Origin of the sequence: Cetobacterium sp. NK01 (assembly GCF_024506395.1) — a bacterium.
GTDB lineage: Bacteria > Fusobacteriota > Fusobacteriia > Fusobacteriales > Fusobacteriaceae > Cetobacterium_A > Cetobacterium_A somerae_A.
The window spans coordinates 1325981-1383651 of sequence record NZ_JANIBO010000001.1 but is presented as its reverse complement, the minus strand read 5'-3'; the positions used below and the strand labels follow the sequence as shown (position 1 = coordinate 1383651).

General features: G+C 28.5%; 54 protein-coding genes and 1 riboswitch (2 of these 55 running past the window's edge). Of the genes, 25 read left to right on the top strand and 29 right to left on the bottom strand.

The window, feature by feature from the left end; genetic code table 11:
- A protein-coding gene (locus tag NON08_RS06770; RefSeq protein ID WP_256690692.1) for a fructose-specific PTS transporter subunit EIIC crosses the window boundary here: on the bottom strand, positions 1-288 show its 5' portion. The gene continues 1530 nt to the left of window position 1, outside the view; only the first 288 of its 1818 coding nucleotides appear in the window; the start codon lies at positions 286-288; its stop codon lies beyond the left edge, outside the window.
- 206 nt (positions 289-494) lie between these two features.
- Between NON08_RS06770 and NON08_RS06765 the strand changes: the two genes are divergently transcribed.
- Complete coding sequence (locus NON08_RS06765; RefSeq protein WP_256690691.1) at positions 495-1616, top strand: replication initiation protein; 1122 nt, start codon at positions 495-497, stop codon at positions 1614-1616.
- A gap of 50 nt (positions 1617-1666) precedes the next feature.
- On the opposite strand, the gene NON08_RS06760 is transcribed toward NON08_RS06765, so the two are convergent.
- From NON08_RS06760 to NON08_RS06750, 3 genes are all read right to left on the bottom strand, one after another.
- The gene (locus NON08_RS06760) at positions 1667-2866 is read right to left on the bottom strand and encodes an NRAMP family divalent metal transporter (RefSeq protein ID WP_256690689.1); all 1200 of its coding nucleotides are present in this window, start codon (positions 2864-2866) and stop codon (positions 1667-1669) included.
- Positions 2867-2964: 98 nt separating this feature from the next.
- Entirely contained in the window at positions 2965-4242 is a 1278-nt protein-coding gene (locus NON08_RS06755; protein ID WP_256690688.1) for an ArsB/NhaD family transporter, read from the bottom strand.
- A gap of 17 nt (positions 4243-4259) precedes the next feature.
- On the bottom strand, positions 4260-5183 hold the full coding sequence (locus NON08_RS06750; RefSeq protein WP_256690687.1) for a CBS domain-containing protein: 924 nt from the start codon (positions 5181-5183) through the stop codon (positions 4260-4262).
- Positions 5184-5371: 188 nt separating this feature from the next.
- On the opposite strand from NON08_RS06750, the gene NON08_RS06745 reads away from it, so the two are divergent.
- Positions 5372-5701 (top strand): hypothetical protein, encoded by a 330-nt coding sequence (locus NON08_RS06745; protein WP_256690686.1) that lies wholly within the window; start codon positions 5372-5374, stop codon positions 5699-5701.
- A gap of 57 nt (positions 5702-5758) precedes the next feature.
- Here the strand turns inward: NON08_RS06745 and NON08_RS06740 are convergent, their stop codons facing one another.
- From NON08_RS06740 to NON08_RS06730, 3 genes are all read right to left on the bottom strand, one after another.
- Positions 5759-8542 (bottom strand): EAL domain-containing protein, encoded by a 2784-nt coding sequence (locus tag NON08_RS06740; protein WP_256690685.1) that lies wholly within the window; start codon positions 8540-8542, stop codon positions 5759-5761.
- Positions 8543-8641: 99 nt separating this feature from the next.
- Positions 8642-10327: a DUF2207 domain-containing protein gene (locus NON08_RS06735; RefSeq protein ID WP_256690684.1), complete on the bottom strand. Its 1686-nt coding sequence runs from the start codon at positions 10325-10327 to the stop codon at positions 8642-8644.
- Positions 10308-10862 carry a LemA family protein gene (locus tag NON08_RS06730; RefSeq protein ID WP_256690683.1) on the bottom strand — a complete coding sequence of 185 codons (555 nt, stop codon included), beginning with the start codon at positions 10860-10862 and terminating at the stop codon, positions 10308-10310. Before NON08_RS06730 ends, NON08_RS06735 begins: the two co-directional genes overlap by 20 nt.
- A 90-nt stretch (positions 10863-10952) precedes the next feature.
- Here NON08_RS06730 and NON08_RS06725 point away from each other — a divergent pair, with 90 nt between their 5' ends.
- Positions 10953-11315: a YbaN family protein gene (locus tag NON08_RS06725; RefSeq protein ID WP_256690681.1), complete on the top strand. Its 363-nt coding sequence runs from the start codon at positions 10953-10955 to the stop codon at positions 11313-11315.
- A gap of 30 nt (positions 11316-11345) precedes the next feature.
- Here the strand turns inward: NON08_RS06725 and NON08_RS06720 are convergent, their stop codons facing one another.
- The 3 genes from NON08_RS06720 to speD all read right to left on the bottom strand — a co-directional run bounded on the left by NON08_RS06720 (position 11346) and on the right by speD (position 13118).
- Positions 11346-11780, bottom strand: coding sequence for a CAP domain-containing protein (locus NON08_RS06720; RefSeq protein ID WP_256690679.1), 435 nt, complete (start codon positions 11778-11780; stop codon positions 11346-11348).
- Positions 11781-11845: 65 nt separating this feature from the next.
- The gene (gene speE, locus NON08_RS06715; protein WP_256690678.1) at positions 11846-12700 is read right to left on the bottom strand and encodes a polyamine aminopropyltransferase; all 855 of its coding nucleotides are present in this window, start codon (positions 12698-12700) and stop codon (positions 11846-11848) included.
- Between the two features lies 1 nt (position 12701).
- Complete coding sequence (gene speD / locus NON08_RS06710) at positions 12702-13118, bottom strand: adenosylmethionine decarboxylase (RefSeq protein WP_256690677.1); 417 nt, start codon at positions 13116-13118, stop codon at positions 12702-12704.
- Positions 13119-13317: 199 nt separating this feature from the next.
- Between speD and NON08_RS06705 the strand changes: the two genes are divergently transcribed.
- From NON08_RS06705 to NON08_RS06695, 3 genes are all read left to right on the top strand, one after another.
- Entirely contained in the window at positions 13318-13857 is a 540-nt protein-coding gene (locus NON08_RS06705) for a helix-turn-helix domain-containing protein (RefSeq protein ID WP_256690676.1), read from the top strand.
- Between the two features lie 137 nt (positions 13858-13994).
- Positions 13995-15398 carry a hypothetical protein gene (locus NON08_RS06700; RefSeq protein WP_256690675.1) on the top strand — a complete coding sequence of 468 codons (1404 nt, stop codon included), beginning with the start codon at positions 13995-13997 and terminating at the stop codon, positions 15396-15398.
- 77 nt (positions 15399-15475) lie between these two features.
- Positions 15476-16858: a hypothetical protein gene (locus NON08_RS06695; protein ID WP_256690674.1), complete on the top strand. Its 1383-nt coding sequence runs from the start codon at positions 15476-15478 to the stop codon at positions 16856-16858.
- 29 nt (positions 16859-16887) lie between these two features.
- Here NON08_RS06695 and NON08_RS06690 read toward each other — a convergent pair whose 3' ends face one another.
- A complete protein-coding gene (locus NON08_RS06690; protein WP_256690673.1) occupies positions 16888-17178 on the bottom strand; it encodes a MarR family transcriptional regulator in 291 nt (96 codons plus the stop codon).
- Positions 17179-17291: 113 nt separating this feature from the next.
- Positions 17292-17367: riboswitch (cyclic di-GMP riboswitch) on the bottom strand.
- 134 nt (positions 17368-17501) lie between these two features.
- Positions 17502-17702 carry a cold-shock protein gene (locus tag NON08_RS06685; RefSeq protein ID WP_240219394.1) on the bottom strand — a complete coding sequence of 67 codons (201 nt, stop codon included), beginning with the start codon at positions 17700-17702 and terminating at the stop codon, positions 17502-17504.
- A 217-nt stretch (positions 17703-17919) separates the two neighbouring features.
- Here NON08_RS06685 and NON08_RS06680 point away from each other — a divergent pair, with 217 nt between their 5' ends.
- The 4 genes from NON08_RS06680 (at position 17920) to NON08_RS06665 (ending at position 23082) form a co-directional block, all read left to right on the top strand.
- Positions 17920-19314: a hypothetical protein gene (locus NON08_RS06680; protein WP_256690672.1), complete on the top strand. Its 1395-nt coding sequence runs from the start codon at positions 17920-17922 to the stop codon at positions 19312-19314.
- Positions 19315-19402: 88 nt separating this feature from the next.
- Positions 19403-20797 (top strand): hypothetical protein, encoded by a 1395-nt coding sequence (locus NON08_RS06675; RefSeq protein ID WP_256690671.1) that lies wholly within the window; start codon positions 19403-19405, stop codon positions 20795-20797.
- Positions 20798-21184: 387 nt separating this feature from the next.
- Positions 21185-22201 carry a PTS sugar transporter subunit IIC gene (locus tag NON08_RS06670; RefSeq protein WP_256690670.1) on the top strand — a complete coding sequence of 339 codons (1017 nt, stop codon included), beginning with the start codon at positions 21185-21187 and terminating at the stop codon, positions 22199-22201.
- Positions 22202-22335: 134 nt separating this feature from the next.
- Positions 22336-23082 carry a MipA/OmpV family protein gene (locus tag NON08_RS06665; protein WP_256690669.1) on the top strand — a complete coding sequence of 249 codons (747 nt, stop codon included), beginning with the start codon at positions 22336-22338 and terminating at the stop codon, positions 23080-23082.
- Between the two features lie 32 nt (positions 23083-23114).
- Here the strand turns inward: NON08_RS06665 and NON08_RS06660 are convergent, their stop codons facing one another.
- The 4 genes from NON08_RS06660 to NON08_RS06645 all read right to left on the bottom strand — a co-directional run bounded on the left by NON08_RS06660 (position 23115) and on the right by NON08_RS06645 (position 25655).
- Positions 23115-23717, bottom strand: a complete 603-nt coding sequence (locus tag NON08_RS06660) for a DedA family protein (protein WP_256690668.1) — start codon at positions 23715-23717, stop codon at positions 23115-23117.
- 15 nt (positions 23718-23732) lie between these two features.
- Complete coding sequence (locus NON08_RS06655) at positions 23733-24266, bottom strand: DUF2250 domain-containing protein (protein WP_256690667.1); 534 nt, start codon at positions 24264-24266, stop codon at positions 23733-23735.
- Positions 24267-24281: 15 nt separating this feature from the next.
- Positions 24282-24965, bottom strand: a complete 684-nt coding sequence (locus tag NON08_RS06650; RefSeq protein ID WP_256690666.1) for a YjjG family noncanonical pyrimidine nucleotidase — start codon at positions 24963-24965, stop codon at positions 24282-24284.
- A gap of 99 nt (positions 24966-25064) precedes the next feature.
- A complete protein-coding gene (locus tag NON08_RS06645) occupies positions 25065-25655 on the bottom strand; it encodes a sigma-70 family RNA polymerase sigma factor (RefSeq protein ID WP_256690665.1) in 591 nt (196 codons plus the stop codon).
- Positions 25656-26067: 412 nt separating this feature from the next.
- Here NON08_RS06645 and NON08_RS06640 point away from each other — a divergent pair, with 412 nt between their 5' ends.
- Genes NON08_RS06640 through NON08_RS06630 form a run of 3 tightly spaced genes read left to right on the top strand, consistent with a single transcriptional unit; the run spans position 26068 to position 29731 of the window.
- Entirely contained in the window at positions 26068-27024 is a 957-nt protein-coding gene (locus tag NON08_RS06640) for a LacI family DNA-binding transcriptional regulator (protein WP_256690664.1), read from the top strand.
- Between the two features lie 28 nt (positions 27025-27052).
- Positions 27053-28513 (top strand): Na+/H+ antiporter NhaC family protein, encoded by a 1461-nt coding sequence (locus NON08_RS06635; protein WP_256690662.1) that lies wholly within the window; start codon positions 27053-27055, stop codon positions 28511-28513.
- Between the two features lie 33 nt (positions 28514-28546).
- Positions 28547-29731 (top strand): trans-sulfuration enzyme family protein, encoded by a 1185-nt coding sequence (locus NON08_RS06630; protein WP_256690661.1) that lies wholly within the window; start codon positions 28547-28549, stop codon positions 29729-29731.
- Positions 29732-29769: 38 nt separating this feature from the next.
- Here the strand turns inward: NON08_RS06630 and NON08_RS06625 are convergent, their stop codons facing one another.
- A complete protein-coding gene (locus tag NON08_RS06625) occupies positions 29770-31038 on the bottom strand; it encodes a Gfo/Idh/MocA family protein (protein ID WP_256690660.1) in 1269 nt (422 codons plus the stop codon).
- A gap of 155 nt (positions 31039-31193) precedes the next feature.
- On the opposite strand from NON08_RS06625, the gene NON08_RS06620 reads away from it, so the two are divergent.
- The 4 genes from NON08_RS06620 (at position 31194) to NON08_RS06605 (ending at position 35209) form a co-directional block, all read left to right on the top strand.
- A complete protein-coding gene (locus NON08_RS06620; RefSeq protein WP_256690659.1) occupies positions 31194-32165 on the top strand; it encodes a LacI family DNA-binding transcriptional regulator in 972 nt (323 codons plus the stop codon).
- Positions 32166-32240: 75 nt separating this feature from the next.
- On the top strand, positions 32241-33497 hold the full coding sequence (locus NON08_RS06615; RefSeq protein ID WP_256690658.1) for an ABC transporter substrate-binding protein: 1257 nt from the start codon (positions 32241-32243) through the stop codon (positions 33495-33497).
- Positions 33498-33499: 2 nt separating this feature from the next.
- The gene (locus NON08_RS06610) at positions 33500-34381 is read left to right on the top strand and encodes a carbohydrate ABC transporter permease (RefSeq protein WP_256690657.1); all 882 of its coding nucleotides are present in this window, start codon (positions 33500-33502) and stop codon (positions 34379-34381) included.
- Between the two features lie 9 nt (positions 34382-34390).
- Positions 34391-35209 carry a carbohydrate ABC transporter permease gene (locus tag NON08_RS06605; RefSeq protein ID WP_256690656.1) on the top strand — a complete coding sequence of 273 codons (819 nt, stop codon included), beginning with the start codon at positions 34391-34393 and terminating at the stop codon, positions 35207-35209.
- A gap of 50 nt (positions 35210-35259) precedes the next feature.
- Here the strand turns inward: NON08_RS06605 and NON08_RS06600 are convergent, their stop codons facing one another.
- From NON08_RS06600 to NON08_RS06585, 4 genes are read right to left on the bottom strand one after another with little or no spacing between them, the layout of a single operon-like run.
- Positions 35260-36096 (bottom strand): carbohydrate ABC transporter permease, encoded by an 837-nt coding sequence (locus NON08_RS06600; RefSeq protein ID WP_256690655.1) that lies wholly within the window; start codon positions 36094-36096, stop codon positions 35260-35262.
- Positions 36062-37048, bottom strand: a complete 987-nt coding sequence (locus tag NON08_RS06595; RefSeq protein ID WP_256690654.1) for a carbohydrate ABC transporter permease — start codon at positions 37046-37048, stop codon at positions 36062-36064. Before NON08_RS06595 ends, NON08_RS06600 begins: the two co-directional genes overlap by 35 nt.
- A 16-nt stretch (positions 37049-37064) precedes the next feature.
- Positions 37065-38348: an ABC transporter substrate-binding protein gene (locus tag NON08_RS06590; RefSeq protein WP_256690653.1), complete on the bottom strand. Its 1284-nt coding sequence runs from the start codon at positions 38346-38348 to the stop codon at positions 37065-37067.
- A gap of 13 nt (positions 38349-38361) precedes the next feature.
- Positions 38362-40119, bottom strand: a complete 1758-nt coding sequence (locus NON08_RS06585; RefSeq protein WP_256690652.1) for a glycoside hydrolase family 35 protein — start codon at positions 40117-40119, stop codon at positions 38362-38364.
- A gap of 170 nt (positions 40120-40289) precedes the next feature.
- Between NON08_RS06585 and NON08_RS06580 the strand changes: the two genes are divergently transcribed.
- From NON08_RS06580 to NON08_RS06545, 8 genes are all read left to right on the top strand, one after another.
- Positions 40290-41261, top strand: coding sequence for a LacI family DNA-binding transcriptional regulator (locus NON08_RS06580; protein WP_256690651.1), 972 nt, complete (start codon positions 40290-40292; stop codon positions 41259-41261).
- Between the two features lie 156 nt (positions 41262-41417).
- Entirely contained in the window at positions 41418-41771 is a 354-nt protein-coding gene (locus tag NON08_RS06575; RefSeq protein ID WP_256690650.1) for a hypothetical protein, read from the top strand.
- Between the two features lie 181 nt (positions 41772-41952).
- The gene (locus NON08_RS06570; protein WP_256690649.1) at positions 41953-42306 is read left to right on the top strand and encodes a hypothetical protein; all 354 of its coding nucleotides are present in this window, start codon (positions 41953-41955) and stop codon (positions 42304-42306) included.
- Between the two features lie 107 nt (positions 42307-42413).
- Positions 42414-43835 (top strand): helix-turn-helix domain-containing protein, encoded by a 1422-nt coding sequence (locus NON08_RS06565; protein ID WP_256690648.1) that lies wholly within the window; start codon positions 42414-42416, stop codon positions 43833-43835.
- Positions 43836-43942: 107 nt separating this feature from the next.
- Positions 43943-44335: a hypothetical protein gene (locus NON08_RS06560; RefSeq protein WP_256690647.1), complete on the top strand. Its 393-nt coding sequence runs from the start codon at positions 43943-43945 to the stop codon at positions 44333-44335.
- Positions 44336-44337: 2 nt separating this feature from the next.
- Complete coding sequence (locus tag NON08_RS06555; protein WP_256690646.1) at positions 44338-44745, top strand: hypothetical protein; 408 nt, start codon at positions 44338-44340, stop codon at positions 44743-44745.
- Between the two features lie 2 nt (positions 44746-44747).
- The gene (locus NON08_RS06550; protein WP_256690645.1) at positions 44748-45044 is read left to right on the top strand and encodes a hypothetical protein; all 297 of its coding nucleotides are present in this window, start codon (positions 44748-44750) and stop codon (positions 45042-45044) included.
- A 179-nt stretch (positions 45045-45223) separates the two neighbouring features.
- Positions 45224-46618: a sulfatase gene (locus NON08_RS06545; protein ID WP_256690644.1), complete on the top strand. Its 1395-nt coding sequence runs from the start codon at positions 45224-45226 to the stop codon at positions 46616-46618.
- Between the two features lie 41 nt (positions 46619-46659).
- Here the strand turns inward: NON08_RS06545 and NON08_RS06540 are convergent, their stop codons facing one another.
- From NON08_RS06540 to NON08_RS06505, 8 genes are all read right to left on the bottom strand, one after another.
- Positions 46660-49572 (bottom strand): chondroitinase family polysaccharide lyase, encoded by a 2913-nt coding sequence (locus tag NON08_RS06540; protein WP_256690643.1) that lies wholly within the window; start codon positions 49570-49572, stop codon positions 46660-46662.
- Positions 49573-49643: 71 nt separating this feature from the next.
- Complete coding sequence (locus tag NON08_RS06535) at positions 49644-51203, bottom strand: extracellular solute-binding protein (protein WP_256690642.1); 1560 nt, start codon at positions 51201-51203, stop codon at positions 49644-49646.
- Positions 51204-51224: 21 nt separating this feature from the next.
- On the bottom strand, positions 51225-51986 hold the full coding sequence (gene kduD, locus NON08_RS06530) for a 2-dehydro-3-deoxy-D-gluconate 5-dehydrogenase KduD (RefSeq protein WP_256690641.1): 762 nt from the start codon (positions 51984-51986) through the stop codon (positions 51225-51227).
- Between the two features lie 13 nt (positions 51987-51999).
- A complete protein-coding gene (gene kduI, locus NON08_RS06525) occupies positions 52000-52836 on the bottom strand; it encodes a 5-dehydro-4-deoxy-D-glucuronate isomerase (RefSeq protein ID WP_256690640.1) in 837 nt (278 codons plus the stop codon).
- A gap of 20 nt (positions 52837-52856) precedes the next feature.
- Complete coding sequence (locus NON08_RS06520) at positions 52857-53738, bottom strand: carbohydrate ABC transporter permease (protein WP_256690639.1); 882 nt, start codon at positions 53736-53738, stop codon at positions 52857-52859.
- A 37-nt stretch (positions 53739-53775) separates the two neighbouring features.
- Positions 53776-54753, bottom strand: a complete 978-nt coding sequence (locus NON08_RS06515; RefSeq protein WP_256690638.1) for an ABC transporter permease — start codon at positions 54751-54753, stop codon at positions 53776-53778.
- 142 nt (positions 54754-54895) lie between these two features.
- Complete coding sequence (locus tag NON08_RS06510) at positions 54896-56434, bottom strand: extracellular solute-binding protein (protein ID WP_256690637.1); 1539 nt, start codon at positions 56432-56434, stop codon at positions 54896-54898.
- A 13-nt stretch (positions 56435-56447) separates the two neighbouring features.
- A protein-coding gene (locus NON08_RS06505; protein WP_256690635.1) for a sulfatase-like hydrolase/transferase crosses the window boundary here: on the bottom strand, positions 56448-57671 show its 3' portion. The gene runs 150 nt beyond the window's last position; only the last 1224 of its 1374 coding nucleotides appear in the window; the start codon falls outside the window, past its right edge; the stop codon is at positions 56448-56450.

The following is a 57671-nucleotide window of genomic DNA, read 5'->3' as shown; positions in this document are numbered from 1 at the left end:
CATAAAAAATAGTTTTGATGGTTCTCCATCTAAAGAGTCAAAATCTACTCCTTCTGATCTTCCAAATGCTACAGCAGGTTTTCTAACCGCTTTTGTTTTTCCATGAGGTATTGCAATTCCTTCTTCTAAACCTGTTGAAGATGTTGCCTCTCTAGCTTTTACTACTTTTAAAAACTCATCTTTATTCTCTAATGCCCCACCATTATTTAAAACTTCTACAAGTTCTTGTAGTATCTCATCTTTTGTCTTCCCTGTTAGTTTTAGCTTTATATACTTTTTTTCTAACATTTTTTCACTCCCTTATTTTCTTTGTCTTATGCTCTCAATATACATTATTTCTATTTTTTTTGTCAAATTTGCTATTTTTAAATTTTCGTTTCGTCTATTTTCAAGTTTTCAGATTTTTATTATCTATTTTTTATTTTTTGTTTCGTCTATTTTTATGTTAAAATAGATTAAAAAAATTAAAAAAATTTTTTATAAGAGGAGAATCTATGGATTTAAAAATTTCCAATCAAAATATAAATATAGATAAACGAACTTCAAAACTAGAAAATACTATATTTTTAAACATTTTAAGTAAACTAGAAAATAATATCGAAGAAAATATAATTCTAGAAACTAATGATTTTAAAAAATTATCCTCTCAAGATATTCAAGTAGGTCTTCAAGGATTAATGGGAAAATATATATCTTACTCCTATACTGATAGTGATAACAACAGTGTTTTTACCACTTTTCCACACATCAGTTTTTTCACTCAAACTAAAGATATCTTCTATATCTCTGTACCGCCTATGATTATCAATGCTTTTAAAAAGAATAGTGTTGAAAACTTTATATCTCTAAAAACTTTTTTCTATTTTAGAAAAAAATCTTCTCATAACTTTTTTAACTTAGTCTTAAAAAATAGTTCTGAAAATATAAACCTTCTTTTAACTATTGATGAATTAAAAGAGATTTTTAATGTAAAAGATGAGTCTTACGATCGTTTTTTTGATTTTGAAAAAGCTCTCTTAAAACCTTTAGTAGAAAATATAAACTCTTATTCAAATTACACTCTTATCTACAATAAAATAAAAAAAGGTGAATCTAAAAATAATAAAGTTACTGCTATTGAATTTATTTTAAAAAATAACTCTATTATTGAAAAAAGTGCTGAAACTAACTATTTAATTCAACTTATAAAAAGTAATGTTAAAGACTATAAAAAGATTTGGGAAAGTATCAATTCATCTATTAATGAGATTGGATTTATTCAGTGTAAAAGAGCTATTCTTTTCTTAAAAGAAAATAATCTTACTCTTTCAGATGATGAACTTATAAACTACTTAAAAAGAAAAGGTGAAAATATTGAAGAAATTTTACAATTAAATAATCACACACTTATTAAAGAGAAGATATCTCTATATAAAGATGTGACAACCTTTACTAAAACTATTTATAATATTATGATCGGTTATAACTTTTACTACTCTTTAAATTTTAAATTTTTAAAAGATATTAAGGAGTTTAAAGAAGGTGATACTTTCTTTTATAGAGATGAAAATTATATTGTCTTTGGAACTTATATTGAAAATCGTGGAAGCTTTAAAATTTTCCAAACTCAAGGATAAATATTTAAACATATGATAAAAGGAGCTAGATAATTAGCTCCTTTTCTACTCTATAATATTGATGCTATGCTTCCTAAAGATATCACACCTTCGTACCCCATAATAAAAACTATTGCTATACCAAAGATCGTTAAAATCATTGAATGCTTATAATCTCCTACTATCTCTTTTTTTCTAGAAGCTAGTAGCGTAATCCCCAAAGTTATTGGTAAAATTAATCCATTTAATGCACCAGCTAAAAGAAGTAGAGATACTGGCTTTCCTATGCTTGCCATAACTAGTGTTGATAAAAGTATAAAACCTATTATAAATTCTTTTTCATGATGTAAAACAACTGGAAAAAGAGTTTTTAAAAATGAGATTGAGGTATATGCTGCTCCTACTATTGTTCCTAACGATGAAGCCAATATAACAACTCCAAATATTTTATAACCTACAACTCCTGCTCCCTGCATAAAAGCTGAAGCAGGTGGATTTTCTGGATTCAATGTAGCTCCCGCTGAAACTACTCCTAAAACAGCTAAAAATAAAACTATCCTTATTATAGAGGCTATACTAACTCCTATTAATAAGCTTTTATCTATATTATTTAAATTTTCTTTTCCTTTTATATTTGCATCTAGAAGTTTATGTCCTCCTGCAAAAATTATATATCCTCCAATAGTTCCTCCAAGTAATGTTAGTAGAGAAAAACTTAGATCACTGTAACACTCTGGAAAAAGTGCACTATAAGCTGCTTTTGATATTGGTGGTTTACTTTCTAAAGCCACATAAGATATTACCAAAATCATAACTATCCCAAGTACTCTAGTAAATTTATCAATTATTTTTCCAGCATCTTTTGAAATAAAAATTAATGCCCCCACTCCCCCAGCTAATAATGCTGAGTATGTAAGATCGATTCCAAATAACACATTTAAACCTAAGGCAGCTCCTCCTACATTACCTATATTAAAAGCAAATCCTCCTAATACAATTAATATAGCTATTAAATATCCTAGCCCTGGAACAATCTTATTAGCTAAATCCTGTCCTCTTAACCCTGAAACTCCAATAATTCTAGATATATTTAACTGAACTATTAACGTTATAACTATTGAAACTAAAATTGAAAAAGCAAAATCTGTTTTAAATTGCTCTGTAAAAATTGATGCTTGAGTTAAAAAGCCCGGTCCTACTGCTGACATCGCCATTAAAAAAGCGGCACCTAAAACAGCACCACCACTCTTTGAACTCATATTATTTTTCATAAAAAAATCCCTCCGTAAATTGTAACAAAATAACTTGCTCCGTTATTATATACCTTTGCTACTTCTTTTACTAGAGGGTATTTTAATTATTTTTTATATTACATATATCTTAATTTTAGATATATTCCTGCTACTACTAAAGTTTGTATTGCTATTAATGCACCAAACTTTAAGAATTTTACGAAATCTATTTTACATCCTGATTTTCCTGCTACACCAACTGCTACTACGTTTGTTGCAGAACCAAGAATAGAGATGTTTCCACCTAAACATGAACCAAAAGATAGTGCCCACCAAAGAGCATCTGTATGAACTCCTTTAAATGTAGGAGCCATAACATCTATAATTTTTGAAACTGTTGCAGCATTAGCAACATTTCCAATTACTGATGTAAATAGTGCTGATAATGTCATAACAGACATTGTTGCAAACTCAAAGTTTCCTTTAGTTAAAGCAATCATTTTATCACTTACTATATCTATTACATGAATTTTTTCGATTCCAAGTACCATCATAAATAATCCAATAAAGAAGAACAGAGTATCCCACTCTACATGCTTAAATATATCTGCTGGTTTTTTCTTTGCCAATGTTACAAGTAAAAATGCTCCACTTAAAGCAATTATTGCAAGTCCTTTATTTATAAAGTTATTCAATACAAATCCAAGAATTACTAATGAGAATATTATTCCTGCTTCTCTTAATAGCTTCTTATCTTTCAAACTTCTACTTGGGTTCATCTCCATAATTCTAGCTTTTAACTCTGTTGAAACATGGAAATCTTTCCCATAAATAAAGTAAACATTAGCTAATAGTATAATCATTGAAATTACTGCTACTGGTGATGTATTAAATAAAAATTCATTAAATCCTAATCCACTTTCGTGACCTATGATCAGTTGAGTTGGGTCACCTATTAATGTTGCAGTACCACCGATGTTAGCTGCCATTATCTCTGTTATTACAAATGGGAATGGGTTTAATTTTAGCTCTCCCGCTAGTAATATTGATATTGGTGCCATTAGTAAAATTGTTGTTACGTTATCTAAAAATGCCGAACAAACTGCTGTTACTATTGCTAGGAAAACTATAAGTAAAAATGGTTCTCCTCTAACAAATTTTGCTAATGTAATAGCAAACCACTGGAACACACCTGTTTCAGATATAAGATGAACTATTATCATCATACCAATTAATAAAAATAAAATCTCTAATCTACTTGCTATAGCATGTAATGCCTGTTCCTCATTAAAAATACCTACCATAGACATTGCTAATCCACCTAGCATCGTTGCCCATGCTCCAGGTACTTTTTCTGTTATGATACAATAGAACACTGCTATAAAAATACCAAGCCCTAATATTAAGCTTATCATAAATCTTCACTTCCTTCTTATATATGTAATATTTTTCTTATAATATCTGATCTTAAAATAATTCCAAGATACTTTCCACTCTCAACAACATATATTCTCGTTACACCACGGTTCATAAATAGGTATGATACCTCCATTAATGAAGCCTCTCTATCTATTGTTACAACACCCTCTCTTCTATATAACTCTTCGATAGTTGTTGTTTTTTCATTTATTAGATAGTTTTCAAATGGCTCTCCCACAGTCATGAAGTTTAAGTCATTTAAAATTGTTGTATATTTTGGCATTCCAAAAGCTATTAGTTCTCTTTCAGTTATCTCTCCTAAAAAATTATTGTTCTTATCTACTACTGGAATTCCGCTTACCTTATCCATTATTATTATTTTGGCAATGTCCTCTAATGTATTTGTTTCTTTTACTGGTTTTGGTACATTTGTCATTAAATCCTCTGCTGTAATATTATGATCTACTTCTATATTAGCAGCCTCTAATATCTTAATAGTTTCAATAGGATTTTTCTCCTCTATTATTCTATCTAAAATCATCTTATTTTTCATAGCTAATTTAGATATACCTGACATTATTTTCAGAATTTTTTTACCTTTTAAAACATCTGCAATAACAAGAATAACTATTTTTAGTTCTTCCTCTTTGTTATCATGAGTTTTAACCATAACCGGTTTTTCTGGAAATCCAATGGCTACTAAAATATCATCGTAATGATCTAGTCTTGCATGGGGAATAGCTACTCCGTGCCCTAAATATGTAGATGCTTCTTCCTCTCTTTTTAATACAGCCTTTTTCATAAGAGCCTTTTCATTTTTTAATGATTTGTTGTTTTCAACAACTTGGTCTAAAAGATTTTCTACCAATTCGTTGATATTATTCCCTTTAATGTTTGGAATAATTACTTTTTCTGATAGATAGCTAGACAGCTTCATGTAAACACCTCCGTTTTTTTACACTCTTTTATCTTTTGTTCATTTTTAGTATAGCACATTTTTTCAAAAAGTAAATACTTTTTGAATCGTGGTTCAACTTTTTTTTTATTTCTTTTTAAAGGAACAACTTTTTTTCTTAGTATAATACATTGTAAAAATAACTTTATTTTAAAAAGGAGAGATTTATTATGAAAAAATTATTAGCAATGTTAGCTTTATCTTTAGCAATGGTAGCTTGCGGAGAAAAACAAGATGCTGTTCCTAATGACCCAAATCCACCTGTTCAAACTACTGATTTAGCACAGCCAGCTGAAGCTTCTAATACTCAAGCTACTGACAGCGCTAGTCAACCTGTTGAAGCAATTGAAGAAACTGTTGTAGAAGAGGTTACTCCTGCTACTCCTGCAGAGATTAAAGCTGCTGAAGAAGCTGCAAGTAAACCTGGAGTACAAGCTGTAGAAGAAACTGTTGAAGAACAAGTTCAAGAAGTTGCTCCTGAAACAAAACCAGCACAATAATAAAGATTTAAACTTTTTCAATAAATTCCCGTTATATATAATAAAAAATACAGGTTCCTATTGAGGACCTGTATTTTTATTGAGTTTTTTTAGAAACTCTGGGCCTTCTATAGGTTTGCTAAAAATATATCCTTGTCCAATATCAACATCTGCTTTTTCTAAAAACACTAATTGGGATGTTGTTTCTATTCCCTCTGATACAATTTTAAGATTTAAATCTTTTACAAGCCCTATTAAAGCCATATATATATTTGATGCTACTAAATCATCTTTAGTTCCTATTGCATCTAAAATTCCTTTATCAAACTTTATTACATCTAATGGTAAAATTGGTAGCAAACTAACTGTTGAATGTCCTGCTGTAAAGTCATCCATCGCTAAAGCTATATTTAAACTTTTTAACTCTTTTATTTTTCCTAGAGTTTCCTTTAAATTTGTTGAAAATATTGATTCTGTTATTTCTATTTCAATATTTTCTCCTAATACTTCATTTTCATTTAATAATCTCTTTATATGTTCTACTACATCGTCTCTTTCTAAAGACTTCATAGATAAATTAAAAGATATTCTAAAATTACTGTCTATTAAATGCTTATCCTTCAAACTTTTTATAAATTTTATAGTTTCTTCTGCTATTTTATAATCTATTAAATAGATAAGATTTATATCCTCTGCTATTGGTATAAACTCTCCTGGATATATGATATCTAGTTCTTTATCTTTCCATCTAGCAAGACTTTCTGCTCCAATAATGTTTTTATTTTTTATATGAAATTTAGGTTGATATACTGCATAAATTCCATCTAATTCTTTATTTCTTAAAAGTGATTTTATAGAGTGTTCTCTCTCCTTTTTTTCAATTAGATCCTTTGTTGCATTTATATAGGAGAAATCATTATTTTTTTTTGCCTCTTCCATAGCCATATTTGCATATTTAAAAGCTTCTTCTAATTCCTTATCAATATTTTCATAAACCCCTATGCTTAGGTTGACTTGATAACTTAATTTTAAAGAGTGTAGCTCTTTTTTTAATTGTTCTAATTTTTTAAATAGAAACTCCTCTTCATAAAAAATATTAAATTCATCTCCTGAAACTCTAAATATTTTTTGATTCATAAAAATATTTTTTAAATATTGTCCAACAACCCTTAAAATATAGTCTCCTGAGCTTTGCCCATATTTATCATTTATCTCTTTAAAATTATCTATATCTATTACTACTGCACAACCCCTTGTATCTTTTTTTTCTTCAATAAAATTTAAAAACTCAACTCTATTAGCAAGCCCTGTAATTGAATCTTTCTTTAACTCTTTCGTTATTTTATGATTTAAAAGCATTTTATATACAGAGCTCATTACTAATAGTATTGAAATTCCTAATAATAAATATAGTATTTTATTAGTCAGTTGAAATTTTTGATACTCGTTAAAAGCCTCTTGCTTTTTTATAATATCTGCTTCCTCTTCTAGTCTTTTTAGACTCAATCCATTTTTTATTCCTTTATTAAATATCTCTTTTAAAGTTTCATCACTTTTATGAAGTCCTAAAGAGATAGGAATTTTCATAAATTCATCAACTTTAAATTTACTTGTATCCATCTTATTAATATCAAATAAAAAAGCTGCATTTATCATATAATTATTTAAAGCCTTTTCAAGATCATCATAATTTCTAAAAAATAAAATATCATTTTTCAAATAATATTCCTGAACAAAACTTTCTTCTATTGAGCCTTTTACAACTCCTATTTTTGTGTTATGAGAAAAAAAACTCGACACCTTATAAAGAGTTGGATTATATATAGGTTCGGTAAAAACTATCTCATCATTCCATTCATTATTTTCAGGAAGAGGTACTATCCTAATTTTCTCCCTTAAAAAATCCTTATATATATCATCCCAATTGTTATTTCTATCATTTACAATTTTAAATTTTACACCTGTTCTTTTAGAAAATCTTTCTATAAAAAATGGTATAACTCCTACAAATTTATTTAACTCTTTTGAATAGTAACTTAAGGTATGATTTGGTTCTAAAGCTATTGTTAAATCAGGTAGTGTTGCTAAATAATTTTGCTCTACCGCTGTTAAAGAGTTCAAAAAACTTTTTTTAAACACAACATTAGATTGTTTTTCAAGATGCTTAGCTAACTCCCCCTGATATTTTTCTAAAAGCGCATTATTTATAATTACTCTTAAGTCTCCTAAAGTTTTTTTTAATCCTATAGTCGAATCTGGAAGATACCCAATTTTCAGAATATTTTCCCAACCATATACATTATATTTAGAAGTTAAAATTATTTCATCTTTTTTAGAAAAACTATCATCTACTTCTATTAAATTTACATTTATATCATTTCCTCTTAAAAACTTTTTTAAATATCCCTTATAAATAGAGTCTTTTGTTACAAAAATATTTTTTCCCTCTAAACTCTTTAAATCTTTAGGATTAAACTTTTTATCACTAGATGATGCTAAATATATTGAATCATCATATAAAGGTAAACTAAATACACTATTTTCTTTTCTCTCTTCACTTTGAGTTATTGAGCCTATAATATCTATCTCTTTTTTATTATACATAGATATTATTTCATTCCAATTTCCTTTTACTACCTTGATATTAAGACCTAAATAATTTTTCAATAGATCCTCTATTATACTATTTACCGACTTATTATCTACTATGGTGTTATCAAATTCTGATGTTTTTAAACCTAAAATTAATTGTCGACCTTTATAACTCTCTAATATTTTTTCCTCTTTTATATTTTTAGGTATGTAAGTTGTAGCAAATAATAGCTGAGTTAAAAGAAAACATAATATAAAAACCTTTAGCATTCATCCTCCCTTTTTATTTATACATAGACTTTTATTATATCAAATCCTACTAAAGGGGTCAATTTAATACTAGGCTTTTATATATGTTTTTTATCTTAACTACCAACTTCCGCCTCCGCCTCCGCCGGCACCGCCACCAGAAGATCCGCCTCCCATAGATGAAGAGCCTCCTCCAAAGTTAGTAGGGGCTTTTGGAGCTGATAACATCGTATCATTAAAAGCTGATAAAGAGTTAGTAAAACTACCCATGAAAACTCCTAATACAAAAGCATCTCCAACATTAGGTCCGCCATACCACTGCGGTGGTTCTACAACAAGATCTTTAAACTTATCTGCCCATATATTACTTACACCTAAAACAATCGTATATGGAAGTATGTTATAAAAATAACTAGGATTTTCTTCTAAAAGCATCTCTAATTTTCTTTTTTCTGCAGTTTCTAAAAATCTTTTAAATCCTAATACTTTTCCATAGATCTCCGATCCATATGGTGTTTTACTTTTTATTTTTCCACTAACAGCTAGTGTTACTAAAGCTGAGGTCATCCCTAAAATAACCGTTATAAAAGTGCTTAGCCCTTGAGTTGCCCCAAAGTAGTAGAAATAACCAAAACTTGCTGCAGCTATAAAAAGTATTGAAGTTCTCATAGTGTTTCCAGCCCTTAAGCTCTTTGAACTATATAAAGATTTTTTATTCATAATTAAATCTATTTCTAAAATCTCAGCTGCTTTATCTATATGTTTATAAAATTTATTTCTTAAATTTTTTATATTTACTTTATTCTCTGAATTTTTATATGCTGAAAGAGCATTGTACATATATTTTTCAAAATCTTTTTCTGAATCAATTCTGTCTTTTAAAAATTCTATTTCAAACTCATCTCTTGAAAAAATTCCACTACCTTTCAACTCATATATTTTCAAATATCCCCTATTAGCCCAATAGAAAATTAAACTTGTTAAATCCTTTGAATGTATAATTCCATCAATATAGTAACCTATCTCTGTAGGTGTTAAGTTATCAGGAGGATAAAACTCTACAGTTTGGATAATAGTCTCTTTATCTCTATATTTTTTCATAAGAGTTATGGCAATTATTGGTATTATTAAATATATTAAGTATAAAACACCTTTAAATACATAAAACATTATTTTTTGCTCTGTAAAATTAAAATATCCTTCTGGTAAAGGAAGAGCTATTGTTACACTTTCCTTTGGCTTTAAAATAACAGTTGTATAGCCTGTTATGGTATTACCATTAACACTATAAGTAACTCCTTTTGTATTTGTACTACCATAGCTTCCAACTGTAAAATTAATTTTACTAGCGTCAAAACTTTTAGGCAATTCTATTTTAAACTCAACTCTATTTATATCTGTATCCCAGTCATTTCCAATTAAATTATAGTAAACTTCATCATAACTAGAATCTCTGTCCCAACCAATATTATATTTATATTTAATTATATAGTCTTTTAAACCTGTCAAATATCTGTTTGGATCACCTAATCTTAGATAGATATAGTTCCCTTCATCTTTTGCAACTGTTGGAGCATTTGTTTTTATATCAGAAATTTTTATCTCTCTTCCATTAAACTCCTCTGGAATAACTCTATATATTCCTCTTCTTGGCTGTAAAAAATCCACTCTTATATTTTCATTTACATCATAGATATTTTTTTCATTTATTTTTATATCTATATTATAATTATCTATAACATAACCTGCATCTGCAAATATAAATGTTACAAATATAAAGAACAAACTAGAAATGTACTTTAACATTTTGTCTTTCCTCTTCATTTTCAACTTTAAAGAATGGATATTTTTTAAATCCAAAGTTATTAGCCACTATAACACTTGGAAATGTCTCACACATTGTATTATAAACTCTTACGCTACCATTATAATATTTTCTTGCTTGTAAAATATCTTCCTCTATATTTACTAATTCATTTTGTAATTTCATAAAATTTTCATTAGCTTTTAAATCAGGATAATTTTCTGTTAAAGCAAATAACTTACCTAAAGCTCCTGTTATCATATTTTCATTTTCTATTTTTTCCTCTGGAGTTGTTGCTGTCATATATCTGTTTCTTGCTGCAATAACAGCTTCTAATGTACTACCTTCATAGTTTTTGTATCCTTTTACTGTTTCTACTAAATTTGGTATTAAATCATATCTTTTCTTTAAATAAGCATCAATAGTTGAAAACGCCTCATCTACAAAGTTTCTCTCCTTCACTAATTTGTTATAAACCCCTATAATATAAGCGATTAATATAACTAATATAATTACAAATACTATTCCTAAAATCATAATTTCCTCCCTTTTATTTTTTTCTTTTATGTATTATACTATATTTATTTTTAAATCCTTACCAAAACTTTTTATGTGGAGGTTTTCGCTGTGAAAAGAAAATTTTTTACCTTCTTAGGTTTTATTTTTTTAGCTTTAGGAATTATAGGAGCTTTCCTTCCCATTGTTCCAACAGTCCCTTTTATCTTAGTTGCAGCTTATTTTTTTGAAAGAGGATCTGATAGATTTTATGAATGGTTACTTAATAATAAATATTTTGGCGAACACTTAAAAGATTACAGAATAAATAAAGGAATTACTAAAAAAAATAAAATTATTGGCATAGTATCAACAATTTTTGGTATGACTTTAGGAATGTTTTTTATGCCTTTTATTATTGGAAAAATTTTTCTTTTCTTTATACTTGTAGGGGTTATTTTCCATATTATAAGAGTTGACACAATAAAAAAATAGCAGGTTTTAATAAAAACCTACTATTATTATTTAACTTCCTATAAACATCTGTGTCCATATGTTATTTCCATATTCATCTCTAGAAACTCCCATCTCTTTGAATCTAGGATTTAAAATATTTTTTCTATGCCCGGATGAATTCATCCATGATTTCATAACAAATTCTGGGGTATCCTGTCCTTTGGCTATATTTTCCCCTGCTGTCATATAATCTACATTATATTTTTTCATAAGATCAAATGGAGAGCCATAAACTGGTGATTTATGACTAAAATAACTATTTCTATGCATATCATCTGATTTAATTTTAGCTAATTTATTTAGTTTAGTATTTAATTTCATAGGTTTTAACCCTCTACTAACTCTTTCTTTATTCACCAAATTTAAAATAACCTTTTGATCATCATTCATTGTAAATGTAAGTGTTGTTAAAAGAAAAACCATCACTCCAAGTATTTTTTTCAATTTTGCCTCCCTACTATAGTTTTCTTATAGTATATTTTAGCAAAATCTCTTTTATGTCTCCAAATTTATTTTTCTTCCAATTGTTTTTTTACATAATTTGGTAAAGCAAATGCCGCTTTCTGAATATCTGTATTATAATATTTTGTAGTTAAATTTAAATTATTCCACTCTTCACATTTACAATCTAAAATAGGATTATATTTTTTAGAAGCAAATCCAAATAACCAATGCCCTGATGCATATGTAGGTTGATGAAATTGATAAACTTTTGCAATTGAAAATATATTTTTTATTTTATTATGAGCTTTTTTCATCTCTTGAGAATATCTCTCATAATATGGTGATTCGTGTTGATTTACTAAAATTCCATCCTCTTTTAAAACTCTATAACAATTTTTATAAAACTCTGTTGTAAAAAGGCCTTCTCCCACTGATATTGGATCTGTTGAATCTACGAGAATTAAATCATAGCTATCTTTTGCACACTCCTCTACAAATTTTAAACCATCTTGAAAATAAAGGGTAACTCTTTTATCTTTTAATTTATCAGCTGTAAAAGGAAGGTATTTTTGTGATAATCTTACAACTCTTTCATCAATTTCAACCATATCTATTTTTTCAATAGTTTTATATCTTGTAAGCTCTCTCACAGTTCCTCCATCTCCACCTCCGATAACTAAAACTTTTTTTATATTTAAATTTGTACACATAGGCACGTGAGTTATCATCTCATGATATATAAACTCATCCTTCTCTGTTATCATTATCATTCCATCTAAAGTAAAAAATCTTCCATACTCATCAGATGTAAAAAAATCTATTTTTTGGAAAGGCGTTTCCTCTGAATAAAGATGTTCCTTTACTTTTATTGAAAACTTAGTATCTTTTGACCATCTTTCTGTAAACCATAAATCTAGCATCTTATTCCTCCTCAGGCTTAAAAGTTATTTTTCCTAAATCTTTTTTTGAATAATTTCTTATTTTTTCTACCATTCCTCTTGGCACTTCTATTGATTCACTTCTATCTGATTTAAAAACATCTTCTAAAAACTTAAAAGCTGTCCAAGGGTCTATTTTATCTCCACAAGTAAAGACATCCACTGCTGCATAACCATATTCTGGCCAAGTATGTATAGCTAAATGTGATTCTGAGATAATCACTGCTCCTGATACTCCATAAGGATTAAAATGATGAAATACAGATTGAACTATTGTTGCTTTAGCAATCTCTGCTGCTTCATTCATGTGTTTTTCAATGAGAGTGGGATTTTTTAATATCTCCTCATCGCAGTTATAAAACTCAATTAATATGTGTCTTCCAAGTGTTTCTAATTTCAATTTTCCCTCCTAAAATCAGTTTTTTAATAAAAAATTAAATTTAAATATTAAAATATTAAACTTTTGTTTAAAAAAATATATTTAATATTTAATATTTTTAACTTTTATTACATAATATTCATTTTTTAATTTTTTGTCAATTGCTTTTTTATAGAAAAGATCATATACTATATTATCTATAACTTAAGGAGAGATCTATATGGAAATCGGTAAAAAAATAAAAAGACTAAGACAAGAAAAATATCTTACTCAAGATGAGCTAGCTAGTCGGTGCGAGCTATCTAAAGGTTTTATATCTCAAGTAGAAAGAAATTTAACATCTCCCTCTATTGCCAATTTAGCTGATATACTTGAAGGTCTTGGAACAAATTTAAAAGATTTCTTTAGTGATGATAGTGACGAAAAAATTGTTTTTGATGAGAATGATGCCTTCGAACTTACTGATTCTAAACTAAAATATAAAGTTGAGTGGATTATTCCCAATGCTCAAAAAAATCAAATGGAACCTATTCTTTTGACTTTAGAAGAGGGAGGAAGGTATAAAGAAGAGATTGCCCATGATGGACAAGAGTTCGGTTATGTTTTAAAAGGTGAAATTCTTATTCATTTAGGTGATAAAATTCATAAAGCTAAAAAAGGTGAAGCCTTCTATTACAGCTCTGGAAAAAATCATTACTTATCTAACTGTGGAAAAGGACATGCAAAAATACTGTGGGTTTCTAATCCACCATCATTTTAAAAAATTATATAAAAGATAGTTATTAATCTTATAACTATCTTTTTTATTTATAGAAGATTTTTATATGTATTTTTAGGTTAAATATAAAATTTTTCATATTTTCTTTATTTTTCTTGTATGATATAACCTATAATGGGGTGATTCAAATTAATACAACAAATATAAATATATTAACACTTCTTTCACAAGGAGAGTTTTCTTTAGATGAATTTTCTTTATATTTAAACTTAGAAAAAAAATCTATTTACAAAAATATCAATTCTATTAACTCTTTTTTAAAGGATGAAAAACTTCCTTTAATAGAACTTAATAATACCAATTATTCTCTTAAACTTTCAAAGTTTCAATGGGAAACTCTTTTCAAGCGAAATGATTTCATCACCAGTGATGAGATCGTAGACTACTTATACATAAAATTCATACATAATAAATTTATTAATTTAGAAGCTGAAAAAGAACGATTAGATCTATCTAGAAGTTCAATAATAAGATATTTTAATGAAGTAAAAAGGACATTAGAAAATAATGGATCACAATATGAATATAGTGTAGGAAGAGGACTAAGACTAGCTTTTTTATCTGAAATGGACAAAGCTATTTTTTCAAAAAAATTAGTTAAATTTTTTGTAAAATGTGACTTTTCTTTAAATCATTCTATTTTCATAACTGATTTAATTAAGGATTACAATATAAAGTCTTTACTCAATAAACTCTATACAATATTTAAAACTTTAGATATTCCTACTACGCACTTTATCATATCTTTTTTATGTTCTCTTTATATATCTATAGACGTTTTTGGAGGATTTAACTTTAAAAAAGATTATGATTATAATAAGTATATTAAATTAGAAAAAGTTATAAAAACTACTTTAAAAGATTATAACTCTAACTATCAAAATCAGGTTTTTTTCTTTGTAGTCTCTTTAATAAATAATGATATTAACTTTGAACCAAATATATTAAAAAAAGCTTTAACAGTTATTAATAACTTAAAAGATAAACTAGACTTACATAATTTAGATCCTGTTTTAGAAAAAGTTTTATTAAAAAAATTATGCTTTTCACTTTTTAAACATGATAACTATATTTTTAAAGTTCGAAACATTATAATAAACGACAATGAAAAACTTCTTTTAAATATTTTTGATGATATTTTAGATTATAATAATATAAAGTTATTCTTTTGTGACAAGATATCTATTATTCAAATTTTAACTAAAATAATTGTTGAACATCATAAAAGTTCTCTAAAAAATATTCTTTTATTATTTAACGAAGTCGTTATTTCAGATGATAGATACCTTAAAGATAATCTAGCTGATTATAGTAAAAAATTTAATTTTGATATTGAGTCCACTTTTTTTTATAAATTAAATCCTGAAAATTATAAAAATAAATATGACCTAATTTTAAGTGATGAACCTAGTTTAAATATAAATACTTTAATTGTAAATAGCTTTAATCCTATCCAGATTTTATCTGCTATTAATAGTCATATTTTAGAAAATACTTTAAAAAAACTATGTTCTAATAAATAAAATATTTTTTTGTTTTTGTTTTATTTTTTTGATATAAATGATATACTAGATTGATATTATTTTGAAAGGGATTTAAAATGAAAATAAATATTACAACTACTCATATTAGAATATATCGATTATTAAATTTTCTTCCAGAAAAAAATATAGAGTTCATTGCAAAATTCTTAAAAATGAATAAACAAAATGTAATTTTATATATAAAACAAATTTATCACTATATTGATAATAAAAATTCTAACAACTCATTAGCTAGTATAATTAATGAGATTAATAATAATAAAACTATTTTTAAAACTTTAAAAAAACATCAAATTTTTAGCAAAGATGATCGGATTTTTTATATTATTTTAAAACTGTTAAGAGATTATGATTTAAACCTTAATACTCTATCTATTATCTTCAATGTTTCAAGAAGAACTTTAAATGATGATTTAATAAGTATTAAAAAAAAATTGAAAATTTATAACTTGGAAATATCTAGTATTCCTAGTAAAGGAATTAGTATTTTAGGTGATTGTGATGACCAAAAAATTTGTTCTTTATCGTATCTTTTTAAATTTTTAATTGAAGTTGATGAACTTCCATTTATAATGTCTCAAGATTATTCTGAATTTTTTCAACAAAATATCTATATAAAATTAAATAATGAGATTGATTATTTTACTTATACATTTGATTTTGATATATTTATAAACAATAAAAAATTAATTAAAAGCTTATATATAGTTTATGGTTATGAAAACTCTTTAAATAAAATTAAAACTCTTTCTTTTGAAGAGTTTAAAAAATATTTTCTTGATGTTTTTCCAATGAAAACTATGGAAAGGGCATACAAATTTTTCAAAAATTCACTATTAGGAGATTTTCCAATTAAATATATAAGAATTTTTACTTTAACTTTACAATTTTGCAATGGAACATTAAAAAAAGATGGTGTTTCACTAAAAAAAGAAAACCTGAAATTAAAAGAACTTTTTTTAAAAAATGTCTCTTTCAGTGTATCTGAAGATAATTTTTTTGAAAAATTTTTAAATAGAGTTAATACAGCAAGTAAAGAAAGTTCTTTCTTAGGTATGTTTGATCTTTCATTTTTAAATCTATCTTTAGATAATAAAATTAAATTTGAATGTGCTGCTCTTTTTTTAGAATTAAAAAAAATATATTTTAATATTCAACTATCTAATATTATTTTTCTTTATCTTTGGAATTTAAATAAAAGTAATATTTCAGAACTTACTGATACTATTGTTGTTTTTAAAGAAATTCCTAAGTTTTTACATCCTATTATTCAAAATACTTTCTTTATAAAAGAAAACATTCGAATATCTAAATTTATAATGGAGTCTGAATTAGATTCTTATATATCAAATGATGAAAATCTATCAGTTATAACTTTTGAAAAACTAAAAGTTATAAATCGTTACCCTTTTATAAAACAATATTCTTTACCCATATAAAAATGTAACCTCTATAAAAATTATAGAGGTTATATTTTTAATATTTGCATTAATTTTATTCTACTACATAGATCTTTTCCCATTTTTGTTGGATGAAGTCTAAAAACTCTTTTATCATCAAATGTTCCATATTTTTGAATTAAATTTTTCTCTTCTAATTTTTTTATACAAATTGATACTGAACCCTTTGATAGTTCTATCCCCTTTGTCAATTCGCATAATGTTATCCCTGGGTTTTCATTTATTCTTCTCAATATCTTTTCATGCGTGGAATTAATATGATATTTATTTAACTCCTTTTTTATCTCTGTTTTATGCATAATACAACACCCCTAATTATTTAATCTATATCTATTTATATTATAGATATTTTTTATTTCCTTCTTTAAAATATTTTTTCAAAAAAAAAACACTTACCCCTTGATTAAAGAATAAGTGCAACTGGCTACCATTTTAAAGGCCCTATAGCTTTGCGTCCTATGATTTCTCATAGTTTGCCGTATATTTTTATTTTTTATATTATATCTACTTACATCTTTTTCTGCAATACTTTTTTTAATTAGAATATAACTTAAAAACAATAATAAATAAAAAAGATGGAATAAATCCATCCTTTTTTATATTTTATTATTAGGATTAGGTGCTAGTTAGCTTGAACCTCTTTTGCTAAAGGTCCTTTATCTCCACTTTCAATTTTGAAAGATACGTTTTGTCCCTCTTCTAAAAATCTGAATCCATCACCAATGATTCCTGAAAAGTGTACAAAGTAATCTTTTCCCTCTTCACAAGTTACAAATCCAAATCCTTTCTCTTTGTTAAACCATTTTACTGTTCCTTTTGTCATAATTCTGTTCCCCTCCGCATTTATAAAAGCTTTATAGAGATTTAATTAATCTCTTATATGCATTTATAGTATCATATATAATCTATAAATTAAATATTTCAATTTTTCTTTTTAGAGAAGCAAAAGTGATATATTGGATCTTTAGTCATTTTTATAGTGTTACTATTCTAATCTTGCTCTATCTATGATAAACTATTATAGTCGGGGGGTGGTATTAATGAATACAACAGCTGCTAATGTTCTAAAAGTTTTATCTCAAAATGAGATGTCTATTGATGATATGCAACTGTATTTTAACGTTGAGCGAAGCTCAATTATCAAAACAATTACACAACTTAATGAGTTTTTAGAATCAATTGAACTTCCTATTATTTCAAAATTTCATGACATTTATTTTTTAAAACTAACACCTAAAGAACTAGAGATAGTTTTTGAAAATTTTACAATTTTAACTTTTGATGAAAAAATTGATTATCTTTTTATTAAATTTATTTCCACTGGGTTTTTAAATTTAGAAAGAGAAAAAGAGATTTTAGATATTTCAAGAAGCACTATTTTAAGATCCTTTCAAAATGTTAAAGATGAATTTTCAAAGAATGGAAGTACCTATGAATATAACCATGGAAAAGGCCTTGTTTTAAAAGAACTCTCACTTAAAGATAAACAAAATTTTTATAAAAAGCTTATGAAACTTTTTATTGAGGAGGATATTCTTGTTCCTGCAAGAAAAAATCTTTTAAATACAATTAAACCATTTGATACAAAAGAACGACTTTCTCAACTTTATCCTATACTTAAAAACTCTAATATTTCTATTAACTATTTTTTACTCTCTTTTATATGCTCTTTAGAAATTTGTATAAATATTTTTGGAGGATTTAATTTTATTGATAAATCAAATTTAACTTTAGATAAGTTTAAAGAGATTAGAGAAAATATAGATACTTTTGGTCCAGAGTTTAATGAAGAGTTTAAAAATCAACTTTCTCATTTTTTAACGAATCTTTATTTGGAAAAGGGAATTTTAGAAAATAGTATAAAAAGTATTTGTTTTAATCTCATTGAATCTATTAAATTGAAATTTAAAATAGATATAAAAAATAAAGAGCTTGAAAAAATGCTTTTTAATAAGTTATATCTTTCATTTTTTAAATATAATAATAAAATTATAAAAATTATTAATGTATCGTTTAATAAGCCACACAAATTTATTTTAAATAATTTTGAATCTATTTTAAAAGATTTTAATTATGATTTGTATTTAGTTGATAAGTTTATGATTGTTTATGCTATTAGAAGAATTATTATAGATGAAAACTTTTCTAATATAAAAAATGTGTTACTTCTTTTTAACGAAGTTGCTGCTACTGATCAGATTATTTTTAAAAAATCTCTTAGAGTATTTCTTCCTAATATCAACTTTGATGTTGAAGCTACTTTTTTTCATAAAAAAAATATTATCCAAAATCATGAAAACTATGATATCATTATTAGTGACAGTAACATTGTCTCTAATGTAGAAGTTGTTGAATATTATAGTACTATTAATGTTCATGATATTTTAGAAAATCACGCTTTAACAAGTGGTTTAAAAAAATTAAACAATAATTAAACATAAAAGAACACTTTTTCAGGTGTTCTTTTTTAAGTTTTATTCTTATTAAAGATATGATACACTATTTCATGTAGGAGGTGGTTCAATGAATACAACAGCTGCTAATATTTTAAAGATTTTATCACAAACTGAAATGTCTGTAGAAGATATGCACCTGTATTTAAACGTTGAAAAAAATGCCATTTTAAAAACAATTTCGCAAATTAATGATTTTTTAGAGTCTATTGATTTACCGAAAATTGAAAAAAAAGAGGATATTTTTTATTTAATTCTCACAAAAGATCAGTGGAGAACATTATTTAATAATTTTAATGTCTTAACTGCAGAGGAGCGAATAGACTATCTCTATATTAAATTTATTGCTCACGGTTTTTTAAATTTAGAAAAAGAAAAAGAAATTTTAGATCTATCTAGAAGTACTATTCTTAGATGTTTTCAAAGCGTTAAAGATGAATTTTTAAAAAATGGTACTAGATATGAATACCTTCATGGTAAAGGACTTCTCATAACTGAATTGAGTTTTGCTGATAAGAAAATTTTTCATAGAAAAGTCATGAAACTTTTCATTGAAGAGGATATTCTTGTTCCTCCATTAAGATCTCTTTTAGAGGACGTTAAAAGCTTCGACACTAAGACTAGATTATCTCAAATTTATCCTATACTTAAGTTTTCAGATGTGTCTATAAACTATTTTCTTTTTGCATTTTTATATTCATTAGAAATTTGTTCAGAACTTTTTGAAGAGTCTCTTTATAGAAATGAAGATTATGAACAAACTAAAGAGTTTAAAAATATAAAGCTTTTAGTCAATAAATATGGTAAAGACTTTAGTCCAAAATATAAAGAAAATCTTACTTTTTTCCTTACAGCAATAATTCTAAATTATTATTATATTGATTGTGACAATAAACAAAAAGCTCTAGACATTTTAGAAGTTTTAAAAGATGAGTTTAAAATTTCTAATCTAAATAAAGATTTAGAAAAAATGTTATTCCACAATATCTATCTTGGTTTTTTTAAGTTTGAAAATAAAATAATAGATTTTAAGAATACATATTTTGATGAAGGAGAAAAAATTCTTTTAGATAAATTAAATCTAGTTTTACAAAAATACTCTTATGATTTCTTTTTAGGGGATAAATTTTCAGTCGTTTTTGCTTTAAAAAGAGCTCTAATAGAGGAAAATTTTAGCAATATTAAAAATGTTTTATTTTTATTTAATGAGGTCAATGCTAACCATTACAGCTTATTTAAAAAAAGTTTAAATAAACTTATTCCTAATATAAATTTTGATTTAGAAGCTTCTTTTTTTCATAAAAAAAATCTTCTTACAAACTGTAGCAATTACGATTTAATTATCAGTGATGAAAAAGTTAATTCTAATGTTTTTGTTATAGATTTTTATTGTAATTCTAAAGTCCAGGGGATTTTAGAAGAAAAAGCCTTTAATATAGGTCTTAACAAGTTTTGTCAACTATAATAATCTCATGGTGACTGTTATATAATAGTCACCTTTTTTTATTTTTGAAAATATTTTTTCAAAAATATGTTTACAACAATATTTTTTTATGTTATATTTATGCAAATAAAAAAATTCGGAGGTTAATAAGATGTCTTTAAGAAATTTTAGAGCTATATTTTGGTTTACATATTATTTTAAAACTAAGGTTTATATCTAGCACTATAGATATGAGCCTATTTGTATTAAAAAAATATAGGCTTATATCCCAACTTTATTAAAGACACTTTCAGTATAAAGCTTTTGGGAAACCAAAAGCTTTTTTATTTTATCAAAATTAAGTCTATTGATAAATATGACAAAACTGAATTGTTTTAAATATAATTAATAATATAGGACGGTGAAGAAATGAAAACAAAAGAACTAATGTTTAAAATATTAAATGGTATGAGTTTAGGTATTGTTGCAACTTTAATCCCTTCTGCAATTCTTGGAGAAATTGCTAAAAGTTTAAATTTAATGAATCTATTAAATTTAACTAAAATTTCAACAAGTTTGCTTCCATTTGCAATTGGAACTGGTGTTTCATATCAACTTAGTTTTACTCCTCTAGAAAGTATTTGTGTTTCAGTTGCTACTTTTATTGGATCAGGAGTTGTATCCTTTACAAATGGTAGTATTGTTCTAACAGGAACTGGGGATGTTGTAAATGCTGGTGTTACAGCTTTTATTGCTTCTTTAGCTATCTACTTTTTCAGACAAAAAGTTAAAAGTTTAAGTATGGTAGCTCTTCCTATTATTATTTCTATTGCTGTTGGATGGATTGGTCTAACTCTTCTTCCGCTTATCAGTAAAATTAACGGTGGAATAGGAATGGCTATTGAAGAGATTGTTAAAATGCAACCGCTTTTAACTGGAGGAATAATAGCTATCATTTTCTCTATTTTAATTATATCTCCTTTTTCTACTGTTGGTATAGCTCTTGCTGTTAACCTTAGCGGTATTGCTGCTGGAGCAGCTAATTTAGGAGTTTGTGCCGCTGCCTTTGGACTTGCTCTTGCTGGATTTAAAGTTAATCCCATTGGTATTACTTTAGTTCCTGTTTTGGGTTCTGCTAAAATTCAAATGGCAAATTTCGTAAAAAATCCTTTAATCATAATTCCTATTATTACCAATGCCTTTATCTTAGGTGTCTTAGGAGCTTTTTTCAATATAAAAGGAACTGCTTTTAGTGCTGGATTTGGAATAAGTGGATTAATTGGTCCTATAAATGCTCTTAATCATATGTCTTGGGATTTAAAAAATATTATTATTGTTTTTGTTTTATTTATAGTCCTTCCAATCTTTTTTGGTTATATTTGCAATTTTATTTTTATAAATAAATTAGTTCTAATAAAAGAGGAAGATTATAAGATAAGTATCTAACGATGAGATTTCTTACATTTGGAAAAAAAATACACTGCTTTTAGCAATAGATTTCAATATTGGCCTTGGTTTTAAAACTGAGTATTCTATGATATAATTGTTCCGTTATAAATTTATTATTTGGAGGAGCACTTATGAAAAAAATTATTTTTGGTATTTTAGCCATGTCTTTATCTACTTTAGCTTTAGCAGAAAATAAATATGGAGTTGGAGTTGGAGTTGGGGTTTCTAACAGTATTTATAAAGGAGCAGAAGATAAAGCTTATCCTGTACCACTTTTAGATATTAACTATGGAAACTTCTATGTTAAAGGAATTACACCTGGATATTTCTTCTTTAAAGGAGAGGATTTATCACTATCTGTTTTCCTTGATCCAATGGCTGGTTTCCCTATTAAAGCTAAAGATATGGGACACGGTTATACTAATATTGATGATAGAGATTTCCAAGCTATGGTTGGATTAAGAGCTGACTTAAATACTGGTATAGCTGGTATTAGAACAGGAGCTTCTGTACAATTTGGTGAGCACGGTTCTGAAGCTAAAATCAGTGCATTTAGACCATACAACATTAATGACAAGTTCACTTTAGTTCCTGGAATCTACGTTAAAGGATTCTCTGGAGACTATACTGATTACTACTTTGGAGTTACATCAAGCGAAGTTAATAGATCAAATAGAGACAATCTAACTAGAGAGTATAAAGCTGACGCAGCTGCATCTATTGGAGCTAACTTAAGTGCTGAATACAAATACAATGAGAAATTCTCACTTATTGGAATCTTAGGAGTAGAAAAATTCTCTAGTGAAATCACAGACTCTCCTATAGTTAATGAAGATCCTTTATTCATTGCAAGTATTGGAGCTAAGTATTTCTTCTAATAGAAATACTTATAAAAAAGACTAACTTTTTGTTAGTCTTTTTTATTTTTTCTCATTTTTAAGATTTTATACGCTACATAAAATAAAGCTAATAATATCACTAAATATCTATATTTTAAAATATAAGTGTTTATTAATTTTTCATAATCTTTATATACAGTTCCTACATTAACCATAAAAGCTACATATATCCCAGCTCCTAAACCTGTAAAAATACTAAATTTAAAAATATTCATTTCTAAAATTCCAGGGGGAAAAGATATATATTGTCTTACAACAGGAATAAATCTACCTAAAAATACTATTAGTTCCCCTCTTCTATTAAAAAGGTCCTCCATTTGTAATAATCTGTCTTCATCTAGGAAAAAATATTTTCCATATTTCAACAAAAGATTTCTTCCCAAAGTTCTTCCTAAAAAATAGTTCAAACAAGCCCCTGCAACACTTCCAAGTGTTCCTGCAAAAAGTACTGGTAAGAAGCTCATCTCTTTTGTTCCTATTAAATATCCAGCTGGTAATAACGCAACTTCAGATGGAAATGGTATAAAAGATGATTCTAAAAACATCATTATAAATATACCGAAATATCCTAAACTCATAAAAAATTCACTTGCTTGTTTTATTATCTCTTCCACAAATTCTCCTTTTACTTAAATAATAACAATATTTGGTAAATCTGATATTTTCTCCTTCTCTTGTTCTGTTATCTCTCCTCTTAAAGTTATTGTATGTCCATATTCTTTTTGAAGAAGTTCAAAAGTATCACCTAAAATTGATTTTACATTTATCTCTTGAGAATATGGCAGATCTATTACACAATAACATCTTTTTGGAGATTCCTCCTTAGAGTTATCAAGTTTGTTCTGGAGAGCCTTATTATATGTTTTAAAAGCCTCTCTTATTTCAAGCCCCTCTATTTCCTCTATCTCTTTAGCTATCTTCTCTCCCAATTTAGTGAGCTTATAATACGTATGATTTCTATGCTTTACAACTATGTTATCCTCTTTTGTTTTATACTCGACCATTATATTTTCTACTCTTTCTAAAACCTTTTCTTTAATTAGTTTTCTTACACACTCTCTAACCTCATTTTGATTTTCCAATATTCTATTTGCTAACTTAGACACAAATGTAGGACCAATTGTATCTATTGCTACTATTATTTTTTTCTCTAAATAACTCATATTTACTCCTAATTTTTACAATAGATTTAAAAGCTCTTTTAAAGTTGAGATTTCATATGTAGGCTTTATCTCTTCAGTTATTTGAATCCTTTTTGGATTATATAAACAGGTATCAATTCCAAAATTTATTCCACCTTTTATATCTGAAGTTAAACTATCTCCAATCATAAGTATATTATCCGAATCTTTTATTTTATTCTTTTCTAAAGTTATTTTAAAAATATCAGGATTTGGTTTTGAAACTCCAACCTCTTCAGATACTATAATATCATTAAAATACTTTGAAATTATTGAGTTTTTTATTCTTCCATTTTGAACTTTGCTTAAACCATTAGTTATTATAAAAAGTTGAAACTTTCCATGTAACTCTTTAATTAAATCTAAACTATCCTCAAATAATATTGAAGAGTTAGACAAATTCTCCATATATCTGTTTGCAAAATCAGTTACATCAAAATCTAAATTTAACTGCATGCAATACCTTCTAAAACGTTCTATCTTAAGTTCTTTTTGTGTTATAAGTCCATCTTCTAACTCTTTCCAAATCTTAGTATTTATATCTTTATAAATTTTCAAATGATAATCCTCATCATAATTCATATTATAATCTACTAAAGTCTTTTCTAAAGCCTCTTTCTCAGAAGCTTTAAAATCAAATAGTGTATCATCTGCATCAAAAATTAAAATATTGTATCTCATTTTCCACCTCTTTAAGTTTTAAATATTATATCACAGTTTAAGTAAATTTTTAGTAAATAAAAAGGATGAAAGTTAAATCTTTCATCCTAACAATTTGCTCTATCCTCTGCTATACTCAGATAAATATCCCAATATTTTTTTTCTTACTCTTTGAATTGCATTGTCTATTTTTTTATTTGGCTCATTTAGCATCTCTGCAATCTCGTTGTACTTATATTGTTTACATGTGTAGAAAAAAACTTTTTTTTCTAAAGGTGTTAAACTTTTATTTAAAAACTCTCCAAGCATTACTACTAACTCTTTTCCTAAAAGAATATCTTCAGGAGAAAAGAAATTTACAGATGGCTTTGCATATTGAGCTAAATCATCTAAATTAACATCTTTATCACCAATTATTGAGTTATTTAACTTCTGATTTCTATTTGAATTAGAAGATTTTACTGCTGTAATAATCTGTCTTTTTATACATAGATTTGCAAAAGTACTAAAGCATACCTCACGTGTTTCATCATATGATTTTATCGCCTTCATAAGACCTATATACCCCTCTTGTAGTAGATCATCGATGTCTCCACCTTTTATGAAGAAGTTCTTGCTATTTCTCAAAATATCACTTTTATATTTTAAGAAAACTTTTTCCATAGCTTCGCTGTCACCATTTTTTGCTAACATTACATCTCTTTCATCCATTAGTTTTGCCCCCTTAACTATTTAACGGTAAAAAAAGTAAATTAAGCTCGCTCCTTAGATGCAAAATTCTTTAACTATTTTCGTTATAAAAAAATGATATCATAATTTGTTTTTTATTTAAACATTTCAATTTTTCTTTTTCATTCCTATTCTTTGAAATATATAATAATATTCTAATATTGTATGTTTCTATTCTTTTGTTTTTTTATTTTATTTCATATTCAATATTTAATTTCATTTTTTGAATTTTTTATAACTCTTTACAACCTCTTTATATCTCTATGTTTTTATATATTTTTTTGTATATTTTATGTTTTTTTAAAACTTTTTTATTGACATCAGTACATAATGTATGCAATAATTCGTTTACAAACCTTTCTTGCATACGTATGCAAAATTAAAGGAGGTATTTATGAAAAAGAATAAACTAACTATGAAACAAATTGGAGATCTTCTTGGTGTTTCTCAATCAACTGTTTCAAGAGTTATAAATAATCACCCCAATATAAAAAAAGACGTTCGTGAGCGAATTTTAAAATTTATAGATGAAAATGAATTTCTTCCTGATTATAGTGCTCAGATTTTACGTGGAGAGAAATCAAAAATACTCGGTTTACTTACCGTTGATTTTAAGAATCAATACTATTTAGAAATAGTCAATTATGTTGAAAAAATCGCTAGAGAAAAGGGATACTCTATTATTGTCATGAACTCTGAACGTTCATCTATTCTTGAAAAAAAACATATTATTGAACTTCAAAAAAGAGGTGTTGATGGAATCGTAGCTTGTCCAGTGTCTGAAGATAATATGTCTTTTATTAAAAAATTAGGCATTCCTTTTGTTGTTGTTAATGAAATTTTAAAAGACTATGATAGTTTCTCCACTTCACTTTTTAAAGGTGGTGAAATTGCAGCTAATTTTCTTATTAATAAGGGGCATTCTAATATTGGTTACATTGGTGAGTATCCCTCTCTTAAATTCGATGGTTTTAAGAGTCGATATATCTCTAATATAGATGAGTGTAATTTTTTTGCTAATTTAGATTCAAACTTTATAAATGACTTAGAAAGTTTTATAAAAAATAAAGGAATTCAATGTTCTGCTTATTTTGTATCTAGTGACTTTATGGCACTTCACTTTCTCAAAACTTTAAAAAAACTAAAAATCGATTATTCCAACATTGAATTTATAGGCTTTGATAATACACTTTTAGCTGAAGCTTTAGGTATCTCTAGTATTGAGCAGCCTATGAAAAAAATGATTGAGTTATCTTTAGATACTTTAACCAAAAAAATAAATGGTACTTGTAAGGATGAAAATAAGGTATTAAATATTGAATTAGATCCAACTCTTCTAATTCGAAATTAATATATATTTTAAAACACGGAGGGTATTTATGAAATCAAAAAGAACACCAACAAATTTTGAAGCTTTTCTACCAATAATAGTTATGGCTTTAATGGTATTAGTGGGGAATATCATTATGGGAATAAGATTAGAATTTTTATTGATTATAGCTTCTATTTTTTCTGCAATTATTGCTATCAGAGTGGGAATATCTTGGGATGAAATGATGAATGCTTATACTAAAAAATTTTCTGATGCTTTTCCAGCAATTCTTATTCTTATTGCTATTGGTGGTGTAGTTGGAACTTGGATGTTCAGTGGAACTGTTCCTATGATGATTTATTATGGTCTTAAATTTTTAAATCCAAAATTTGTAGTTGTTACCGCATTTCTTGTTACTGCATTAGTTTCAACTTTCACTGGAACTAGCTGGGGATCTGCTGCAACGTCTGGAGTAGCGTTTATGGGAATAGCTCAAAGTATGGGAATTCCTTTACCAGTTGTAGCTGGAGCTATTATATCTGGTGCTTTTTTCGGAGATAAGGTTTCTCCTGTTTCTGATACTACAAACTTAAGTGCTATGTCTTCAGAAATAACTGTTTATGAGCATATTAAAGGTATGTTACCAAATGTAATTATATCTGGTGCTCTATCTCTAATAGCTTTTACAATTGTAGGTTCATACTATTTCAATGGTAATTCTGAACTTACAGATACAACTTTAAAAATAATGTCTGATTTAAACTCTATCTATAACTTCAATATTGCTATGTTAATACCACCTATCATTGTTTTTGGTGGAGGATATTTTGGTATTTCACCACTTCTTTTAATGCTTGGTTCATCTATAACAGCTATGTTAATTGGTGTATTTAGCAATGGATTTTTATTTAATGATGCAGCTAATGCTTTAATATCAGGTTTTAATATTAGCATGGCTGAAAGTGTTGGAATCAACGTAGCTGATATAACTCCTAGATTACTTGGACTTTTAAATCGTGGTGGTTTTGCATCAATGATGGGTGGAGCTGTTTTATTCTGTTTCTTAGCTATGCCTTTTGGATCTTTCATGGAAGTATCTGGAGCTTTAGATAAGGTTGTTCAACAGATGAGTAAAGCTATCACTGGTGTATTTAGTCTTACTACAGTTACATTCCTTACTGGTGGAGTTATGAATGGTATAACTGGTAATGGACAGTTTTCTATAATGACTACTGGACAACTATTTAAGGAAAGTTTTAGAAAGCAAGGAGTTCCTCTTTCAGTTTTATCTAGAACAATGGAAAATAGTATGACTTTACTTGAAAGTCTTTTACCTTGGCATGTTACAGCTATATATATGTCTACTACTTTAGGAGTGTTCACCACAGAATATGTTAAATGGAGTTTCTTTAATATATTTGGTATATTTGTTTTCTTTATTCAAACATATATGCTTTCTAGAAAACTTAATAAATCTAATACAAGTAGCATCTCTGAATACGAAACTGCTGCTAATGAAACTATCTAATAACGAAGATTACTTTAAATAAGGAGATTAACTATGAAAAATAATTTAGAAACTATTCTTGCTCATTACGGAGAGGAAAGAGATAAACATAATGGAGCTATTGTTCCACCAATCTATCAAAATACTCTATTTGCTTTTGAAAGTTGGGATCATATTGATAATGCCTTTTCTGATCCTATAAACAACAATATATATACTAGAGGTAACAACCCTTCAGTTTCTATTGTTGAAAAAAAATTAGCCAAAATTGCTGGTGGAGAAAAAGCTAGACTTTTCTCTTCTGGAATGGCCGCTATTTCAAGTGCTATTATGAGTTGTGTTAAAGCTAATTGTCATGTGATTACTTTAAGAAATATCTATGGTCCTGCTATGAATTTTTTAGATAACTATTTAAGAGATAAATTCAATGTAGATGTAACTTTTGTAAGTGGAGAATCTGTTGAAGAGATTGAAAATGCTATAAAAGAAAATACTACTCTTATCTACTTAGAATCACCGTCATCAGCTATATTTTCTATGCAAAATTTAAAAGCTATCGCTGATTTAGCTAAAAAACACAATATTAAAACTATCGTTGATAACACTTGGGCAACTCCTATATTTCAAAAGCCTTTAGAGTTAGGAATTGATTTAGAGGTACATTCATGCTCTAAATATCTAGGAGGACACAGTGATATTATAGCTGGTGTTATTATTGGTTCAGCTAAAGATATTGATAGCATCTACCAAAATGAATTTCTTTTATTCGGTGCTAAAATGGCTCCATTTGAAGCATGGTTACTTATGAGAAGTTTAAGAACACTACCTATGAGAATGGAGAGACATCAGAATAACGCTTTAAAAGTTGCTAGTTTCTTAGAAAATCACCCTAAGATAAAATCGGTGAACTATCCTGGATTGAAATCTCACCCTCAATTTGAACTTGGAAAAAAGCAAATGAACGGTTACAGTGGACTTATGAGTTTTGTTATAGACTCAGAGGAGTTAGCAGATATTAAAAACTTTGTTAACGCTTTAGAACACTTTAGTATTGGAGTTAGCTGGGGAGGACATGAGTCTCTTATTCACGCTCCTGCTATAAGTTATCTAAAAGAGATGAGTCCTGAGCAATTTAAATCAACTGGTTTATCTCTTGGAGTAATGAGAGTTTCTATTGGATTAGAGCATGTTGACGATCTTATTGATGATTTAAATAAGGCTTTAACAAATATTAAATAAAAAACTAAGGGGTTAACCAAAATGGCTAACCCCTATTTTTAATTAAATCTATTTAAATACTCATCCATATAAACAACATTTCCATTAACTCTAGAGTCTTCTGCTGCAAAAGCCATTATATGACTTTCTAAAGATGTTCTTGGATTAGTTCTAGAATCCTCTTGTCTTCCTAAACATAGATTTACAAAATCTTTCATCAGTCCTGTATCTCCTCCTCCATGTCCTCCTTCTAATACATCTGGAACAATCTCTGTTCTCTTTCCATTTGCAAAACGTCCATTTCCTTTTCCAAACTCATAAACTTCTATATGATTTTTTGCATCATTTCCTCTTATTTCACCTTTAGTTCCCATAATTTTTATTGTTCTACATACTTCATCTGTAAAAGCACATAGATTAAAAGTCACATTTACTCCATTTTCAAACTCAATTATAGAAACCATATTATCTACAACATTGTTATCACATTTGTAAACACATCTTCCATATTGATTATGCTCTAAAGATCTTGTTAAAGCTTCCTCTGTTTGAATCTCACTAGCAACTAAAGTTGGCCAAGCTCCAATATTATTATAATATATTTTCTTAGGAGAATATATACAACTATCAATATACTTACAATCTAAGCATCTATCTGCTGAACCTTCTGGGGCATTTTCTTTTCTGAAATGTTTTAAATTTCCAAAAGAAGCAATTTTTTTACAAGGATTTCCATTTAAAAGCCAAGATAAAATATCTAAATCGTGACAACTCTTTTGTAAAATAAGAGGGCTTGTCTCATCTGAGTTTCTCCAATTACCTCTTACAAAGCTATGAGCAAAGTGAAAATTCCCTATATTCTCATTGTGCTGTATATCAACAACATCTCCTATTATTCCACTATCAATTAACTCTTTTAATTTGCTAAAAAATGGTGTATATCTAAGTACATGACAAACCATTACCTTAACTCCATATTTTTCAGCCATTTTAACTATCTCAATGCACTCTTCAACTTTGTTTGACATAGGCTTTTCAAGAAGAATATCATAACCTTTTTTCATTGCAAGTTCTATCGGCTCAAAGTGCATATCGTCACCTGTTGCCAGAATTATAGCATCGCAAAATTTATCTTTTTCTAAAAACTCCTCCCAAGAGTTAAACACATACTCAGGTAAAATTCCATGAGCTTTTATCATCTGATCTCTCTTTATAGGATTTGGTTCTGCCACAGCTACAATCTCTGCTTCATCACTATTTTTTAAAATAAAATTAGCATAAACATCCTTTCCCCTATTTCCTGCCCCTATTACACCGATTCTTAACATAAAATTTCCTCCTATTTTGAATACGTATACATATATTTTTAATGTGAGTATAGTCTATGATTTTTAAATTGTCAAATTTTTTTTCATAAAAATTTGCTTATCCCAATTTTATAGAGTATTATTTTTCATATATAGTTATTTAACAGGGAGGATACATGAAAAACAAAAGAATGACAATGACAGAGATTGCTAATTTAGTTGGTGTATCTCAAGCTACCGTATCAAGAGCCATTAATCAACCAGAAAAAGTAAAACCTGAAGTTAGAGAAAAAATACAATATTTTATAGATAAATATAAATTTATTCCCAATGAAAATGCTAAAACTATGAGAGGAGTTGGTAGTAAAATACTGGGATTTATTGTTTTTAGCTTTTCTAATTATTACTATTTAGATATGATTAAGTATGCTGAAAAATTAGCTCGAGAAAAAGGATATAGTTTACTTGTTATGAACTCTGAAAAAAGTGCTGATTTTGAATTAGAACATATAAAAATGATGCTAGCTAGAAATGTAGAAGGAATACTTATAGCACCTGTAGATGAAAAAAATCTTGATTTTTTAGAGAGCACTGCAGTTCCTTTTGTCGCTTTAAATGAAGACTTTCCAGGTCATAATTACGTTACAACATCTTTAGTTGAAGGTGGAGAAATAGCGTGTCAACATCTTATTAATCAAGGACATAAACATATAGGTTATATCGGTGGAGATCATAAAAAATATAATCCAAAACTTGATGGAGTAAAGAAAGCTTTAAAAGAGAATAATTTAAACTTTAAGTCTGATTCTTTTATTAAAGTTGATACTGTTAATCTAACAGGGGAAGATATTGAGAACGTTTTAAAAAAGAAAAAACTTTCTTGTACTGCTTATGTTGCATCTAATGATGAAGTTGCATGTTTATTTATGAAAAAAGCCAACGAAGCAGGTTATAAAATTCCAGAAGATATTGCTTTAGTAGGATTTGATAATACTATAGTTTCTAAACTTCTTGAAATTACAAGTATCACTCAACCTACAGAGGCTATGGTTAAAGAGGGTATTGAGATTATATTAAACAACCAAAGTATTAAAAAAACACTTCAACTTTCTCCAGGAATTGAAATTAGAAAGAGTAGTTTAAAATAAATTTGACAAATCTTAATCTATGAGGTATATTTTATCAAATAATTATGAATACGTATACAATTTTAAGGGGGTATTATGAAAAAAATTATTCTATCATTATTAAGTCTAGGTCTTTTAACTTCTTTAACAGGGTGTGGTAGTGATGAAAAAACTACTTCTTCAAATAAAGATAAAGTTTTAAAACTTGCTCTTTGGGATGCCAACCAAAAACCTGTTATTGAAAGTATGATCAGTAATTTTGAAAAAGAAAACCCAGGTGTTAAAGTTGTTGTTGAAATAACTCCTTTTTCTCAATATTGGACTAAACTTGAAACTGCAGCTACTGGCGGACAACTTCAAGATATATTCTGGATCAATGCTCCAAATTTTACAAAATATGCTAAAGCCAATATGATTCTTCCTATTCAAGATCTAGTAGATAATAAATCTATTAACAAGGATTCTTTTCCTGAAGGAATGATCAAGATGTATACTTATGACAATAAACTTATGGCCGCTCCAAAAGATATTGATACTACAGCTCTTTGGTACAATAAAGAAATTTTTGACTCTTTAAAACTTCAATATCCTAATGACAATTGGACTTGGAACGACATGGTAACAACTGCTAAAGAGATAAAAAATAAAACTGGGAACTATGGTTTAGCTCTAGGTTTTGCTGGACAAGAGGACTATTATGAAATAATATCTCAGTTTGGTGGAAGAGTTATATCTCCTGATAAAAAAACTAGTGGATTTTCAGATCCAAATACTATAGCTGCAGTAAAAGAGATAAAAGAACTTTTAGATGAAAAAGTTATTCCTAGTCTTGGAGAGATTGCAGACACTAGATCTTCTGATCTTTTCCAATCTCAGAAGGTTGCTATGACATATTCAGGTTCTTGGATGGTTAAACAATATATGAAAAATGAAATCATAAAAGATAAAGTTGATTTGGCTAAATTACCTTTAAAAACTAAGGATGCTGCTATTATTCATGGTCTTGGTTACGCTATCTATTCACAAACTAAGCATCCTGAAGAAGCTAAAAAATTAGTGACATACTTATCTAGTAAAGATTCACACGACACTCAAGCTAAGAGTGGTATAGTTATCCCTGCTTATATAGAATCTCAAGAGATTTGGACTGAGTCATATCCTAACTTAAATCTACATGGTTATTCTAAGATGTTACCTAATGGAATTGAATACCCTGCATCTTTAAATACTGGTAAATGGGAAGATGTTATGAATGAGTATCTAAATAAAGTTTGGATGGGGGAATTAACTCCTGAAAAAGCTTGTGAGATTATAAACGAAAAAATGAATGCTATTTTAAAAGAGGAAGTTTAGTTATGAGAAAAGATAAATTTCAAAATAGTATGTGGGCATATCTTATGATTGCCCCCTTAGTTATTGGTATTGGAATTTTTTATATATTTCCATTTTTCCAAAATCTTTATTTTAGTTTAACTAACCTTGGAGCCTTTGGACAATTTAAATATATTGGTTTTAAAAACTATGAAAAACTTATGTATGATCCTAAAATGTATCAAGCTTTAAAAAATACTTTTGTTTATGTTTTGTTTTCTGTTCCTTTGGGAATAACTTGCTCTACATTAGTTGCTACTATGTTAAATAGTAAAATTAAAGGTCTTACAATTTATAGAGTTTTATATTTTCTACCTGCTGTTACAATGCCTACAGCTATTGCTATGGTTTGGCGATGGATGTATAATAAAGAGTTTGGTCTTTTAAATCAATTTCTAAATAACTTTGGCTTTGAATCTAGAGCTTGGTTGTCAGACCCTCAAACAGCCTTATATGCTGTTATAGTTGTTGCTATATGGTCTAATATAGGCTATAACATGGTTATACTTCTTGCTGGTTTACAAGGTATTCCTAAAATGTATTATGAAGCTGCTAAAATAGATGGTGCTGGTCCTGTTACCTGTTTTTTTAAGATTACTTTACCACTACTTAGTCCATCACTATTCTTTGTTACCGTAATGTCTTTTATTAATTCATTCCAAATATTTGACTTAGTTTTTATGATGGTAAATCGAACTAACCCAGCTTTTGAAAGTAGTATGACAATTGTATATTTCTTCTATACAAATGCTTTCCAAATGTCTGAAAGAGGTTATGCTGCTGCTATTGCTGTTGTTTTATTTATCATTATTATGGCTTTCACTTGGATTCAACTTAAACTACAAAAAAAGCTAGTTAACTATTAGGAGGAAAATATGGACAACAAAAAAGAAAAAGTTTTTTTGCATATTGTTCTTATAACTGGAGTTATATTTACTTTAATTCCATTTATTTGGATGTTTCTAACCTCTGTTAAAACTTTAGGGGAAAGTATACAAGTTCCACCTGTTATTTTTCCATCTGAATTTAAATGGAGTAATTATAAAGATGTTATGGCTACTATGCCTTTTATGAAGTTTTACTATAACACCATTGCTTATACTGTGGTTAGAACAATTGGACAAATAATCTTTTGTTCTATGGCTGCGTATGCTTTTGCTAGGATTGAGTTTCCATTTAGAAATACAATATTTCTATTATTACTAGCTGTTTTAATGGTTCCTGGGCAGATTTTTTTACTACCACAATATATGATTATTCAAAAATTAGGACTATTAAATACTTTAAGTGGTCTTATTATCCCAGGATTATTTAGTTCTTTTGGAACTTTTTTAATGAGACAATTTTTTATGACTCTTCCTAAAGAATTAGAAGAAGCTGCAATTATAGATGGATGTAATCATTTTCAAATCTATTATAAAATTATGCTACCTCTTGTTAAACCTGGTATTGTAGCTTTAATTATAATAACAGCTCTTGCTAGTTGGAACCAACTTATGTGGCCTCTTATTGTTAACACTTCTACTGATAAGATGACCCTTTCTGCTGGTCTTGCTGCTCTATCTGGACAACACGGAACTGATTATCCTTTAGCTATGGCTGGAGCTATTTTAGGAGTTTTACCTATGCTAATTATGTTTATAATATTCCAAAAGAAATTTATTGAAGGAATGGCATCAACTGGTATAAAATAAAACTCTAATGAAAAATAAAAATGGAGAAGTTTTCACTTCTCCATTTTCTTTTACTCTTTAACAGCTCCTGCAACTATTCCTGATAAAATCTTTTTCTTAAATATCAAATACATTATAACTGTTGGTAACATAACTATTACTATTGCAGCTGATAATTTAGCCCATGATCCACTACGCCCCACATAATTCATTAGCATTGTTGTAAGTGTTGCATTAGCAGCACTAGGCATATATAGATATGGTGTAAACATATCATTTAATACATCTACAGACTTTAATATTATAAGTGTTGCTGTAGCTGGTAATATAAGTGGAAATATAACTTTCCAATAGATTTTAAAATATGAACATCCATCTATTCTAGCACTTTCATCTAAAGAGTATGGAATCTGATCTATAAATTGTTTATAGACATATATTTGAAGTATATCTGTTGATATATAGATTACCATTGGTGCTAAAAGAGTATCATATATTCCAAGTCTTCCTATTATTCCAAATCTTGTTATCTCAGCAATAAAACTAGGTATCAACATTGAAAAACTAAATAGAAAGAAATAAACTTTTTTTAATTTAAACTCAAATCTACTTAAAGAGTAAGCAACCATACTACTTAAAATAACATTAATTGTTATGGTTCCTAAAACTAAAAGCATAGAGTTTTTAAATCCTGTTAAAACATTTCCATTTTTGAAAACCTCTTTATAGTTATCTAGTGAAAATGGTGCAGGTAAAGAGAGATGATAACCTTGAGCTATCTGCTCTGGAGTTTTAAAAGATGATAACACTACAAGAAGCAAAGGTACTAAAACTATCAAAGTTATACCTACAAAAACTGTGTGATTAAGGGCATTAAACAGTAACTCGCTTGCTTTTTTCTTCTTCAAGTCTCTCTCCCTCCTTCTCTATTACCTCTTCAACTTTTAATTTCTCTTTTTTAACTAATCCTTTTATTTTATCTAATTTACCTTTAAATTTTTCAGGCTCTAAAACTAATCCTTGAACTACTGATATAACTATAATTGCTATTATTAAAACTATAGCCATTGCACAAGCTAAACCAAAGTTACTAAATTCAAAGGCTGTTTTTACTGTATGAAGAGCAAATGTTGTACTACTTGTTCCAGGACCTCCACTAGTCATAACAAAAGGTATATCAAAGACCATCAGTGCTCCTCTAACATTTAAAAACAATACTATACTAAGAATCGATTTCATATTAGGTATTATTATTTTTATAAATTGCTGAAATACTGAGGCTCCATCTATTAATGCAGCCTCTAGCATATCTTTATTTATAGATTGAAGTCCCGCTAAGAAAAGTATTATATGAACTCCTGTAAATCTCCAAAGAGAAACTACAACTAATGAGTAGTTTACAATTTTAGGATCACTTAACCACCTAATTTTCCCAATATGTCCAAGAGCTAAAAGTCCATTTAACACACCATCTTCTGAACTATATAGAAATGAAAACATATAGGCTATTGCAACTCCATTTATTATGTATGGCATAAAAACTATAGTTTTGAAAAACTCACTTTTTTTGATATATCTATCTAAAAGCATTGCTAAATACATCTCTATTGGAATAAAAAGTAGATGCAACATAAAATATAGATTATTATTTTTTAAACTTTGCCAGATATCTTTTCTTTGAAATACCTGAGTATAGTTTTTTAGTCCCACATAGTTATAATTTGGATTAATTCCATCCCAATCAGTAAAACTTATTAGAGCTAATTTAAATCCTGGATAAAGAACAAATACAAATAACAATATAGTTGGTATTGCTAAAAAACATGCTAACAATATACTTCTTTGTGTTTTATCTTTCATACTTTACTCCTAACAACTACTTTGTATTTTCTTGAGCTTCTGTCCATCTTTTATTAAACTCATTCATGTACTCTGTAAAGTTAACTCCTTGAATCATCTCTTGTCCCATTCTTTTAACATCAAAAGAGATATAGTTAGCTATTTTTCTAAATCTTTCATCTCCACCTTTTTGAAGTACAACCTCTGGATTTGGAATATTTGCTATAGCTACATTGAACATGCTCTCTCTACCTTTTACACCCTCTACAGCTGGTAACACATTCATATAAGTCACATACTCTTTATAGTAGTCACTTGTAAAGAACCAGTCTAAGAATTTTTTAGCTTCATCTGCATTTTTACTATATTTTGGAATTGATAAAAATACCTCTGCTGAAACTAGGTATCTAAATGGTTCATCTTTTGTTTCACGAGCTGGTAGCACAAATACCCCTATATCCTCTAACGTCTCTTTAGACATCTCCTTTTCTAAATCCATATAAAACCACTGCCCTGAAGCTAACATAGCTGCTTTTTTAGAAGCAAACATACTTTTTTCTTGGTCCCAACCATACCCTAGTGGATCCTCTCCAAAAGGTTTTGTATTATAATATTTATCTAACATATCATAAGCTGTATAAAATGGCTTTCCTGGTGAAAACGGATCTTTTTCCACTGCCATTTTGCTCCAAATATCGTTACCTCCTGGTACTAAAAATGGCATAAACTCATTAAAAGGATATGTTGTCCAAGAGTCTTTAGCCCCTAGTGCCATTGGTGTATAAACTCCATTTTCTTTAATCTTTGCAGATAAAGCTACAAACTCTCCCCAAGTCGTTGGTATCTCTAATCCTAATTCATTAAATACACTTTTTCTATAGTAAACAAACTCATTAAATCCATACATAGGCAATCCATAGATATTTCCATCTATTTCAAAATCTTTAGCAAATTTATTTACCTTTGCAGCTTCTGTTCCATTTAAAGGAAGTAGCACACTTTTAAAACTTTCCATAGTTACAACCCTTACTGGGAATATATCTGGAAGTTTTTGAGCTGAGTTTCTTATTTTCATTGTATTGTCATACTCTGTTGCTGGTATTTTCTCCATTTTTATTGTCACATTTGGAGCGATCTTTTTATATGCTTCTGAAAGACTATTTGTATCCATCATGTACTCTTCTCCAGTTCCTGAATATGTTACAAAAGTCAGTTCAACTTTTTTATCCTCTGTCTTAGCTACCTCTTTCTTTTCCCCATCACCACAAGCAGCCATAAATAACATTGTCCCCATTCCTAAAACCTTTAAATATCTTTTCATTTTTTTACCCTCCTTAAAAAAGTTTAGCTTCTGCAAAAAGCTCCATAGTTTCTCCATTACTATGAAGTTCAAAGATAACAACTTCGTTCTCACCCTCTTTTAAAATAGGGGATGGAACATATAATCTCTTTTGAGGTCCTTCACTCCAGTATCTTCCTAAGTTAAATCCATTTATATATACAACACCCTTTTCCCATCCTGTAAAATCTAAGAAAGTATCTCCAATCTCAGATACATTAAAAATTCCTTTAAAGAATCTTGGGTGATTTTTAACATCTTTAATATTCTCTTCAAAATTTAAACTAGATATGTTATCTAGTGGTATTGTATAAATTTCCCAGTTAAATAGAAACTGTCTATCAAGTCTAACTCCCTCTGTTATACCTTTACTATCTTTTAATAGAGGCCCATAGTTGATTCTTCCCATATTCTCAACTAAGATCTCCAATGTTGATTCCTCTTTTTCACAGTTCAATATTATCTCTTGTTTATTATTTCTATCAATAACTCCTTTAAACTCCCCGTTTAAATAGATTAGAGCTCTATCTCTAACCTCTTGTAAAGTAAGTGGCATATTTTCAATAATTCCTTTAACTTTTGTCTTATAAAGTATAAAACCATAATCTTGATCTAACTCCTCCATAGTTTTTACATATGGTGAAGTATAGTGTTTAGATAGTATATTTAAATTATTCCAAAGAGATGCACTTCTCTTAAACTCTACTTTTCCACAAGCTATTTTTTTTGAATCTTTTACTTCATACTCTTTGTAATTTTTATGTTTTTTAATATTTATTTTTCCTTTTAATCCATCAATAGTGTCCTTTACTAAATGGTATTTTTTAGTTAAATCTCCAGCCTCAGTTAAAAGAGCATCATAATCGTAACTTGTTACTGTGCAACGTTGCTCATCATGATAGTTTGCTCCATTCATAAAGCCAAAATTAGTTCCTCCATGGAACATATAGAAGTTTACAGATATATTATTTTCTAACATATACTTAAACTCCTCTGCCACCTCTTCACCTTTTCTAGTTATATGCTCTTGACCCCAATGATCAAACCATCCAATCCAAAACTCCATAACCATTTTAGGCATATTACTTTGATATTTTTTAAATAGTTCAAATGATTCCTCTGTCTTTGAACCAAAGTTTATTGTTTTCCAAATATGAGGAAGTGTTCCTCCTGATAACATCCAGTGTGTTGGTCCATCTGAAGTAAATAAAGGCACATTTACTCCTCTTTTTATTAAAGCTTCCTCTAAATAACTTAAATACTTATGGTCATTTCCATAACTTCCATACTCATTTTCAATTTGAACAGCTATTATAGGACCGCCATTTGTAGAAAGATATTTTGTAAATTTAGGAATTAATACATCGTAGTATCTGTCAACTTTTTCAATATATGTTAAATCCATTGTTCTAAGCCTTATTCCAGAATATTTTAAAAGCCATGCAGGCAATCCTCCAAATTCCCACTCTGCACATATGTATGGAGACGGTCTTAAAATAACGTAAAGTCCTTTTTTATCAGCTAACTCTAAGAATCTCTCAAGATCTAGCATTCCTGAAAAATTATACTCCTTCTCTTTAGGTTCATGTAAATTCCAAGGTACATAGGTTTCTATACAGTTGAAACCTGCTGCTGCAATCTTCTCAAATCGATCCTCCCACTGTTCAGGTAAAGTTCTAAAATAATGAATAGCTCCAGATATTAGAAGGGTTTTTTCCCCATCTATCTCTATATTTTCCTCTACAAATCTCATTTCTCCTCCCTATCAATACCTTTTCCTTTTTCAAGAATACGTATTCTTGATACGAGTGTATTCTATGAATACGTTTTTGTCAAGAGTAATATAGTTTTTTTAAAAATTGTTTGACAAATTCCAAAAAAAATACTTTAATTGAGTTCTCAATACTTTTGAAAGGTGGTTCTATGAAAAAAAATTTAACAATGAAAGATATAGCTAAACTAGCTGGAGTTTCACAGCCCACTGTCTCAAGAGTGGTAAATGGAAATCCCACTGTTGATCCTGAAGTTCGAGAGCGTGTGGAAAAAATAATTTTACAACAAGGCTTTAAACCTAACTCTAGTGCTAAAACTTTAAGAAGCAACTCATCTAAAATAATTGGAGTTATTCTTTTTGATCTATCTAACTATTACTATTTAGAAATGATTAAATATGTCGAAAAAGCAGCTGGAGAAAATGGTTATACAGTTATTATTTTAAACTCTCAAGGAGATAAAAACTTAGAAAAAGAACATATTTTAAATTTGCAAGCTCGAAATGTAGATGGTATAATTATAGCTCCTGTTGATAGAGAAAATTTGGAGTTTTTAAAAAAACAATCTGAAAACTTTGTGGTAATTGATTCTGAAATACCTCAGTATCCATGCATTTTCACTTCACTTTTAGATGGAGGAAAAATTGCCGCACAGTATCTTTATAGCTTAAATCATAAAAAAATAGCTTTTATTGGAGCTGATAAAAAGAATATAAAACTTTTAGGAATTAAAGAGTTTTTTTCAGAGAAAAAAATGAAATTTTTAAATGAATGGTTTATTGAAACTGACACTACAAATAGTAATCTTCAAAATTTATCTACACTTTTAGATAATTTAAATGAATTTCCAACTGCTTTTATAACATCAAATGATGTCATAGCTTTAAATCTTACTAAAGAGTTAGAAAAAAGAGGATTAAATATTCCTAAAAACATCTCTATTTTGAGCTTTGATGACACAATTATATCTACAGCTTTAAACATAACTAGTATTAAACATCCTGTAGATATTATGATGACAAAAGCTATTGATTATCTTTTAACTGGTTATAAAATGCCTATACAAAAAAGTCTCAATCCTATTTTAATTAAAAGAGAAAGTTGTACATTTTTAACGAAATAAAATTTCATTTATAACTAAATTATTGAAATTTAATACATGTTTTTTGACATTAAATTTCAAATTGATATTTTCTTATGACAGTCGTATAATATTATACAGTACTTAAAATATAAACAAATTTTATATATTATTATACACATTTTAGGAGGACATCAATTGAGAAAATTAAAAATGCTTATATTAGCAACAACTTTAAGTTTTACTGCTTTTGCTGGTATAGTTAACGGAAAAATGACAAAAATAAGATCTTATGAAAAGGGTAATCAAATTAGATTTGAATCTAGAATTCCTAACTTAAGTTTCCAAGTTAAAAAAGTAGATATTTTTAAAGCGATGACTAGATACGGAAAAATAATGTCTGTTGCTGATCTTGAAAGAAATGGTATTATTTTAGATGTAGATAGAAAAGTAGTTGTTACTTTAGATAGAGTTAAAGATGGTTTACATATAAAATCTAGAAATCATTCAATGTTTGTAACTGAAAGAGAATTAGATAAAATAAGAAGATAATTTTCAAGCTGAACTTTAAAAAGTTCAGCTTTTTTTTTATTGTTTCTGCTTTTGAAATTTTGTAGCATTTTTTTTGTCTTTAATTTCAAATTGATATTTTTTTCTCATGCATATATAATAAATATCATCACTACAGAGATATTTATACATTAATTTATAGAGAATTTTAGGAGGATACAAATTGAGAAAATTAAAAATGCTTATGTTAACTGCAGCATTAAGCTTAACTGCTTTAGCTGGTTCAGTTAATGGAAATATGACAAAAATAAGAGCTTATGAGAAAGGAAACCAAATTAGTTTTGAATCTAGAATTCCTAACTTAACTTTTAAAGTTAGAAAAACTGATATTTTCAAGGCTATGACTAGAAAAGGAAAAATAATGTCTGTTGCTGATCTTGAGAAAAACGGTGTTATTCTTGATGTGGATAGACAAGTAGTTGTTACTCTAGACAGAGTTGGAGACGGTTTATACATAAAAACTAAGAACAATACAATGTTCGTAACTGAAAAAGAGTTAGATAAGATTAAAAAATAGTTAATTTGAGCCTTTAGGCTCATTTTTTTTATTTGTATATATTTGGACTTTGTTGTAGAATATACATTATTACATAATACTAAAATCATATTTAGAAAGGTGGAAAAATGTTTTTAAATAAAAAGTCTCTACATATACTAAGTCTATTTTTTTCTTTAAATAAATTTAGCTATTCAGATTTAGAAAAAATACTGCATATAAAAAAACGTTCCATTGATAACAATATAAACATTATCAATGATTTTTTAACTATCAATAAAATTCAAGGTATCCAAAAAATTAAAGATTTTTTCTTTTTAAACTCTTGTTCTATAAATAAAATTAAAGATATTTTACAGTTTGCTCCACTATCTGTAACTGAAAGAAAAGATTATCTTTTACTTCAACTTTTTTTTGAAAACACCCTTAACTTAAATATCAACACAGATATAGTTCAAACTACTAGAAGAACTCTAAACTATGATTTAAGAGATATTAAAAGTTATCTAGAATCTGAAGGAATAAAGATAGAAAGTATTTCTGGTAGAGGAATATTTTTAAGAGGAAATGAAGCTAAAATAAGAGAACTTTTTGCAATCTACTTAAGTAAATATTTAATTAATAAAAATATTAACCATAAACATTTTACTGATTTGATATCTAAATATATTCATGAAGATTTAATCGAATATAATAAAAACTTTGTTTTAAGACTTTTAAATAGTATCTCAGTTACTTTAGTTCCTGAGGATTTTTATAAAATAGTTGCTATACTTTTAGTTAACTCAACAAGAGAGAATAAGATCGATTTTGAAGAGGAATATTTCTCCCCTAAAAAAGTTACTTATCATGAAAACTATGAAAAAACTTTAAAGTTTTTAAAGATGAGAGGACTAGACTATTTAAAATCTTATGAATTAGATTCAGTTATTGAAACACTATTTTATCTAGATATTAAAAGATATGAAGTTCCCGATGACTACACTAAAATTTTTATGGAAAAGATTAAAGAAAATTTTAATATAGATTTTAATAACAATTTAGAAACTAAAATGAGAGTTTCTAATGTACTGAGAGTGGGTTATTTTAAAAGTAAATATAACTTCTATGAAAATAAAGAGGTTTACTCTTTTAATAAACTTCAAAAAGAAACTTTTAAGGCATTAAAGGAGATTATCCATAGTATTTTTCCAAAGTTTTATTTAGAAGATATACTACATCTTGCTATAATTTTAAAAAAACATCAAAATAACAATATCTTAGATCGAGATAAGTATAAAAGAGTAGCTATTGTCGATGATACATTTGACCATATGTATGCAAAATTGCTTTTAAAATATTTAAAAAACTTCTCTTATATTGAAGTTGTTGAAATAATTGAAAGTTATGAGATAAACTCTCTCTTAGAAGATGTTTTTCAAGTTGACTATATTCTAACTATAGACGACCTACAAAATTTTAAATTAAATATACCTTTAATTAAAATAAATAGAGCATGTTTCTTAGATGATAGTTTTGAACTTTCACAACTTAGCTTAATTATAAAATAATTGAATTTTAATACCAAATTTTAACAATCTTTTTTCAAATCCTCAATTTAAGGAATATGTGTTACTATACTCTAGGTTTTAAGTAACAAATTTTAGAGGAGTTTAAAATGAAAAAAGTTTTATTAGCTGCCTCTTTTTTAATATCTATGAATTTATTTAGTGCTGATATTAAAAATGATAATGGTAGTATGAATTTCCCAGATCTAAAACTTGAGAAAGTTGAAGGTGCTACATATATAGCTTTAGCTAGTAAGTCTGGAGAAGCTTATGTTTTTGGATTAGCTAACGACGTTTTTTTAGATGTTAAAAACGGACATAATCAACAGGAAGTTTTAGGATTCTATGATAGTTTAGATGAAAATAAATTAGATGTTGAATTATATAATGTATCCTTATTAGAAAATAAATTAATTGTAAAACCTACTTATGAAGATTTTACAATAGAATTTACTAAGGATGAAACAGATAAAATATTTAAAGCTGTTAAGGAGGAAAAATAATTATGAAAAAGTTTTTAGTAATTTTAGGAATCCTAGCCTCTATAAATATTTTTGCTGCTGATATTGTTAAAAATAATGTAACTACTACAACTGATAAAGTTGGAATGTTTATTCAAAATAGTAACTCCTTTTTCGCTTTGCAAACTAAAAATGGTGGTGTTGTAACTTTTGGTATTCCAAAATCTGTGCTTATAAATGCAATTGAAGATGGAAAACCTAGATACGAAATCCCAGGTGTCATTGCAAATGCAAACAATCCAGAAGAGAGTGCTTTACAATTTTACCATATTCACTATGATAAAAAAGAGGGTGTTCTTATTTTAGATTTTTCTGGAACAGAAGATTATATTGTCTTTAATAAAGATGAAGTTTCAACATTTTTAGAGATGTTGAAAAAAGGAGCGTATTAATTATGAAAAAGATTTTTGCTTTAGTGATGCTTGTAGTTTTATGTACAACATCTTTTGCTAGATATCATAGACCTATTAGACCAGCTGTAAAACGTGCAATAGTTAGAGCTCATGTACGTAATGAGATTAGAAAAGAAGTTAGAAGAGATATTAGAACTGCTGTTAGAAGAAAAAGAAGAAGAGAAGCTATTGGTGCTGCTGTTGTTGGTGCTGCCGTTGTTGGTGGAATCATTGCTAATAACAACAATCATCATAACGATTATTATAGACCTGTTCAACAACCTTATTACGGTTATTAATATACACCAACCCCCTGAGGGCTTAGATTTTTTTATAAAATCTAAGTCCTTTTCTTTTTAAATATACATTTTTCTCCTTAAAAAGCATATATTTTAAGTATTGAAAATAGAATATTTACTTATTTTTTTACAAAAGGTATCATAAAAGAAAACAACTATTTGCTTGAGGGGAGAATTTTATGAAAAAACCAAATCTTTTATTTATCTTTGCAGATCAATGGAGAAGAGAAGCAGTTGGCTTTATGAAAAAAGAACCTGTTATAACTCCAAATTTTGACGCTTTTTCAAATGAAGCTGCTATATTTGAAAAAGCCTATAGTAGTTGTCCTCTTTGTTCACCAAATAGAGCAACTATTTTAACTGGTAAAAATCCAATCTCACATGGTGTTATTACAAACTGTAAGCCCGGTCTTGAGAATATCTTTCTAAAAGAGAGTGAAGTTACAATTGGAGATGTTTTAAAGTCTAATAACTATAAAACAGGGTACATCGGTAAATGGCATCTTGATGAACCTGAAAAAAAAGATGAAAATCTACCTCTTTCAGGAGCTAGAGATTGGGATGCTTTTACTCCTCCTGGACCTAAAAGACACGGTTTTGATTTTTGGTACTCATATGGAGCTGATGATAATCACTTAAGTCCACATTACTGGATGGATTCTCACGAGATGATTAAAGTGAATAAATGGTCCGTGGAACATGAAACTGATATCGCTTTAGATTTTATCAATAAAAATAAAGATGATAGTTTTGCTCTTTTTCTTTCTTGGAACCCACCACATACACCTCTTGATTTGATTCCACAAAAATATGTGGATATGTATAATGAGGTTAAAGTGGAAAAAAGAGAAAATGTTATTTTAGAAGATATAATTGATCATCCTAAAACTATAGCTCCTTTCTCTTTAGATGAACAAAACTATTTAGAATCTGTTAAAAAATACTATGCTGCTATAACAGGTATAGATGAACATTTTGGAAAGATAATAGACTATTTAAAAAAGAATAATCTATTTGAAAATACTATAATTATAGTAACTTCAGATCACGGAGAGATGCTTTGTTCCCATGGACTTTGGAGTAAACACGTTTGGTTTGAAGAAGCTGTTTCAGTTCCTTTTATGCTTTCTCATGGAGATAGATATAAAAATAAAAGAATAACTACACCTCTTTCAGGAGCGGATATTGCACCTACTATCCTTTCTCTTTTGGATTTAGATACTCCTAAAGAGATGGAAGGAGTTGATCTCTCTCCTACCTTAAATGGAGAAAAGGTAAATAATATTGCCATCTCAGCATGTTATACTGGAAATCCAAAGGTTTTAAATAACCTTAAAGAAAGAGGACTAAATACTCTTGCTTATGGTTGGAGAGCAGCTATTGACGAAAGATACACATATGTACATTTTAATGATTATACTGGAAATGATGAAGCTAAAGAGTTTTTATACGATAATACAAAAGATGAATATCAATTAAATCCTCTTCCTTTAACAGAGGAAACAAAATATCTAAAGGATCATCTTGTGAAATGGGGAGAAAAATATAACGATCCTTTTAAAGATGTCAAATAAATATGTATAAAAAGAAAATAGAGCTCAAAAGAGCTCTATTTTTATTTTTCTTTTAAATCTATTTTTACTATTTCACCATTTTTAGAAGTTATATTTAATTTTGTAAAATCTCCATCTATCTCAGATTTCACTTTAGGATTATCTATAACACTGTATTTCCCCTTTAAAACAACTGAAGTTGTATGTTCTTTACCTACATTTCCAATCCAAGGTCTAGAGTATATACTTCTTTCAATCATAACTCCATCCTTGTCGTATTGCTCTGGATCTTTTCCCTCATAAAGTCTTAAGTCTGGATCAACAAAACTCATTTGAAGGTTTTTATCTCTTTTTTGTAGTAAAACCATTGATGGGGTATCAACAGACTCTATAAATTCGTTATTCTTTACTTTTCCGCCCTCAAATAATGCATATCCTATAGTATTACTTTTTAAATCTTTAACTATATGACTATCGTTATCTTGATTTAAAACTTGGTATTTAGAATCTTTTTTAAACTTCTCTTGTTTTTCCTCATTTCCTTTTATTAAAATAGCATAGTGATATTTACCATTTTCAGGTGCTTTTCCATGATTTATATAACCTAACTCATAGTTATTTTCTGTTTTTTCACCAGTATTTTGATCTTTTGATTCCTGCTTTCCTTTTCTTAGAACTACCTCACCCTCTACAACTTTATACATATTATTTTGAGAATCTAGTATAATATTATCTTTTTGAGTGTAACTATTTTTTAAATTACTTCCAAGATAGTTTTGGAATAGCGTTGTGTGAGTCTCGTTTTCTTTATCATTATTTTCAATTCCACTTCCTAGCAGAACAGCTTTATCATCAAAGAAAAATACTGATTTTCTAGCTCTATGAGTACCATTATATTTTGGATGTTCATGCAGTTTCATTGCAAACATACCGTTATCATTTAAAGAGTTTCCTCCAGAATATGTTTCGTCTGAAAGTAACATCTCTTCCACTCCACTTTTTGTATCCACTTGTGATATATTAGATTTTAATTTTTCAAAAGGTACATCTATTGCTGTAGTTCCTGGAAAATGTTTCCAGTCCCATCCCTCTTGAACATATCCACTCTCTTTTAGTGATCCCTCAAGTATTTGGAAAGCTCCATAACTCATATATCTTCCATATAAATTATTTTTTATATAAGTCTCATTTCCAACTAGATATCTACTATACCCTTTTACTCCAGCTAACCACTCACCTCTTCTATGAAGTTGAATAGAACCCATGTTTAAAGTCCATGCTCCTTCAGGAGCTTTCTCCTCTTTAAGGCCCATACTTTTAAACTTTTCTACACTTTTCCCTTGAGGAACAAGTCTCAAATATGCTTCTGCTAGTTCTTTGTCAACTCCATTTTCACCACTAAGAGCCATAAGTCTGAACCCTTCTGCGTCCATTTTAAATTTTCCATTGGGATGTCTTCCTGTTAAAGATAAAAGGTAGTTATACTTATTAGAGTAAACTCTTGTTAATAGTATTGAATCCTTAACTATTTTTAAAGGATCTCCTGTAACTGCATAAGTAGTTCCATTTAAATAGTATATTATAGGTACTAACCCTTCAAAAGCACCCTTTGCATAAGCTGGATAGTTTTGCATATGATGGAAAACTGTTCCATCATGTTTGAACCCTCCTAAAACTCCAGGTGAGTATTTTATAGAGTTCATTAAGTAACTTTGAAGTTGATATAACTCCTTAGCTTCTTTCTCTTGATTTTCATTTAAAAGTATGGCAGTTAACATACCTGGAAGCATTGTATTTAAAACATCTATATTTACCCCTTTTAAACTCTCTTTAGGTGTATATATCATTCCCATAGCGCTATACCAAGTTACCATCTCTTTAGCTTTATTTGCAGTTCCTAATTTTATTAAAGGCTCTTTCATTAAAAATATAGCTTCATATATCTCTCTCATTTGATATCCCAAATGATGTATTGTTCCTTGAGCACTTCCCTTTGTCCAACCTTGATCATACATATATTCTAAACTTTCATTAAAAAGCTTTGCAATTCTCTCTTTTTCTTGAACATTATCAGTGGAGTTATACATATTTGCCAATTCTCTTAAATATACTCCGAACTCCTTAGTTGCAATATATTTTATTTTATCTTTTTCTTCTGGCTTTAAGTCTTTATATATAACTAATCTTTGAATGAATTCTAAGTTTATTTTTTTGTATTCTGAAAATTCACTCTCTTTTTCATTTATAAGTTCTGGAGTCACTTCAACTTTTTTTAGAAGTTTATCTCTATATCTTTTTTCAACTTTCTTTATTCCTTCTATTTCATCTTTATTTAAAACTATCTTTTTTTCATTTTTTTCTATTTGATTATAGTTTTTATATAGAGCCATCCAATGGGCATTAGCTGCTGTATCTGCCTCTAAATTAATAAAATCCACTTGCTCATCTCTTGCATTGTGTCTAGGATCTATTAGTACAGAAGGTATAATCTGATCTATTAATACCTCTCCACTTTCTGCAGGAGCCACAAAAGTTATCTCGTCCATTCCCTCTTCAGGAGTTCCATTCATATCTCTATCATACTGAACCCACATAGTTCTCCAACCTTTAAAATTCATTTTTATTGGAAACCAACATTTTACAACTCCATCTTTTTTAAATTGAACTAACATTTCCCCTATAGTCGGCTTTTCATTATATATCCACATACTATAACTACTTCTAGCCTTTTCTTGCTCCCCTGCCTTAAAAACTGTATAACCTACATCTCCTAAAATGCTTAAAGATTCATTATTCCCAAATTTCCATTTTAAAGAGTTCTCTCCATCCTTATATTTTTCTTTAGATATAGAGACTGAATCATTTTTTTTGGCTACCACATTCTCTGGTACTCCATCTTCAAATTGATAAACTTTTACATCTTGTCCATACAAAATTCCTGTTAACATAAGCGCTCCTAATACAATTTTTTTCACTTTACTCCCCCTCTTATCAATATATAAATCTATAAAAAAACTAGGTAATTCTACCTAGTTTTTTTATGTTTTTATTTAACACTATTGTAGTGGTTGTAGCCTTGTTGTACTATCTCTTTTGCTCTTTCTACCCCATTTTGTTGAATTCTACTTACATAAGTATCCCAATCAGCATCTATGTTAGAAACTCCTAAAATCCATTTCTGCATATACTCCTCTGTTGTTTGATTTACAAGAGCCATTATCTTATCTAACTCTTTTATATCTTTTGGACTATACTTTAATATAGGAAGAGGTCTCTTAGTGTTTCCGTCTCTCATATACATTTCAAATCCCTGCTTAGCTATATCATTTGAGTATTGGAATTCATACTCTGCATTTTGCTGTACTCCAGGTCCTGAAACTTGAGCTCCAACTTCTTGTAAAACTTTTAAAGGTCCTTTTCCATCTGGATTATTTAACACTAAATCTGTGAATACTGGTTTCCCATCTACCATAGTATAGTGCTTTCCTTCAATTCCAAAGTTCCAAGTTCTTCTTCCCTCTTCTGAGAACCACCAATCCATAAACTTAATTGCTTGTTCTGGATTTTTAGCCGCTGCTGAAATTCCCCATCCTATCTCTGGAGTTGTATTTCTTCCAACTGTTACACTTTTTACTCCATCTTTTATTTCAATAGGTTCTATTGGATAAAATTCAAATCCTGGTATTTGAGTTGTTGCTAAACTATTATAACTTGCTGTACTTCCAAACCAATCTAAAGTCATTCCACCTATATTTGTAGGTAACACTGCATCTCTTGCGCCCCAACCTCTAGTGAAAACCTCTTTATCTATAAGCCCTTTTTTGTACCAATCTGCTGCTAACTTAACCGCTTCTTTAAAATTTGGATCTAAAGTTGCGAAAGTAACTTGATCATTTTCTACGTAGAATGTTTTATATGGTCTTGCTCCAAAAATTCCTGTTAAGTTATTTAGTGCTGCTTGTATATTTCCACGAACAAATATTCCAACTTCATCTTTTCTTCCATTTCCATTAGCATCTTGTTCTTTAAATATTGTTAAAGCATTTTCAGTTTCTTCTAATGTTTTTGGCACTGGTAAACCAAACTTTTTTAACCAGTCTGTTCTAATAAATAGTCCAGATGATACACTTAATTTATCAAGATCATAGTATGTTGGAATAGCATATATCTTTCCATCTAGTGAATACATATCTTTTCTATAAAGTGGATTTTCATCTATAAACTTTTTTATATTTGGTGCATGCTTATCTATTAGATCGTTTAAAGGAATCATTCCTCCATCGCTACCTAACTTCTCTAAATCTGGAACTCTATAAGCTATAATATCTGAGAAATCATTAGAAGCTAGCATAAGATTGTAAGCTTGCGTAGAATCTGTATTATTTTTAGATGCGTATGATTTTATTTTAACTCCAGTTGCTTCTTCAGCTTTTTTATAGACTTCCCACTCATTATCTAAAGGCATTCCATTAAAAACTAAGAATACAGAAAGATTTTTATCTTTTCCTTTAGCTGCCCCTGTATTTTTTGCATCTGCATCTTTTGAACATCCATTTAACATAAGCGCTGATAAAAGTAACGCTCCCATTGCAATTTTTCTCTTCATTATAACTTTCTCCCCTTATTTTTATCTAACTAGCCATCCACCATCTATAGCTAAAATATGTCCATTTACATAGTCTGCTGCTTTTGATGATAAGAATATTGCTCCCCCTACTAGGTCTGATGTTTGTCCCCATCTTGCTGATGGTATTCTTCCTAATATCTCAGCATTTCTTTTCTCGTCAGCTCTAATTGGTGCTGTATTTGCTGTTTCTATATATCCTGGTGCTATTGCATTTACTTGAATATTATCTGCTGCTAACTCATTTGCAAAAGCTTTTGTAAGCCCTGCTACTCCATGCTTACTTGCTGTGTACGATGGTACAAACTTTCCACCTTGGAATGATAACATTGACGCTATGTTTATTATCTTTCCTCCACCTTGCTTTTTCATCTCTATTGCTGCAGTCTTACTTAAATAGTATATTGAAGATAGATTTAAGTCAATAACTGATTTCCAATCTTCATTGCTTCCCTCTAAAATTGGTGATCTTTTTATTGTTCCTGCGTTATTTACTAAAATATCTATTCTTCCAAAAGCATCGATACACTCAGCAACAGCTTCCATTGCCACAGACTCTTTTGATAAATCTCCAGTTGCATAAGCAATCTTTCTTCCTAAAGCTTCTACCTCTTTTATCATATTTGCCATATTATCATCATTATATGTAAAGATAAATAGGTCAGCTCCTGCTTTTGCAAGTCCCATTGCAAGAGCATTTCCTATTCCTACGTTTCCACCAGTTACCATTGCAACTTTTCCCTCTAAATTAAACATGTTTAGCATAATATCCTCCTAATTATCTCAATTGATCCATTGCTATATGATCCATATCTGTAAATGTTTGGTTCTCTCCAGCCATTCCCCAGATAAATGTATAGTTTTTAGTTCCTACACCTGAGTGAATTGACCATGATGGAGATATTACAGCTTGCTCATTAGCCATTACAATGTGACGAGTTTCTTGAGGCTGTCCCATTAAATGGAACACTCTTGTGTTTTCATCCATATTAAAGTAGAAGTAAACTTCCATTCTTCTCTCATGAGTGTGTGTTGGCATTGTATTCCACATGTTATTTGGATCTAATACAGTCATTCCCATTAAAAGTTGACACGATTTACAAACTGCAGGGTGAACATATTGGAATATAGTTCTTTTGTTTGAATTTTCTAAATCTCCTAAATGAACTGCATTAGCATTTGCTATATCTATTTTTACAGTTGGGTAAGCCACATGAGCTGGTGCACTGTTTACGTAGTACTTCGCTGGGTTTTCTGCAGAATCAGATTTGAATGTGATTTCTTTTACTCCCATTCCAACATATAGTCCATCTCTTGAAGCCATATCATATTCAACTCCATCAAGAACTACTTTACCTGATCCACCTATATTGATAAGTCCAAGCTCTCTTCTTTCTAAGAAAAACTCAGATCCTAACTCTTTACATCCCTCTAATTTTACCTCTGTTTCAACTGGCATAACTCCTCCAGCTATAACTCTATCTACATGAGAATACATTAAGTTAACTTCGTCAGCTACGAAAACTGTTTCCATTAAGTAATGTTTTCTTAACTCCTCTGTTGTATAGTGCTTTGAATCCTCTGGGTGATTTGCATATCTTGTATCTAATCTCATATTGAAACTCCTCCTAAATTTTATTCTTTTACCGCTCCTAAAGTAACTCCTTTTCTAAAGAACTTTTGGATAAACGGATATATTATCATTATTGGTACTATCGAAAGAACTATCACAGCATATATTATTGACTGTGGTGATGTTAAACTTTCTGGTGTTATAATTTGTGCTGCTTCTCCAGCCATATTTTTCTCTACAATTAATTTCTTTAAGAAAACTTGTAGTGGAACTTTAGAATCATCAGTTAATAAAACCATTGTCCAGAAATATCCATTCCATCTAGAGATTGCATAGAATAATGACACCGTTGTCAAAGCTGATGTAGATAGTGGTAAATAGATCTTTGTCATAATTTGCCACTGAGTTGCTCCATCTATTCTTGCTGACTCCTCTAGTGATTTTGGTACAGCTTCAAAGAAACTTTTTAAAATTATTACGTTGAATGTGTTTACTGCAAATCCAACGATTACAGATGTATAACTATTAATAAGACCTAAGTCTCTAAAGTTTAAATATTTAGGTATCATTCCTGGATCAAACCACATTGTTACAACTACCATTAAAGTTAGAACTTTTCTAAACTTTAACTCTGGTTTTGATAAAACGTAAGCTCCAGTTATTGTAAAAAACATACTTACAGCAGTTCCAACAACTGTTATAAAGATACTATTTGCATAAGCTAACCAGATTCCCTCTAAGCTCATAGCTGCTTTAAAAGAGGCCATACTAACACCTTTAGGTAGAAGATACATCTCTCCTATCTCTAAAAGGTAAGGTTTTGTTACTGATGCTGAAAATACATATATAATTGGGTATATAAACATTATTCCAAAGATTGCTAATAGGGAATAATTGATAAAATCAAATATTTTTTCATCTTTTGATCTTTTAATTTTACTCATAAATCTCTCCTTTCAACTTTTTAAAACAGACTACTTTTTACCAAAGTCCTGATGCTGTTATTTTTTTACTCCATCTATTTGCTAGGTAAACTAAGATAAATCCAACAACTGCATTAAACAATCCAACTGCTGTAGCTAGACCAAAGTCTTGCATTAACATACCTGTTCTATAAACATAAGTACTTATAACATCTGATGTTGAATATGTTGCTGGTTGGTAAAGTAATAATACTGTTTCAAATGCAACGTTTAACATACTTCCAACTTTTAAAACTAACATTATAACTATTGTTGGTATAATTGATGGGAAAGTTATAAATCTAAGCTGTTGGAACTTTGTAGCTCCATCTATTCTCGCTGCTTCATATAATGACTCATCTACTGATGTTAAAGCTGCTAAATAGATAACTGCATTAAATCCTGTACTTTTCCACATATTCATTCCTGTAAATATTCCTCTAAAGTACTCTGGTTTTGATAAGAAATAGATTCTTTCAAATCCAAATTTTTCAAGAATGTGATTAATTACCCCACTACTTGGAGAAAGAATATTTATAGTTATTCCCGCTGTTACAACTATTGCTATAAAGTATGGTAAAAACGAAACTGTTTGAACAAAAGATTTAAAAAATCTATTTTTTACCTCATTTAGCATAAGTGCTAAAATTATGGCAAAAGGAAACTCAAACACTAAACTATATATATTTAGAAATATTGTATTTTTTAGAGTTGTATAAAAGTATGGGCTTGTTAAAAACTCTTTAAAGTTTGCTAGTCCTACCCAGTCACTTCCTGATATTCCCCTAAATAGATTGTAATCCTTAAAAGCGATTATAAGACCATACATTGGTTTATATGCAAATATCATATACCAAAGTATAAATGGAAGAAAGATAAGATATAATGACATTTGATCTTTTACATTTCCTCTTTTTAATCCAGTCATTATTTTCTTTATGAGACCTACTTTTTCTGACTCAATTCTTTCATCCATTTCTAAAATATTTTCTTTCATACTAACCCTCCTTACTTATCTGCGTTTTGTAAGGTGATTATAGTTTAAAAATTTTAAAGTGTAAATCATCATTTTAGGATATACCTTTTTCTATATATCATTTTTCTACTTTTAAATCAATAAAAGTACACTTTATTCTTTATTAGTTGCTAGAATTAATGAATCTATCATATGCCTTCTGATTTATCTCTATCGCCTCTTTTAGACCAATCTCATTTAATCTCTTTATAAATTCGTCATATGTCTTATTAAAATCTACAGCTCCTAAAATCCATTTTTGATTCATCTCTTTTACAGCCATATCAAGTTGAGAATTTATCTTTTGTATTTTTCTATTTTCCTCTTTTGTATATTTTAGCGTTGGCATAGGATCTACTATATATCCATTTTTCATATACATCTCTGCCCATTCTGAAGCTTTTGGATTTCCCCAAGCCTTCTCATACTCATAATCTTGTAATGCTCCTATTCTAAATTGGATTCCCTTATCTCTTAAAACTTGTAAAGGTGTCTTTCCATCGGCTTTCATAACTGTATCTGTAAATTTCTTTTTACCATTTTCGTCTTTTACAAAAGTATCATTTTCTACACCCCAGTTAGATAACTCATATCCTTTTTGAGAGAACCAATAATCAAAGTATTTTATTGCTGCAACAGGATCTTTACAAGTTGCGCTTATTCCCCAACCTCCTAAGTAAGTTGTTCTAGCATCTGGTGCATAACTCTTACCTTTATATTGAGGTGGTGCTATTGCAACAAACTCAAAATCTTTTACCTTATCCTTTAGTTCTTTATCTTCATTATATGATGCTGTACTTGCAAACCAGTCAAAAGTAACTCCTCCTAAATCATTTCTTAGCATATAATCTCTTGCTTGGAAACCTCTAGTGAATATCTCAGGATCTATCAATCCCTCTTTATACCATTTTACAACCTGAGGCATAGCTTCTTTATATCTTTCTGTTGCTGGTCCAAACTTCACTTTTCCATTTTCATCTACAAAAAATCCAATCTCTGCTCCAAAAAGACCTACTAACTCTTTATCTGCAAACTCCACTGATCTTTCAAAATATGGAATTTCATCTGCTTTTCCATTTCCATTTGGATCCTTTGTTTTAAAAGCTACCATAACTTCATAAAGTTCATCCATTGTTTGAGGCGTTTTTAAACCTAATTTATTTAACCAATCTTTTCTTATGAATAGACCTTGAGCTGCCTTCATGTTATACCAATCATAATAATCTGGTATAAAATAGATGTTTCCATCAGCGGCTACAGCATCCATCTTATATCTTGGATATTTTTCAAAGAATGCTTTTATGTTTGGTGCATGCTTATCTATCAACTCATTTAAAGATACAATTCCCCCATCCATACCTAAACTTTCTAATTTTTCAGGATATGCTAAAGATATAATATCTGGAAGATTTCCTGATGAAACTGCTAGGTTAAACGCTTGTATCTCATCTGTTAAATTTTTTGAACTATAACTTTTTAGTTTTACATTTGTATCTTTAAAAGCCTCTTGGAAAACTGTCCAGTTCTCATCATATGTTTTTCCATTCTGAATAGCTAAAATGCTTAATTCCAATGGTTTTTCAGAGATTTTATGCTCATTTGCAAAAACTCCATTTTGTAAAAGTGCCCCAACTAATAGTAGTAAACCGATTTTCTTATTCATAACTCCCTCCAATTTATATAATATTTATCCAATCATTCTGTTCTTTTAAAAATAAAGACAGCTGATCTTTTAAATCTTTTTTTACATCTTTATACTCCACTTTATCCTCAACATTTTGCATCTCTAAAGGATCTTTTTTTAAGTTAAATAGCTCCTCTACATCCCTTGGATCATATATATATTTAAAATCTTCACTGACAATAGATCTTCTTATATCTCCAATGGCAACTTGATTTCCTGAATATTGACTATAAGCATATCTAGATTTATTTTGTACATTAGGATTTAATATGTTCTCTCCTACAAACTCTTCATCGCTTTCTATATTTAAACTTTCTAGTATAGTTGGCAGTATATCTAAGTGACTTACTACTGTTTCAATTTTCTTAGCCTTTTTTCCCGGCTCTTTTATTATTAAAGGAACATTTATACTCTGCTCATACATCTCCATCTTTTGGAACATCTTATGTTGCCCTAGGTGATCTCCATGATCTGCAGTAAATACAAACATTGTATTTTCATACTGTCCCTTCTCTTTTAATTTTTCAATTAACTCTCCTATTAATTCATCTGCATAGTTTGTTAGACCTAGATATGCTCTCCATACCTCTTTCCAGTGATCTAAACTCTTCTCTTCAGCAAGTTGGGCAGCTATTCCCTCTCTTCTTTTAGAAGGCTCTCCTTCACATGCTTTATTTATATTTTCAGGAAGTTCTGGATCTGGAAACCTATCCATAAGTTCCTTTAAAACTCTAAAAGGTGGATGTGGAGCCCAAATATTTACAAACATTCCCATTGGTCTTTCAAAACTCTCTTTATCTAAATATTTAAGAGCGTTATCTAGATAAAATCTATCTCTAAATAAACTCTCCTCTTTTTCAAAAATCGAAACTCTTGATCCTGTGTACTCTCTATCCTCGTAGATATTTCCATGTCGTTCACTTACCTTAACTCTATCTTCAACGACTCCAAACAGTGGAATATTCTCTTTTTTACATATTTTCTCATAGTCATCATCTGTTAAAAACTTTGTAAACTTAACTCTATCCTCTAAAGCTGGTTTTAAAGTTATATGTTGCATTCCAAAATGACTTACGTTATATCCATTTTCAAATAGATATTCATGTATTGTTTTAGAGTCTCTTGTAATCTCAGGTATATTTTTCAAATCATTTATTACCACATTGTTTTTAGTTGGAAATCTACCTGTTGCTAGAGCTGTTCTCGCTGGAACACA

What these genes read in the sequence shown, in the direction of transcription:
- NON08_RS06555 (WP_256690646.1), top strand. Translation starts at nt 44,338, where the DNA reads ATGAAAAAGTTTTTAGTAATTTTAGGAATCCTAGCCTCTATAAATATT.
- NON08_RS06685 (WP_240219394.1), bottom strand. Translation starts at nt 17,702, where the DNA reads ATGACAAAAGGAACAGTAAAATGGTTTAACAAAGAGAAAGGATTTGGA.
- kduD (WP_256690641.1), bottom strand. Translation starts at nt 51,986, where the DNA reads ATGCTAAACATGTTTAATTTAGAGGGAAAAGTTGCAATGGTAACTGGT.
- NON08_RS06670 (WP_256690670.1), top strand. Translation starts at nt 21,185, where the DNA reads ATGAAAACAAAAGAACTAATGTTTAAAATATTAAATGGTATGAGTTTA.
- NON08_RS06510 (WP_256690637.1), bottom strand. Translation starts at nt 56,434, where the DNA reads ATGAATAAGAAAATCGGTTTACTACTATTAGTTGGGGCACTTTTACAA.
- NON08_RS06680 (WP_256690672.1), top strand. Translation starts at nt 17,920, where the DNA reads ATGAATACAACAGCTGCTAATGTTCTAAAAGTTTTATCTCAAAATGAG.
- NON08_RS06625 (WP_256690660.1), bottom strand. Translation starts at nt 31,038, where the DNA reads ATGTTAAGAATCGGTGTAATAGGGGCAGGAAATAGGGGAAAGGATGTT.
- NON08_RS06590 (WP_256690653.1), bottom strand. Translation starts at nt 38,348, where the DNA reads ATGAAAAGATATTTAAAGGTTTTAGGAATGGGGACAATGTTATTTATG.
- NON08_RS06615 (WP_256690658.1), top strand. Translation starts at nt 32,241, where the DNA reads ATGAAAAAAATTATTCTATCATTATTAAGTCTAGGTCTTTTAACTTCT.
- kduI (WP_256690640.1), bottom strand. Translation starts at nt 52,836, where the DNA reads ATGAGATTAGATACAAGATATGCAAATCACCCAGAGGATTCAAAGCAC.
- NON08_RS06765 (WP_256690691.1), top strand. Translation starts at nt 495, where the DNA reads ATGGATTTAAAAATTTCCAATCAAAATATAAATATAGATAAACGAACT.
- NON08_RS06750 (WP_256690687.1), bottom strand. Translation starts at nt 5,183, where the DNA reads ATGAAGCTGTCTAGCTATCTATCAGAAAAAGTAATTATTCCAAACATT.
- NON08_RS06735 (WP_256690684.1), bottom strand. Translation starts at nt 10,327, where the DNA reads ATGTTAAAGTACATTTCTAGTTTGTTCTTTATATTTGTAACATTTATA.
- NON08_RS06630 (WP_256690661.1), top strand. Translation starts at nt 28,547, where the DNA reads ATGAAAAATAATTTAGAAACTATTCTTGCTCATTACGGAGAGGAAAGA.
- NON08_RS06610 (WP_256690657.1), top strand. Translation starts at nt 33,500, where the DNA reads ATGAGAAAAGATAAATTTCAAAATAGTATGTGGGCATATCTTATGATT.
- NON08_RS06675 (WP_256690671.1), top strand. Translation starts at nt 19,403, where the DNA reads ATGAATACAACAGCTGCTAATATTTTAAAGATTTTATCACAAACTGAA.
- NON08_RS06535 (WP_256690642.1), bottom strand. Translation starts at nt 51,203, where the DNA reads ATGAAGAGAAAAATTGCAATGGGAGCGTTACTTTTATCAGCGCTTATG.
- NON08_RS06745 (WP_256690686.1), top strand. Translation starts at nt 5,372, where the DNA reads ATGAAAAAATTATTAGCAATGTTAGCTTTATCTTTAGCAATGGTAGCT.
- NON08_RS06520 (WP_256690639.1), bottom strand. Translation starts at nt 53,738, where the DNA reads ATGAGTAAAATTAAAAGATCAAAAGATGAAAAAATATTTGATTTTATC.
- NON08_RS06585 (WP_256690652.1), bottom strand. Translation starts at nt 40,119, where the DNA reads ATGAGATTTGTAGAGGAAAATATAGAGATAGATGGGGAAAAAACCCTT.
- NON08_RS06730 (WP_256690683.1), bottom strand. Translation starts at nt 10,862, where the DNA reads ATGATTTTAGGAATAGTATTTGTAATTATATTAGTTATATTAATCGCT.
- NON08_RS06620 (WP_256690659.1), top strand. Translation starts at nt 31,194, where the DNA reads ATGAAAAACAAAAGAATGACAATGACAGAGATTGCTAATTTAGTTGGT.
- NON08_RS06605 (WP_256690656.1), top strand. Translation starts at nt 34,391, where the DNA reads ATGGACAACAAAAAAGAAAAAGTTTTTTTGCATATTGTTCTTATAACT.
- NON08_RS06560 (WP_256690647.1), top strand. Translation starts at nt 43,943, where the DNA reads ATGAAAAAAGTTTTATTAGCTGCCTCTTTTTTAATATCTATGAATTTA.
- NON08_RS06665 (WP_256690669.1), top strand. Translation starts at nt 22,336, where the DNA reads ATGAAAAAAATTATTTTTGGTATTTTAGCCATGTCTTTATCTACTTTA.
- NON08_RS06690 (WP_256690673.1), bottom strand. Translation starts at nt 17,178, where the DNA reads ATGCATAAAACAGAGATAAAAAAGGAGTTAAATAAATATCATATTAAT.
- NON08_RS06755 (WP_256690688.1), bottom strand. Translation starts at nt 4,242, where the DNA reads ATGATAAGCTTAATATTAGGGCTTGGTATTTTTATAGCAGTGTTCTAT.
- NON08_RS06655 (WP_256690667.1), bottom strand. Translation starts at nt 24,266, where the DNA reads ATGAGTTATTTAGAGAAAAAAATAATAGTAGCAATAGATACAATTGGT.
- NON08_RS06695 (WP_256690674.1), top strand. Translation starts at nt 15,476, where the DNA reads ATGAAAATAAATATTACAACTACTCATATTAGAATATATCGATTATTA.
- NON08_RS06705 (WP_256690676.1), top strand. Translation starts at nt 13,318, where the DNA reads ATGGAAATCGGTAAAAAAATAAAAAGACTAAGACAAGAAAAATATCTT.
- NON08_RS06760 (WP_256690689.1), bottom strand. Translation starts at nt 2,866, where the DNA reads ATGAAAAATAATATGAGTTCAAAGAGTGGTGGTGCTGTTTTAGGTGCC.
- NON08_RS06640 (WP_256690664.1), top strand. Translation starts at nt 26,068, where the DNA reads ATGAAAAAGAATAAACTAACTATGAAACAAATTGGAGATCTTCTTGGT.
- NON08_RS06595 (WP_256690654.1), bottom strand. Translation starts at nt 37,048, where the DNA reads ATGAAAGATAAAACACAAAGAAGTATATTGTTAGCATGTTTTTTAGCA.
- NON08_RS06550 (WP_256690645.1), top strand. Translation starts at nt 44,748, where the DNA reads ATGAAAAAGATTTTTGCTTTAGTGATGCTTGTAGTTTTATGTACAACA.
- speE (WP_256690678.1), bottom strand. Translation starts at nt 12,700, where the DNA reads ATGCTAGATTTATGGTTTACAGAAAGATGGTCAAAAGATACTAAGTTT.
- NON08_RS06740 (WP_256690685.1), bottom strand. Translation starts at nt 8,542, where the DNA reads ATGCTAAAGGTTTTTATATTATGTTTTCTTTTAACTCAGCTATTATTT.
- NON08_RS06565 (WP_256690648.1), top strand. Translation starts at nt 42,414, where the DNA reads ATGTTTTTAAATAAAAAGTCTCTACATATACTAAGTCTATTTTTTTCT.
- NON08_RS06635 (WP_256690662.1), top strand. Translation starts at nt 27,053, where the DNA reads ATGAAATCAAAAAGAACACCAACAAATTTTGAAGCTTTTCTACCAATA.
- NON08_RS06545 (WP_256690644.1), top strand. Translation starts at nt 45,224, where the DNA reads ATGAAAAAACCAAATCTTTTATTTATCTTTGCAGATCAATGGAGAAGA.
- NON08_RS06515 (WP_256690638.1), bottom strand. Translation starts at nt 54,753, where the DNA reads ATGAAAGAAAATATTTTAGAAATGGATGAAAGAATTGAGTCAGAAAAA.
- NON08_RS06645 (WP_256690665.1), bottom strand. Translation starts at nt 25,655, where the DNA reads ATGGATGAAAGAGATGTAATGTTAGCAAAAAATGGTGACAGCGAAGCT.
- NON08_RS06580 (WP_256690651.1), top strand. Translation starts at nt 40,290, where the DNA reads ATGAAAAAAAATTTAACAATGAAAGATATAGCTAAACTAGCTGGAGTT.
- NON08_RS06650 (WP_256690666.1), bottom strand. Translation starts at nt 24,965, where the DNA reads ATGAGATACAATATTTTAATTTTTGATGCAGATGATACACTATTTGAT.